The organism is Roseburia sp. 1XD42-34, from assembly GCF_009917385.1.
Lineage (GTDB): Bacteria > Bacillota > Bacilli > Bacillales > Amphibacillaceae > Virgibacillus.
The window spans coordinates 1-57,671 of the sequence record NZ_QWLJ01000025.1; the positions used below are offsets into that span (position 1 = coordinate 1).

Sequence of the window (57,671 nt, forward strand, 5' to 3'; positions counted from 1 at the left end):
GGTGCCCCTCAAAAAAAATCAATGATGAAGGGCTTAGCTTCGTATTGCCTTTAGCCAAGGGTATTTTCATACAAAAGTATAAATGTAGGCGCTTGGAGATAACGAAATAACAGAAGTCACGTCCCGCGCATGAGCCCAGCAACGATGCGACTTTAGGAATGCGCCCTACGATAAGTCATCATTGGTTCGCAAAGAGGAATGCCGACTAAAAACGGGCTTGCCGCTCAGGCGTCGACATCCCCCTGTTTTTAGTGGCATAATTCCTTTATCCCGTAAAAAGGCTTGTAGACTCCCACGGTCTTAGAATGAAAGATGTGAGCGGAACAAGTCGAAGTGGAAGGGAACAGCACCTAAATCCCCTATTTCGTAAGAGGCCTTTAGGTCATACCCTGGCAGTACTAACCATCAACGGGGAAGGAAGAAAATCCCGCTGAGGGAAGGTTCCCTTTATCATTCGTTGATTCGTTCCAGTCGCTACGTTGCTAAACGGGCGCCTGCGATTTTGTTCACTTCTAGTATAAAAGTAACAAATCGTTGTTAATTCTGTATAAAAGTGGCGTAAATTATTTGTAAATATACGCAAATATACGCCAAGAAGAAGCTTTTCAAAAAGGTATTAAACTGAGACAAGCCACATGGATTAATTTAATAATTTGAATGCCATGTGGCCTCTTTTAATAGGGGAGATTAACTTATACATCTAATTGAAACACCATCGGGTATAGCAGTTGATTACGAATCTGTTGTATCATGTATGTCAATAAATTTTCTACTGGAATTATTTTTGGGAACAATGACTTGCAAAACGCCATTGTCTAATTTCGCTTTTGTTTCTTTTTCAGATATAGCAAATGGAAGCGTAATGGTTTTTTCTGCTTTGCGATTGTAAGTGTCGTTATCAGTGTAAGAGTGATCTTCGGCGGTAATTCGTAATTGATTACCGAATATTTCCAGTTGAATTTGATCCCGTTTAAAACCAGGTAATTCGGCTTCTACAATTACGTTAGCTTCTGTTTCACGTGTACGAACGTTCAATGGCCGCTTAATTAACGCATTGAAATTTTTGGCGGATTCGTTAAAGAAAGCGTCCATTTGCTCCATAATACCTTGAAAAGGTCCGCGTTCTCCTCTTTTCCATCGGTTATGATCCATTAGATGCACCTCTTTCTGCATATTTATTATTACTATATGCTGTGCTGTTCCAATCGTTTTGGGCGGGCGCATAAAAATAGTGAATTCACTTAAATTAAATGCTACGTATAGCGGCAAATGCTTGAACTAGATCGTAAAATCTTTACTAATGTACGCTTGGTATTTACATTCTACACTTCATGGTAACAACCATAATTTTCATGTTGTTTCTATTTGTATTACCTCTAAAAAATACTTTGTTGCTAAAATTTTTAAGAAATATTTAATTGTTTTTATGCAATATATTGGAAGCGTTACCTTAGTTAATCTATAAGTAATTATGACTAATCAAAAAATTATATATTAGATTAAAATAGTCTAAAGAAACGTTAATTATCAAAAAAAACAGCATAGACAAAAAATAATCCTAGTGATATATTAGTTATTATTCTTTTTAGGAGGGGATTCCCTTTGTTAACTAATCCACTAATCGCTACTGTACTTATTTTTGCTTTAATTGCACTGGGAGAATGGCTCTCCATTATTTCGAGAGCAAGAATTCCTATGTTGCTTACTGCAATGACAGGATATCTTGTCCTGGTATGGACAGGTATATTTCCGGGAAATATTTTGGAAAAATCACAATTTGCAGCTTTAGGAGCAATTTTAATTGGTCCAGCAATCGTTCATATGGGAACGCTGATTCCTTTATCTTTATTAAGGAGCCAAATAAAAGCCGTCTTTATTGCATTAAGTGGTATAATCATGTCAAGTGCGGTTATCTTGATTGTTGTTTCCCTTATTTTTGACTATGCGACTGCTGTTGCCGGCGTAGGACCGCTTAGTGGAGGAAATTATTGCATTAATTATTACTTCTGAAGAACTTGCAGCGATTGGCAAATCTAGCCTTGTTGTTATTCCTGCATTGGTTGTTGCTTTTCAAGGTGTACTAGGCATGCCGCTAGCACTAAACTTTATGCGCAAGTACGCATTAAAGCTTCAGAAACAAATGGATGCAAATTCATTTGTCCCTATGGATGCAGGTATGATGTATCCACAAGGAGCGAGCAAGACAGATAAAATAAATCCATTAAAGCAAAGTTTAACATTGAAGCTGTTTTACGTGTTTGTGGGTGCAGCAATTGGTGTTGCTCTTGGCGAAGTAACACCGATTCATTATAGCTTATGGTGTTTGGCAATCGGCATTATTGGTTTAAAACTAGGGCTATTGGAAAGCAAATCTTTGGAACAGGCAAATTCATTTTCTATAACGATGGTTGCCATTATATTTGTAGTTATTGGAACAATGGCAGGTGTAACGCCCCAAGAGGTTGTACAAAATCTACCTAGCATTTTAATCATTTTAATTTTAGGAACATTCGCAATCTCCCTTGGTGGATATGTCATGTCAAAGCTAGTGAAATGGGATCCTCTAAAAGGAATGCCTGTTGCTTTAACAGCGTTATTTGGATTCCCGGCAGACTACATTTTATGTGAAGAAGTTAGTCGCAGTATCGCTAGAAATAAACAAGAAGAAAAAATTATTTTTAATGAATTGCTTGCACCAATGCTAATTGGCGGTTTTACTACTGTTACGATAGCATCTGTAATTCTTGCAGGGATTCTAGTAAAAACATTGTAAAAGGGGGAAGGAAAATTGGTGAAAAAGCTAATAAAAAACGGAATTATTGTTGATGGTAATGGTGGAGAACCAATAAATGATGGAATTGTTGTAATCGAAAACGAAAAAATTACCTATGTTGGAAACAAAAAAGAATACCAATTGGATGGGTCGGAAACTGTAATCGACGCACAAGGAGGGACCATCTTACCTGGTTTTATTGATACGCATGTACACATGATGTTTGAGTATTCCCCGATTGCGAAGCGGTTAGAGACGCCATTTTCATTTATGTATTACCAAGCAGCAAACTATTTAAAAGCAACATTATACGCTGGCGTAACTTCTGTTCGTGACGCTTTAGGTGCTGACCTAGGTGTGAAAAAAGCTATTGAAGTTGGGCTTATATCAGGACCGAGGATGCAATTAAGTATTAATGCATTGACAATCACTGGAGGTCACGGTGATGGTTATACAGTATCAGGGAATACAGTAGATTTATTAGCTTCTGATTATCCAGGAATGCCAAATGGTAAATGTGACGGGGTAGAAGAGGTGCGCAAAAAAACAAGAGAAATGTTGCGTGCTGGTGCCGAAGTCATCAAAGTTCATGCGACTGGTGGCGTATTAAGTGCAACAGACCACCCTGAATTTACGCAATTTTCATTAGAAGAGCTGAAGGTAATTGTAGAAGAGGCCCACTTTCGTAAAGGCGTTAAGGTGATGGCACATGCGCAAGGAGCTGAAGGTATCAAGAACGCGATAAAAGCAGGTGTTCACTCTATTGAACATGGGATTTTTATCGATGATGAAGCAATTGAACTCATGCTAGAGAATGGAACGTATCTCGTTCCCACGTTATTAGCTCCAGTAGCTGTATTAGAGACAGCAAAAGAAGTAGGTATGCCAGATTCGGCGGTTGCAAAATCAAAAGAAGTGATTGAGCAACACCATGCAAGTATTGCGAAGGCGCATCAAGCAGGCGTAAAAATAGCCATGGGAACAGACGCTGGAGTTATGAAGCATGGAACCAATTTGCGGGAGTTAGGATTAATGAGGAATGCTGGAATGAGCTCCATGGAGACAATCGTTGCCTCTACGAAAACAGCAGCGGAATGCTTAGGCTGGGACGAACAGGTAGGAACCTTAGAAACTGGTAAACTAGCGGATATTATTGTTGTAAATGGAAATCCATTAGAGGATGTGGATTCGTTAGCAAATAATGATGCAATTCAAGTTGTTATCAAGCATGGGCAAATCGAAAAAAATATATTGAGCTAAATATGAAACAAAGGCGCGGGGAGCCCGTTTAGCAACATAGCGAATGGAACGAATCACGGAGATAAAGGAATCAATCCACTAAAACAGGGGTATGCCGACGTCTGGGCGGGGAGCGGTTTTTAGTCGGCCTTCCTCTTAGCGACGAACCTGATAACTTATCGGAGGGCGCATTTCTAAACGCACATCGTTGCTGGGCTCATGTGCCGGACGTGAGGCTTCGGTTATTTCGCTATCCATAAGCCTCTCATATTATACTTTCTTATCTTTTAAAAAAATAATCTACGTCAAAATTCCTCTCCAAAGGAGTAAACCGTATGAAATCGAAAAGTTGAAAATCATGATTTCATACGGTTTTATCTGTATATAAGGTGCGGTAAGGCTCCTGCTTCAGGAGTTAGATAATTTGTACTGTAAACAAGTCTAAGTAGGAGATAACAGCACCTAAATGGATTCGTTTCTCAATCAATCAGCGGGGGGATGAATGAGAGTCTCCACTGATTGAACATTCACTTTATCATGCTTACATATATGAATATGAATGATCGTAATGCAATAATTGTCGAATATGAGGGAATATTGTTCGATACTTCACCGAATTTCGTTAACTATACTATTATTTAGAATTTTTCGTAGCTATCCTTTAAGGATAGACCTTTCTACAGCTGTGAGGGATGCTGATCCCATTTAATCGGGCTATATCACATTTAAACCCTTTTGACGGTGTCGTCCATTTATTTATAAGCTTATATAGAAATCTATTTTTAAAGGAAGGGAGAAGTGAAAGCATCCAAACAACCATTCGTACGACGTCCATTAATCGGAAAGTAGAAGAGCAAACACTTACATTTCGTATGCCTACAAAAAATGACGGCGCAGCAGTGTGGGAATTAATTCATCAAATTGACAACCTGGATTTGAATTCTTCTTATAGTTATCTCTTATGGTGTGATATGTTTTCTGAAACATCCATCGTTGTAGAGGAGGAAGGGGAGGTCGTTGGGTTTATATCCGGGTTTATCCATCCGAATAAACCGAATACATTATTTATCTGGCAAGTAGCGGTAGATGGGGCGCAGCGCGGAAGAGGTATCGGCACACGTATGCTATTGCAATTGTTAAATCGCAAGCGAATAGCACAGGTTCAATTTATAGAAGCTACAGTAGCGCCATCTAATTTGCCTTCACAGTATTTATTTTTAGGCTTGGCTAAAAAGCTAGACACCGAGTGCGTTGTTGGCAATTATTATACTTCGGTCGATTTTCCAAGAACAGGACATGAAGACGAACAATTGTATAAAATTGGTCCTATTAGAAGGACAAATAATAAATAAAAGGATGATTTGGTGACTACAACAGTAGTGAAAAATAATCGGATGCAAACATTTGAAGAATTAGAATCTGCAGTTAGAAGCTATAGCAGAGGCTGGCCAACTATTTTTGAAAAAGCGAAAGGCTATAAGCTTTGGGATATAGAAGGAAATATGTATATTGATTTTTTTGCAGGCGCAGGTGCGCTAAATTACGGTCACAATCATGACACCATGCAGAAAAAACTGATCGCTTATATTCAAGATGACCATATTATTCATAGTTTGGATATGGGTACAACACCGCGAAAAACCTTTTTAGAAACATTTCATAACACCATTCTTAAACCTCGTAACTTAGATTACAAAGTTATGTTTCCTGGACCAACTGGAACGAATACAGTAGAAAGTGCATTAAAAATTGCCAGAAAAGTAACTGGACGTAATACAGTGATTAGCTTTACAAATGCTTTTCATGGTATGACAATTGGATCCTTATCCGTTACTGGTAACTCGTTTAAACGCCATGGCGCTGGCGTTCCACTCCATCATAGCGTATCGATGCCGTATGATGCATATGTGAATGATCAGGATTCAATTGCTTATTTAGAGCGGTTCCTAGAAGACAGCGGCAGTGGTGTAGCCTTACCTGCTGCCATTATTCTTGAAACAGTACAAGGAGAAGGCGGTATTAATGCGGCCAGTATAGAGTGGCTACAAAAGATTGCCTCCATTTGTGAGCGTTGGGATATTTTGTTGATTATCGACGATGTTCAGGCTGGATGCGGCAGAACAGGTACATTTTTCAGCTTTGAACCAGCTGGTATAGCACCGGATATTGTCTGTTTGTCTAAATCAATTGGGGGCATCGGTCTTCCAATGGCGATTACATTAATCAAGCCAGAATATGATCAGTGGGGTCCTGGTGAGCATAATGGGACATTCCGTGGAAATAACTTAGCTTTTATTGCAGCTACAGAAGCCTTAACAGCGTTTTGGCAGGATAATACATTTTCAAAATCTATTATTCAAAAAAGTAAACTGGTTAGACAGTGTATCGATCGTATCATCGATAAATTCCCATCGTTGCAGGGAGAAGCTCGAGGAAGGGGGCTTATGCAAGGAATTGTGATTCCAGAGCCTAATTATGCTTCAGAAATTTGTAAGGCAGCATTTGAGATCGGTCTAATTGTCGAGACCTCTGGTCCAAACGATGAAGTTGTCAAATTCTTACCGCCTTTAATTATTGATAAAGAGGGAATTAACCAAGGGTTTGATATTTTAGAAGAAAGTATTAAGCATGTAGTAAAAAATAATAATCGATAGACAAAGGAGAGATATACCAATGATTGTAAAATCGCTTGACGACATTATAGGTACAGACAATGAAACATCCAGTGATAATTGGACGAGTCGTCGATTTATCATGAAAAAGGACAATGTAGGCTTTAGTTTAAATGATACGCTTATTAAAGCAGGAACGACCAATTTCTTCTGGTATAAAAATCATATTGAGGCTGTTTATTGTATTGAAGGAGAAGGGGAAATTGAAAAACTCGAAACAGGTGAAATATATAAACTAAAGGCTGGAACGATGTATCTACTAAATGAACATGATAAACACGAACTTCGTGCGAAAACACAGATGCGGATGGTTTGCGTTTTCAATCCTCCTTTGGTGGGGACAGAAACACATACAGAAGAAGGTTATTATCCGTTATTAACTGAATAACAAAATGGTATAGGAGTTGCACGTCAGCAGCTCCCTTTTTCATTATGCTAATGTTCGTGTGCCAATAGAAAACCTGTAATGATATAAAGCTTATTGAAATTTATTAACTAAGGATGTAGCCAAGATTTATTGAGAATCCTTTATATGGAGCGTGTGTAGTAGAAGATGAATCTTGAATCAACAGTAAGTCTGTTCAAAGGTTAAAGGACGTTCATCGAGGAGGAACAAGCTAGTTCGTAAATCCTACATGGAACGTTAATTGTTAGGAGCATTCGATGGGAGTACTGCTTCTTATAAAAAACTTGGTGAGAGTCGATGGAGTTTTAAATAGAAGCAAAAATAAGGGTACAAGAGGTATTCCAAATGTTCATTTAGTTTAACCTCCTTTACCACGTACGAGGATAAAGGATGGCAGATTGTTTCCATTTTCACCTGAATTATTATAAGTCAATGTTTAACAAAATGTAAGAGAATGATTGAAAATGTAAAAATATGAAGCAATCCATTTAACTGGCAGATTGTGAAACATTTTCTTGCTTTGGGGCAATATTTAATAAAATTACACCACCAATTATCGCTACTAGTCCTAGCGCTGTTAAATAACTAAAAGGTTCTTCCCAAAGGACAATACCGATTAAAGCGGTCAGTGCCGTTCCAACTCCTGACCAGATAGCGTAAGCTAAACTTAAGGGAATCGTTTTTAAGCTTAACGACAAGAAATAAAATGCGAAACCAAAGCCAATGATAAAACTTATTGTTGGTAATAGATTACTAAACCCGTTGGATAGCTTCATCATCGTAGTCCCAAAAACTTCCAAAATGATCGCTATTATTAAATGCATATATCCTTTCATCAGTCATTCCTCCTCATTATGTCCCATTCGATATTCTTAAAGCAACCACTCCGCCAATTATAAGGATAAGTCCGATAATTTTTTGAATGTGAGCTCGTTCTTTAAATAGAACCATTCCTACAACTGCAGTTAACGCCGTTCCAACCCCTGACCAGATAGCATAAGCGGTACTTAATGGTATTTTTGTTAACGTTAAAGACAACAAATAAAAAGCCATTCCCATGCCTAACACAACACCTAGGGAAGGAAAAAGTCGTTTAAAACCATGCGACACTTTTAACATAGTACTTCCAAACACTTCACTCACAATTGCAAACATCAAAAGGATAAATGGATTCATTTTCTCCCTCCTATTTCGTCATTCTAAGTAATCTTTCAATTACTTTCTCTCGTAGATCTTGATCTAATGGAGCCATATTTAAAAGCTCCGAGTAATAGAGTCCATCAATTGCCAGCCGAATAATGCTTGCATCCACAGGATCTAACCAATCTTGCTCTACTTGTTTCTGTATATGCTGATATCCCTCCGCCATTCCTTCTGTAATATGAGGATCAAGCATGGAAAGAGCCATAATGCCAACATTAAGTTTAGCGTTTTGATCAAGATCCCACTTGGACACTTTAATGAGGGCCCTTGTCCATTTCCCTTTTTCGTCTCGGTCTTTAGCAACGTAATCATGAAAATGCTGCGTATATTGTTCAAAAATATAGTCAGCTAATCCTTTTAGTAAAGCATCTTTATTAGGGAAATGATAAAGCAACCCACCTTTACTAATTCCTGCGTAGCTTGCTACGGCATCCAATGTTAATGCATGAAAATCATGCTCTAAAACAAACGCTATACCGGATTTTAATATATGCTGCCGTTTCTTTTCAGCCTTCGATAACATATTTATCCCTCCAAGAACAAAGGCGCAGGACGCCCGTTTAGCAACGTAGCGACTGCGACTAGAACGAATCAACGAATGATAAAGGGAACCTTCCATCAGCGGGGTTTTCTTCCTCCCCCGTTGACGGTTAGTACCACCAGGGTATGACCTAAAGGCTTCTTACGAAATAGGGGATTTAGGTGCTGTTCCCTCCCACTTCGACTTTGTTCCGCTCACATCTTTCATTCTAAGACCGTGGGAGTCTACAACGCCTTTTTACGGGATAAAGGAATTATGCCACTAAAAACAGGGAGATGTCGACGCCTGAGCGGCAAGCCCGTTTTTAGTCGGCCCTTCCTCTTTGTGACGAACCGATGAGGTCTTATCGTAGGGCGCATTTCTAAAGTCGCATCGTTGCTGGTGATTTGAGCCGTATTTCGTTATCCGCAAGTACACCATTTTATAACTTCCTATAACAATAAAAAACCAACCAGACGGTTTTATTTAGAATTATATTATATATGACTACAAAATAGCTGTCAAAGATTTGTTCTGCCTTGTTTACTTTAACCTTCACAAAAAAGGTAGCTGATCATTGCCAAATATTGCTTTAGCCAGACGATAGATTTTTCCATTATAATAGTAGAGGAGGTGATATATTGTATATTGGTTTAGTAGTATGTATTCTTGTTAGTTACTTATTAGTGAAAGGCTACCAAAATACACAGAAACTCGTTGTTAATGAAATTACGATAGATACAGGCGATAGAGGTAGCAAAGAAAATGCCCTTCATATATTGCATATTTCAGATATGCATTTAGAAAACATTTCTGTTACTCCAGACCGTTTAATAGAAAGTATTGGTTCTCATAAAATTGATATTATCGCTCTAACTGGAGATTTTTTAGATCGGAAACGGAGTATACCCAAATTAATTCCTTATCTACAAGCTTTAAGTAAATTACAACCAGTGTACGGTTCATTTGCTGTTTTTGGAAATCATGATTATGTGTTAAACGAATCAAACTTTGTAAAGCTTAAGAATGTATTAAATCAATATGGTTTTCAAACATTGCAAAATGAAAATAAGCAGGTAGAGTTAGATGGAAAGCAAATAAATATTGTTGGAATCGACAATTATTCCACGAAACATAGCGATGTGAAAAAAGCTTTCACTGGCATAAATCGGGGCACCAATTTAGTTTTAACCCATGATCCTAATGTAGTATTAACGATGAATGACTATCGATTTGATTATTTACTTTCTGGACACTTTCATGGTGGTCAAATTCATTGGCCAAAACCATATCATCTACGGAAAATGGGACAGTTAGTAAAGATGAATATGGTAAAAGGTCTTCATCAATTAAAGGGACGCCCATTTTATATTAGCGAAGGGCTTGGTCAAACCGGCTTTAATATTCGAATTGGCAGTCGCCCTGAGATAACCATTCATCATTTTTCAGTGAATAAGCAGATAGAAAAAGCAATGTAGTGATCATAATAAAAACTCTGAAATATCGTTCGTATTCCTTATTTGGATAATATGGAACAAAATCTTGCTGCATGAGTTTCACGTTGTGAAATATGGCAGAGGCTAGAACATAAAAAAATACTATATAGCAAAAGCCGAACAATTATAAATGAATTGTCCGGCTTGTTTGTTTAAAAATATTCCTAACATCCTATGTTAGAGTACATCGCTTTCCGCGAGTTTCCTCTGCTTCATAGAGCATAATCTGCTTTCCTACGGGATCTTCCAGCTCTTGCTGTGCTGTAGGAGTCTAAAATATTTGACTACGATAAAAATTTGTGTATACACAATAGATAATGGATTGCGTTTTTAAATCACTGTTTTAGTTATGATCCAGTCTTTTTTGCATCGTTTTATATAGGTTATTATGGAAGCAAGTTAATTACAATCAAAAGCTAATTTATTTTTATCCCGTATATAAGATGCTAGAAGATTCCTTCTTTCAGGAGGTGGATAATCTATTTCAACAAGTCTAAGTGTGAGATAACAGCACCTAAATGCCTGATCGTTCAGAGGCTTTTAGGTCATACCATTTCGGTCTAACAATCCGTGGGGTGAAAAAACCCTCCCACAGATTGAGATTTACTTTTTGGAAAAACTCCACCTGAGGGTTGCGATTCATGGTATGATAACCTTATCGCTGTGAAAAGGTAGGTTAATCTAATCATCATGGAAGTTATAACTGGTAAACTGCTGCTTATTTTTCTGTTTATTTTCATTATCCATAGTATTGAAACATTGGCTTATGCTGTTCGTTTATCAGGTGCGAGGGTGAAAATGATTGCCTCTGCGCTTGCGTTATTTAATGTTATGGTTATAGTATCTCGCTTAGCGAATATGATGCAACAACCGTTTACAGGTAGTTTAATAGATACAGCACCACCTGAGCATGCACTTCAAGTTGTAGAAGAGCAATATCGCATTTTAATTGGAGCTTCCACGGCTGGTACGATAGCTGGAATTATCGTTTTTCCGACATTTATTGCATTGTTCTCTCGCGCCATCATACACTTAGCTAATGAAAGAGGATCGATCCCTGTACTTATTAGAAAAGGGTTATCGATTGAATTTTTTTTGCGAGGTTGGAAGCATATCCGTTTACCAAAACGAACAGATATAAAAGGGTTACGGATAAGTAACATTCCGGCGAAATTATTTCTTATAAATACAATCATTACGGCTATTTATACAATAGGTGTCCTAGCAGCCTTATATGCATCATTGCTTGTGCCAGAACGCGCCGCGACAGCAGTAATGGCTTCTGGCTTAATAAATGGGATAGCAACGATTTTACTAGTAGTGTTTGTTGACCCAAAAGTTTCTGTTTTAGCAGATGATGTTGTCAACAACAGAGGGAGCTACCGAACGTTAAAAGGAGTTTCACTTATGATGGTTAGCTCGCGCTTATTAGGTACATTGCTAGCACAAGCGTTATTTATTCCAGGGGCAAAGTATGTAGCTTGGTTTACGAAATTTATTGTTTAGAACAAAGGCGCAGGCGCCCGTTTAGCAACGTAGTGACTGGAGCGAATAAAATGAACCGTCCAACAGCGGGGTTTTTTGGTCAACCTTAGCGAAGATTCAAAGGCTCCCTGTTCTGGAGTGATCAAACTAAAAAAACTACCCATAATTTAAAAAACGAAATTCATTTACATGGGTGAAGTATGCCTTTTTTTAGATGATATGGTAATAAATGGAGTGTCCAGAAGTAAAATTTTAACCATCATCAAATTTCTTCAACTTTCAGGAGCCAACTTTATGCAAATATAAGTTAGTTTTTAAGATAAATGCTGATACCTATATATAATCCTGAATTATTCATAGCTTGATTTTTTAAGAGAAGTTAACCCGTTAACTGTGCATGGATAGGCAAGTGGAAAAGTGTGAAATGGGAAAAGAAATAGATAAAGAAGACATAGAAAGATTAGAAGAAGTAAGAGAACAAGTCAGTTTTATGGGCGGGAAGGGATATCTAACCTTTTTGTTTATAACTTGGACTTTTTTCTGGCTCCCTATGTTAATCTTGGACCCACCAAAAAGATAGTTTTATTCATGACAAAAGACCGCTACAATAACGGTCTTTTTGTTTTTCATATTCAGTTCTTAGAATTCAATGTATACTCCTCAAATAAATCTTCAAATACACCTAACTTCATTCATCTACTAAATCCAAAGTTAATATCCAACTCATTCTGTTATTTTTCTCGGAAGAGCCTGGTGATCGAGGAAATGAGTTTAATTAATAGTTGTCGTTAACAATCAATTCGTACTCTCTTTTAAGTTCCCCTAACTTCTCTAATATGTTTTTTACTTTTAAATCTTCACTTAAAGGTTTTCCATCTAACATAGGTGTTTTATTGTATATCTTTCTCACTCCGAAGCTAATTCCATCTCCTGTAATTGATGATTGAATATTAATTTTACTAGGGTTGTTCATTAATAAATTCATTAGGTCTTTCACTGTAGAATTACTTGAATTATTCAAAAGAGTTAATAACTCAAAATCAGTTAAGAATGCAATGTCAGAATCAACTATACCTTTAAAGTGTAGGCTTATTGCTTCTGCTAGTATTCGATCAGCAGCTAATAATTGGGGAGAAAGAAACAACTCATGATCCATTAAAATTAATTCCATTACGTAAAGAGCCGTTTCATAATCATTAGCAATAACTCCTGTTTTTGAACAGCTTAGAGAACTCAACAAGTCTTTGGGGAGTCTATCTATTCCCCCATTCATATAAGTATCCCTAAAAAAACTATCTAAGTGATCTAACCCTATTATCTCATCGGTTCCTGTGATTTGATTTTGTGAATTTAAAAAGTCTATTACCTCTAGACAAGTAAGATCAGCTTTGTCTAATATTTCTTCTATTTCGTTATCTTTTAAGTATTTTTCAGTCAGCTCGTGGTGGTTAAATCCAAAAGTTCTTTCGATTGAATGAGAAAATGGTAAATGTCCTATATCATGAAGAATCGCAGCAGCTCTAGCTAATTTATCATTAGGGAAGAAGTGAGCTGTTAATTTCCAAACACCTATTGTATGTTCATACCTAGAATGTACTACAGGTGAGACAATTGACCCTGCACCAAAATGTGACAATCGCTTTAACCTTCTTACATAGCTCGTATTAAAAAGCTCAAATCCCACCCATTTAATTCAACATCAGGATATAGTGGCTCGTTTATAAAACTATAATTTTTAATCATTATTAGACCTCCTTTATGCGACATTTTGTGAAGTATCTTTTTTGTTCGTATTTCTTGAAGGATATACCATAGCAATAATGAAAATTAACATTAATGGTAATAAACCTATAACGAAACCAACTTGATTTACTACTGATAAATCACCTTCTTGTTGAAAACCTGCTCCAAAAGCTATTCCGCCGTATACGTTTATAGACAAGTAGTTCCCCAACACAAAAGTAGCTATAGATGAGAATGTAAGGAAGTACGCTCTCAAACTACTAGGTTTTGAATAGTCTTTTTCATCCATTATATCTGTCCAAATCAATCCCCACTTCTCTACCCGTGGATATAAGATTTTTAATAGTATTGGACCTAAGATAGCAGCAGCCACGAAATTATTTAATGACATAATATTTCCCAAGACAGCAAAAGGGTATAAACCTATAGCATCTAACATATATCCCATTATACTACCACAACCTATAGAAGCTATTAAAGCTACAAAAATATATTCGAAGTAATCTTTAGTTTTATTCATATTTTCGGCCTTTTCTTTTCTAGCTCCGCACAATACTTCGTATTATGCTGACATACTCGCTATCTTTTAGAATAAGGAGACTTGAAAAACAAAACAATTAGGAGTAAAGTAACAAGCAAGATGAACCAGAATATTATTATTTCTCGTCTTTTCAACGAGCTTACCATTGCTTGTGAAATCGATAATGTTGTGATTGTATTTTTTTCTATTTAGAAAAAAAGAGAGCTAGTCATAAGAAACATAGCATACCCTAAAACTTATAAGAAGTATGGTGCAGGAAAGCTTGTTTATAGATAACCATACCATTTACTTGTTTGGAAGGTGTTTTGAAAGAAGAACTACTATATAATTAATGGAAACAAGGTAGAAAATGATAACCATAAAATGGTGCGATTTTTAAGGCATCATAAGCGAATACGATTTTTGCTAAGAAAGGATACTTACTTCATCTACAATGTTGACAGAGTCTAAAGATAAGGAAAAAGCAATGATCCTTTGTTTCCGGTTGGATATTCCAACAAACTCTACTTCAAGAGTTATAGTCGGTACGAAATGGTTAGATAAAGGTACATAAATTCCCAATTCGCTCAAGTTATTATTCAGTTATGGATGGAATAAGCCCATCACTAAATGAAGCTTTACTTTATAATGGCTGAACTTGTCGTATGTATACTTCAATTAAAGGTATGGAGACTAAAAAATGAAGTTAAGTAGAAGTAGATTATTGGAAACGTTAAATCAACAAATTAAAACAAATAAACATATTATTGGTGTTGCAGCAGGTTCTGGGCTTACAGCAAAATATGCGGAGCAGGGAGGGGCGGATTTTATCTTAGCTCTAAGCTCGGGAAGATTTCGGCAAATGGGGGTAAGCTCTTTAGCTGGTTTTACAGCATGTGCAAATAGTAATGAAATTGTGATGAATTTTGCTACCCAGGAGTTATTGCCAATTGTAAATGAAATTCCAACTATTTTCGGCTTATTTGCTACAGATCCGACGATCCATATAGAAGATTATATCAGACAGATAAAATGGTGCGGTTTTGCTGGAATAAATAATTACCCGACTGTTGGTTTAATTGATGGTCAATTTCGAGAATCCTTAGAAGCACAGGGTCTAACTTTTGCAAAAGAGGTCACAGCTATTCAAATAGCGAACCAATTGGATTTATTTACGGTAGCATTTGTATTTAATCAATCACAAGCAATCGATATGCTTAAAGCTGGGGCGGACGTAATTTGTGTCCACCTAGGTTTAACAACGGGTGGAGTATTAGGCGCAAAACAAATTCAATCCTTACAGTCTGCTAAGAGGTTAGCTGTAGATATTTTTAACGCCTGTGATGAAGTAAATCCGAATGTCATTAAAATGGTATATGGTGGTTCTATTAGCCGACCGATTGATGTCCAGTTTATGTACGATGGTACAGACATAGACGGATATATTGGTGGCTCGGCTTTTGAACGTATTCCAGCTGAACAAGTAATTACCACTGTAACGAAATCATTTAAAGAAACGTATAACGTACAATATGAAGCTTCTATTCAAAAGATTATGGAAGGCTTTGCAAATAAAAGAGATTATGTTGATTTTATAAAGGATTACATAAGCCATCATTATATGGAGGAAATTACATTAAATGATTTGGCAGCTATTTTAAACTTATCCAGAACCTACTTAAGTACGTTATTTAAAACAGAAGTGGGGGTTCCATTTGTACAATATTTAGTCGATTTTCGATTAAATCGGGCAATTGAAATGATGAAGGAAGAGAAGCTTCCCTTGGTAACGGTTGCTGAAATGGTTGGTTATCCTAATTACACGCAATTTAGCAAAATATTTAAAAAAAGAAAAGGTGTTCCGCCAACACAGTTCTTCAAAAGATAAAGTGAAAACCTCAATCAGTAGGGTTCATTTTTCGCACTATATGAAATTATAAAATTTTTAGGGTTTATAGTATCAGAAAACCTACGGCTATCGTCAAAAAGACTTTGGCAATAGCCAAGGTCTCTAACAAGATAAGAAAGTAAAAAATGAGGTGCTTATGGATAACGATATAATGGAATAGCCACGTCCGGCTTAAGCGCCCAGCAACTAGGCGACTTCGCGAAATCGCCCTACGATAAGATCTCATCGGTTCGTTACAAAGAGGAGGGCCGACTAAATACGGGCTTGCCGCTCAGGCGTCGGCATACTCCTGTTGCAGGAGCATGATTCCTAAAACTTTAGTTACTTCGTTCCAGTCGCTACGTTGCTAAACGGGCGCTCTGCGCCTTTGTTCTTTGCTGATCGTTTCTACTATACGGATATGACCGATAGGCTTTCTGAAGATAGCAGGTATTTCGTGACTGCTGGATGTTACGCTTTCCTACTGGTATTGACCATGTAAGTTGGAAAACATGTTTTCCTTCCAGTTATATGCAAGATAAAATTACATTTTTTCAACGAAAGGTTTACAAGTTATTGAATGAAAGTGAACAAAAAGACAAAATCAACATACATAACTACATTAATATTTACTGCCGAAAACGGTATCATATATATGAAAGAAAAAACAAAGAGCAACCATTTTTTTCGTTTCGATATGATGCCGTTTTCTTATTAATGTAAAAGGAGAGAGTACATTGACAAATACGATTGCTTTAGCAGGAACGTTTGATACAAAAGGGAAAGAGTTTTTGTATGTCAAAGAACTTATTGAATCTTTAGGGTTTCATGTATTGACGATCCACACAGGTGTATTTACGCCTCAATTTGAACCGGATATTTCTAATAAAGCGATTTTTCAATCTGCTGGAGAAGATATGCAAGCAATTGTAACTGCAAAAGATCGTGCAAAAGCAACACTTGCTCTGTCTAAAGGAATGGAAGTTTTATTACCGCAGCTCTACGAAGCTGGAAAATTTGCCGGAGTGCTTTCTTTTGGAGGATCAGGAGGGACCTCTATTGTTACTCCTGGAATGAGAGCATTGCCAATTGGAGTTCCAAAAGTGATGGTGTCAACGGTTGCTTCTGGAAATATAGCACATTATGTTGGGACAAGCGATATTATGATGTATCCGTCTATTGTTGATGTGGCTGGGTTAAATCAAATATCTACAAAAATATTTACCAATGCTGTTTTCGCAATTGCTGGAATGTTGCAATTTAAAAATGATCAAGAAATAGAAAAAAAGCCACTAATAGCGGCCACCATGTTTGGCTTAACTACACCTTGTATTAATTATGCAAAGGAGTATGTGGAGAAACAAGGCTATGAAATGCTCGTTTTTCATGCAACCGGAGTTGGCGGAAGAACAATGGAGAACCTTATTGAGGATGGATTTATTGAAGGTGTATTGGATATAACTACGACAGAATGGGCTGATGAGTTAGTTGGTGGTGTTTTAGCAGCTGGCCCAAATCGATTGGAAGCAGCAGCGAAAAATCATATTCCACAAGTAGTTTCTGTTGGCGCTATGGATATGGTTAACTTTGGACCTTTTGAGACCGTTCCTGAAAAATTTTCAGGTCGCAAGTTTTACAAGCATAATCCAACTGTGACGTTGATGCGGACAAGTGTGGAGGAGAATAAGCAAATTGGAAAAGTCATTGCCAATAAATTAAATCTGGCCCATGGTAGTACTTCTTTAATCCTACCATTAAAAGGGTTATCTGGACTAGATGTAGAAGGGCAACCATTTTATGGGCCTGAAGAAGACCAAATGTTATTTCATACTTTAAAAGAAAACGTAGATCAAACAAAAGTTCAAGTAATTGAATTGGAACAGGCAATAAATGACCGAGCTTTTGCAGAAGCAGCTGCAGAGAAATTAATTCAATTAATTGAAAGAAAAAAAGGAGCGAACTAATATGTTAACTAGAAAAGAGATCATGCAACGATTTAATCAGCAAATCAATCAAGATAATATTTTGCTTGGAGTTGGAGCTGGTACTGGAATCACTGCCAAAAGTAGTGAAGCTGGTGGAGCAGATATGTTAATTATTTATAACTCTGGTCGCTACCGCATGGCAGGTCGCGGTTCTTTAGCAGGGCTGCTTTCTTATGGAGATGCGAACCAAATAGTAGTAGAAATGGGAAGTGAAGTACTTCCAGTTGTCAAAGATACTCCTGTTCTTGCAGGTGTTAATGGAACAGATCCGTTCCGAGTGATGGAAGTATTTTTAAAGCAGCTAAAAGATCAAGGCTTTAGTGGGGTTCAAAATTTCCCTACTGTTGGCTTAATTGACGGTGTTTTTCGTCAAAATTTAGAGGAGACTGGCATGGGCTATGATTTAGAAGTAGAAATGATACGCAAAGCTCACGAGCTGGATATGCTAACTACTCCTTATGTATTCGATGAAGAACAGGCTAAAAAAATGGCGGCTGCTGGAGCAGATATGCTCGTAGCACATATGGGGTTAACAACCAAAGGTACCATTGGTGCTAAAACAGCCTTAACATTAGATGATGCAGTAGAACGGATTCAAAAAATTATTGATGCGGGTAAATCCGTTAACCCAGATATTACAGCTATATGTCACGGCGGTCCAATCGCTGAACCAGACGATGCAGCCTATGTGATTAAAAGAGTCGACGGTATTGTTGGATTCTTTGGCGCTTCCAGTATTGAACGCTTTGCCGCAGAAAAAGGAATTAAGAAACAAGCAGAAGCATTTAAGCAAATCCGTAATTAGATTTTAAAAACAGATATATATTTTACTTTCAATGGATAGGAGCAAAAGGTGCCTTGAAATATTTGTTTGCAACTATCCTTATTTTTCTAACTTTATTGTAATAAATTGAAGTGGTCCTGCGCATAATGAGTGTAAAGATGAAGAAAGCTAGGTGAAAAGATGGAAGTGAATGATAACTTTCAACCAGGCGAAGTAGTTTATATCATTATTCGCAACCCCCATGCTCAAAATGTTGCCCATATTCAACAAGCTGCGGTCGTTGAAAACCCTGAACGCCAAAATGAGCTGGCACTATTTGTTTATGAAACATATTATCCTTTAACGGAGGAAGTAGCGGTATATAAATCTGCCGATGAGGCAGAAGCAGCTTACGCGACTGCTTTCGGTGTCCCAGATCAGGAAGGCTATTATGGTTAAGCCGTTTGTGCCGCAGCTTATATATGTGGAGCCAAAAGCATTGGAATACCCTTTAGGAAAAGAGCTTATTACGAAATTTGAAGATATGGGAATTGAAATAAGGCAAACTACCTCTCATAATCAAATTCGTAATTTACCAGGAGACAATCATTTTCAAAGGTATCGTGTAGCTAAATCTACTTTAGTAGTCGGTCTGCGAAAAACATTGAAATTTGACACATCAAAGCCTTCCGCAGAGTATGCTATTCCGTTTGCAACTGGCTGTATGGGGCATTGTCATTATTGTTATTTACAAACAACAATGGGAAGCAAGCCATATATACGTACGTATGTTAATGTAGAAGATATATTTGAAGCTGCCGAGGAGTATATGAGCGAGCGTGCTCCTGAAATCACTCGATTTGAAGCATCTTGTACGTCTGATATTGTAGGTATCGATCATTTGACACATACGTTAAAGCGAGCGATCGAGTTTTTTGGGCAATCGGAGTATGGACAGTTGCGATTCGTTACCAAATTCGCCCATGTAGACCATTTGCTTGATGCAAAACATAATGGACGAACGCGCTTTCGCTTCAGTATTAATGATGATTACATTATTAAATATTTTGAACCTGGCACATCTCGACTTCATGAACGAATAGAAGCAGCAGTGAAAGTGGCAGAAGCAGGTTATCCATTAGGATTTATTGTAGCGCCTATTTACTTACATGAAGGCTGGAAGTCCGGTTACCACGAGATGTTTGAAAAACTAGAAGCAATGCTACCAGAAAAAGCGAAAAAAGGCATGACTTTTGAACTGATTCAACATCGTTTTACAAAACCAGCTAAACGGGTTATTGAAAAAAATTACCCGATGACAAAGCTGGAGTTAGATGAAGCGAAAAGAAAATATAAGTGGGGACGTTACGGAATCGGTAAATATGTATATAAAGATGAGGAGCAGGCTGATATAAAAGCAACATTAGGTGGATATATCGAAAAGCTTTTCCCTCATGCAAAAATAGAGTACTTTACGTGAAATAGTGTGCTGGTTTTGAAAGAGACGTTCATCATCGACCAATGTATGAAAGAGAGAATAGAGACAATAAAACTAAGGTAAACAAGAACAAAGGCTTAGGGCGCCCGTTTAGCAACGTAGCGACTGGAACGAATCAACGAGAGATAAAGTGAACCTTCCATCAACGGGGTTTTCTTCCTCCCCGCTGATGGTTAGTTTAGGTGCTGTTCCCTCCCACTTTGACTTGTTCAGCTCACATCTTCCATTCTAAGACCGTGGGAGTCTACAACGCCTTTTTACGGGATAAAGGAATTGGAATTATGCCACTAAAAATAGTAGTATGTCGACCCGAAGCGGCAAGCCCGTTTTTAGTCGGCTTTCCCCTTTGTGACGAACCAATGAGGTCTTATCGGAGGGGTATTTCTAAAGTCGCATCGTTGCTGGGCGCTTGCGCCGGACGTGACTAGTCGGTTATTTCGTTATCCCCAAGCACCTCATTTTATAGTTTCCTATACAGCAACCAAAAAAGGCTGCTTTATCCATACAGCGTGATCAGGTAGATCCCTTTAAAAAGTCATAAAGTTAGAGACAAATATGAATTCCCTTTGCTTTTAAATTATCGATACATTCACGTAAATATACTTCGTCATGTTCCGGATAGATCGGTCGCTTTTGCAGTGCTTCCTCTTCCGGTGCATATAAACTATTCGCTGTATGCAGGCTACAAGCTTTGCCGCGATAAAATGGATTCTCCCACAAAGGGTTAACGTGGTATTCCCTTTTTTTCATTTCATCTATAATCAATTGATGGTATAAGAAGAGGCGATAAGGAGAATAGTAAAATACATAATTGACGGTTGCATGTTTTTTCCCCCAGCCATTGCCACGTAAAGCACAGCATTCTCGATGTTGACCTAATAATTGTTGTCTCGGTAGTTTTGTAATCAGTTTTTCATGCCAAAGTCTCATCATATCTTCCCTCTAAACGGTAATTTTATTTGTTACGAACGTTTATCCTAAGTTGCTGTAAGCCTGCCACTCCAGGAGTAAGATAATCTTTACTAGCAACAAGTCTAAGTGGGAGATAATAGGATCTAAATCCCTATTTCGTCCGGAGGCCTTTAGGTCTACCATTAAGGTACGAACAAGCCGTGGGGATGAATGAAAGCCTCCACTGATTGAAGATTGCTTTATAATTGTATTACATTGTCTTTATCATTGCGAATTATTTTTGGTCTGAAGGATTGATTGGGGTAAGCAACACACGAAGGGGGCAAGCACCCATTTGAGCAGGTATTAGAAAAAATTGAGCAAGTACTTGTTAATTCGAGCATACAATAGTTTAGAATGAGTAAGCTCGTTTTAATTCGAGCAAAGTTCAGATCAAACAAGCATTTAGCGACTCGGACCATAGAACAGATCAGCACGTCCATATGACAATAGATTATCTATAGTTATGTAATCGTCAACAGAATAACAGGTTGGTTATAATCTTCTTAGGCAAACTATTTTTATGGTAGAGAAGCTGATTTATGATAAAATGGCGTTATGGTAAATAAAAGAAGTTATGGAGGGTATGCGCATGCTAATAGACTATTTTCTTACACTACATCCAGTAATGCAAGCACTGATTGCAACCTTATTCACATGGGGAATGACAGCACTTGGCGCGGCTCTCGTTTTTACAACCAAAAATTTTAATCAACGTTTTTTGGATAGTATGCTAGGTTTTGCAGGCGGAGTAATGATAGCTGCTAGCTTTTGGTCGTTATTAGCACCAGCGTTAGAGATGGCTGAAGCAAATGGTGACACACCTTGGATTCCTGCTGCGGTAGGTTTTATGTTTGGTGGAATTTGCCTGTGGGGAATTGATAAAATATTACCTCATTTGCATCCGACTTCACCAATCCAAGAAGCGGAAGGGATACATCCGAATCGTAAGAAACGAAGTACGTTGCTAGTTTTAGCGATAACAATGCATAATATTCCAGAAGGTTTAGCAGTGGGCGTAGCGTTTGGCGCCATTGCAGCAGATCTACCAACAGCAACCGCTGCAGGAGCTATAGCCTTAGCCATTGGAATCGGTATTCAAAATTTCCCAGAAGGCGTTGCGGTTTCTATGCCACTGCGCAGGGAAGGAATGTCGAGAAGAAGAAGCTTTATGTACGGGCAGTTTTCGGGAATGGTTGAGCCTATTGCAGGTATCATGGGAGCTTTGGCAGTTACTTATGTCCAGCCTTTATTGCCATATGCATTAAGTTTTGCTGCAGGAGCCATGATTTTTGTGGTAGCTGAAGAGGTCATTCCTGGCTCCCAAGAACAAGGAAACCGTGATTTAGCCTCTATGAGTTTAATGGTTGGCTTTACAGTTATGATGATATTGGATGTTGCACTTGGTTAGAAAAGGGGACTTGGGGAAATTCTTCATAGAATTAAAAATTGAAAAAGCTCCGGAGCCGCTTAATGGCGATTCTGGAGCTTTTTCGCTATATGAATGTGGAAGTGTAGTACTTTCATTCTTCATTGCTAAAAGTTCAAATTATGGCTTCAAGTGTCTGTATAAAGGATTGCTGTCTTGTTGCTAATCGTGAAATGAATAAAATGAAGCAGCAGATGCTAATAAAGAAACGGGCTGAATATATGGGAGGCTTTTAAATATTCTCACGTTCGTTTTTTTGAAAAGCTCAACTGTCAAGCGTAACAGATACCCATCCCCTCACACTATTAATTAACCAAATACGTGAACAGGATTGTAAATCCTTCATCGTAATGATTTTTTCGCTTATCATTCCTTTGTCAAGTGCATGTTGACGGCAGGTTCCTGGTAATAACCCGCAATGCACTGGCGGCGTGTAGAACGCACCGTTAATTTCTACCACGACATTTCCAATTGTAAATTCTGTAACTTCTAACTCTGTATTCCATAACAGCACATCATCTGCATCCGGATGATCTTGTAAGAACGTGTGATACATTTCTCGTCTAGTCGTCTTATGGTAATAGAAAGGATTGCTTTTATCGATTGCCTGTTGTGCGAGTTTAACTTTGAACGTATGCTGCTGATTTGTTTTTATTGGCTGTACCTCAGTAGTGATCTCACCTGTATTAGCTAATAAAACACGTAGTTTATATGCCCCCGTATTCCACTGCGTAGCAATTTGTTCTAATTGGAGTTCCATTTTTGCCACTTCAAATGGATATGAAAAAATGGCTGCCGACTTTGCTATTCGCTTTAAATGATAATCAAGTAAAGAAAATTTTCCGTTTTCTAAACGAATACTTTCCAAAAGTTCAAAGTCGTTCATCTGTTTTTTTAACACAAGTGTTTTAGACAGCATTTCTTCATACTCTTCTTCACTTGTAGAGTCCCATGTAATCCCACCGCCAACCCCATAAGTGGCCTCTCCACTAACGTTGTCAATCAATACTGTTCGAATTGGCACATTAAAGATAGCTTCTTTTTGAGGTGTCATATATCCAATGGCTCCGCAGTAGATATTACGCGGTGCTGTTTCTAATTCGTTAATAATTTTCATTGTGTTTACTTTCGGTGCCCCAGTAATCGATCCACAAGGAAACATTGCTTTAAAAATAGCAGTAATATCTGGGTCAACTTCTGCTGTAACGGTTGAAGTCATTTGAAATACCGTTGGATAGCGTTCAATCGTAAATAATTGAGGAACATGAACAGTACCTGGTTTCGCAATGGTACCTAGGTCATTTCGTAATAGGTCAACAATCATAACATTTTCGGCTCGATTTTTTTCTGATTGGTACAGCCATTCAGCAATTGCTTGATCCTCTTCAAATGTATTTCCTCTTTTCGCTGTACCTTTCATCGGTTTGGTAGTAATCAAACCATCTTGCAAATGGAAAAATAGCTCCGGTGACGCAGATAAAATCGAGTGACTGCCGATATGTAAGTAGGCACAATAGTTCGCTGCTTGTGATGCGGTTAATCGCTGATAATACCCAAACGTATCACCAGCAAAACGGCTGAACATTGGAACAGTATAATTCACTTGATAAGTATCGCCATTTTCAATATGATGTTTAATCTGATGGATATTCTTATTATACGCTGAAGCAGTTATGGGAAGTTTCCATTCATCCATGGTAAAAGGTCGTGTCTCCCGTTTTTGAGCTGGTTTTGCTTCTGAAAAAATACCAAACCATAATAGCGGAAACTGATCACTATTGTGAACTTCAAATGCACGGTCAAATGCTGGAGCAGCTTCATAAGCAAGGAATCCTGCTGCATAGTAACCAGCTTGAACATATTGTTCAATCGCTTGTAGACAAGGAATTACTTCAGATTGTTCATATGTAGAAATAACAGTAATTGGCTCTGTAAATGAAATAGGGTTTTTATTACTAAAGTCAAAGCGTAAATAAGGGTTATGTTGCTTCATTTTCTAAACCACCCTTCATAGTGAAAAAATTCTTTAACAATTCGATGCCACATTCTGATAGAATTGCTTCTGGATGAGCTTGAATCCCTTCTATAGGATATTTTTTATGGCGAAGGGCCATCACTACTCCATCTTTTGTAGTTGCACTTGTCTCTAAACAAGCTGGGATCGTGGCTTTGTTTACGATTAAAGAATGATACCTTGTTACCGCTAATGGGTTCATTAAGTTTTGAAACATTCCTCGATTATCATGGGTGATAAGGGATACTTGGCCATGCATTGGTTTTTTTGCTTTTTCGATCGTAGCGCCAAATGCTTGGGCAATCGTTTGGTGTCCGAGACATATTCCAAGTATGGGGAAATGTTGATGCAATTTAGCGACAACTTCTAAGCAAATGCCAGCTGAATTTGGCGTACCAGGCCCAGGAGATAGGACGATCGCTGTTGGCTGCATATGTTGTATTTCTTCTACAGTAATAGCATCATTTCTTACGACATGTACTTCAAAATCGAGCTGTGTGATATATTGGACTAAATTAAAGGTGAATGAATCATAATTATCAATCATAAGAATCATAAACAGCAGCTCCTTTCGTTTGCGTATAATAGTATAACATAGCTGGAAAGTGGTTTAGAGTACCCGAAGCAGCAAAATAATTACTTATGGTTTAGCGGGATTTCTTAGTCTAATATACTATTTTCTCAAGTTTATCCCGTATAAAGGAGCTAGAAGACTCCCACTTTAGAGAGGTTATCTGTAAAACAACAAATCTAAGTGGGAGATGAAATGTCCTATTTCGTAAGAGTCCTTTAGGTCATACCATTCCGGTACTAACAATCTGTCGGGGATAGATAAAAACCTCCACTGATTGAAGATTCACTTTATCGCTCAATGAAACGCAGTTCCATTTTGGTAGTAGCATCTGTGCATGTATTTCTGCACTTGCCGAACGGATGAGGGGGGTTACGTTTTTTCTGTATTGTAAACTTTAAGCCATATATTTCATATTTACAAAAACTTCTGAACTGTTAAGCACACCTTTTATGCGTTTTATATTTGTGTCTCTTCCTTGCAGCCAACGATTAAAATTAAACATAAAAGGTTCTCTGTTTTCTCCTAATGCAAACCAGGCATTTTTCGTTTTTGGTATATATAATGCCGTATGCAGTGTCCCAGCCCAAGCTCCGTATTTAGTAGAAAAAACACCGTATTCTGTGCGGTTAAACATTTGAAAAGCTTGATATGGATTAAAAACATTCACTGATTGCCGTTCAATCGCTTGATAACGTTTCAGCGAATCGTCCACTCGGAAGCGGTTTTCAGTGGTTAATTTTTGGAAGTGGTTGGTACAAATAGAAGATTCTTGTACAACAACTGCCCGTGGAGAGGCTTCAACAACCTTCTTTTCTCCATGTATATCTAGTAATACGTAACTAAATGTATGGCGATGGGGAATTTCTTTTAACAAGTGAATGGCTTCTTGAACATTCCGGCAGGATTCCAAAATAATCCGACCAATCATATTGCATAAAAATCCATTACTTGACTGTTTGCGATTAATAAAGTTATAGCCCATCACTAATCCATGTTCATTCATTCCATCCGTACGCCCGGTAATTTGCATCGTAGGTCCAATGGTTGCGTATCCAACATCTGTTGGTTGATACATCAAGTAACGACCTTCATAGGTAGATGGTGCATTATCATAGTTCCGTACCATATAATGAGTATCCGTATAAATCGAACAGCCACTACGTCCATATTCCAAATAATAGCCGCCAAATTCTTGAATGGCTTCCTGGATATTCATTTTTAATGCATCCGCTAACCCAAGCAGTTCTTCCCAAACACCTGGTGCATAATGGTGTAACAACTCTTTTATTTTATGGTGATCAATGATAAAATGGCGATCCTTTATCGGTCCCCATTGCTTTTTACGGTTAGGAAGAATGAATGAATTTTCAAGCAGACTTCCTTGATAATAGCCAAAATCATAATGTTTGCCGCGATACTGAATGATATCACTATATACTTGCTGCACAGAAAAACTCCTTTACATATTAAAATTGCTAATCTAGTATTTCCTGTATAGGCGCTGTAAGCCTCCCGTTTCAGGAGTTAAATAATCTCTGTCCAACAAGTTTAAGTGGGAGATAACAGCACCTAAAATCTGTTTCGTAAGAGGTATTCTCTTAGGACACACCATTATGTACTAGCGATCCAGTGGAGAATGGATGAAACCCCCAATCATTGTAATTTTTGTATTTAAATGAAACTGAATTACATGGGGCTTTACGTCATAGAAATATGTTAGACGGCTTATATCGTTCCTTCACTTGTAATAAAATGAGAAGCTATATTGAGTTTACGCGATGTGATGATAAAAGCCTAAGAAAATGCTTTATCCAAAATAAAGGAGTTGATTGTAAAAAGGAATGTAATATAGGAACTTGTATTATAGCTACTTAAATTAAAAAAATAGCTGTCTTTTACTACTAGACAGCTATTGTCATATAAACTTAACGATGACGTTTCGTTATTTCTTGGGTCATCGGGTTTTCTTTGGAAAATTCAACATCTGGTCGCAGTTTATTATGTTTATTTTGGTTATTTTGCTTATTTTTATCTTTGTTGCGATTTTTATTTTGCTCAGACATGGCAATACCTCCTTTGGTAACTGTTAGATTAACCTTTTTGGTGAAAAATATACGTATGCATAGCTTGAAATAAGGGGAAACTTAAAAACGGAAAAATAGTAAGAAAGTCAGGTTAATATGGACCAACATTTATTTTAAAAATATTGACACAAAATCGGATTCAGCGTATTATAATAAATTAAATCCGACTATTTTTATAAGGAAAGGGTGTTTTATAATGGAGATCCAACAAGTAACGGAAGAGAGAGTCCCTATATCTACAAGTGTTTCGCGTTTAAAAAAGCCACAAACAGCACTGATTATAGGTGGATTGGTGATTGCTTTTATACTGATAATATATTTATTTGCTACGCAAGCGATGGTACAGCCAATCTTGTTAGTACTTGGTTTATTATTAGGCTACACGTTATTTCATGCGCGTTTTGGGTTTACTTCGGCATTTCGAAGATTTATGTCAGTAGGTAATGGAGAGGCTTTACGTTCACATATGATAATGCTTGCTGTAGCAGTTACACTATTTGCACCAATTCTTGCGTATGGATATTCTTTTTTTGGTACTGAAGTAAGCGGCAGTGTGTCACCTGTCGGAGTCAGTCTAGTTGTTGGGGCGTTTGTATTTGGGATAGGGATGCAGCTTGGCGGCGGGTGTGCTTCTGGAACCCTATACGCTGTTGGCGGAGGACGATCCGTCATGTTTGTAACACTCGTTTTCTTTATTATTGGCTCGACCATCGGTGCCATGCATCTTCCGTTTTGGACCAATGATTTACCGAGCTTTGGAACTATTTCTTTAGCTACCTCTACAGGGCTAGGATACGGTGGAGCATGGATACTGTCTATCCTTCTATTTGGAATTATTACATGGATCACTATCGTAATAGAGCGGAAAAAACGACCTCCTAGAATAGCTCCTCTTCCAACGGAACGTGGTTGGAAGCGAATAGTCCGTGGGTCATGGCCTTTATTTGCAGCGGCGATTGTATTAGCTGTTTTAAACGCACTTACGCTTATGACTCGAGGAACTCCTTGGGGAATTACATCTGGCTTCGCGCTTTGGGGTTCGAAAATTGCTCAATTAGTTGGTATAGATGTTGCGAGCTGGGGTTATTGGCAAGGCGAGAATGCTCAAGCATTACAAGCTTCTATTTTTGCTGATTCAACCACTGTGCTGAACTTTGGTGTCCTGCTTGGTGCTTTCATCGCCTCAGCTGCTGGTGGTTTATTTAAATTTACAAAATTAAATATGAAAAACGTCACTGCATCCGTGATAGGTGGACTTTTAATGGGGTATGGAGCTCGATTAGCTTTTGGCTGTAACATCGGAGCGTATTTCGGTGGTATTGCCTCATTTAGCTTACACGGTTATATATGGGGACTACTAGCTTTAGGCGGTACATTTATTGCCTTATATTTACGACCGTTATTTGGTTTATCTGTACCAAGATCAAAAGATTCGTTTTGTTAGAGAACAACTGTCGTTGAAGGAATAGCTTCATACGACAGTTTTTTACTTCAAAACTGGGTGCGAAAACAGTAGGGAAATATATTATCTCTCTATCGAATAACCCGAGATAAAATAATACACCGCAGTTGACCATTCATTTTCATGATGAAGATTTGCAATGAACTTATAACTGTTACAGACACAGCCAAGTATTGCTCTGAGGCACGTGGAAATTTCGATTTGATTGCTTGCCCCATTGATATAAGTTGGAGTATATATCAAAAGCAGCCCATAGTATGACGCTCATCCTCACGGAACAAGTGAGGATGGGTAGACGATTACTTTTAAACAAGAAACGTATATACTTTATTCTGTAATGTGCTTTTGTTCATCACTTCGTTAATTCTAAATATTGTATAATAACACGGAATCATTGTGTGTGTTGTTTATACTGGGGATAGGGAATTCCTTCATACAAGGAAATCATTATGGGAACGGAATTTTTAGGTTGGATACAAATAATTGGTGAGAAGATTAACAAGCCTTTAAGAACATCTAGTTTAGAGTGGTGACAGTCCATCCTATCATGGCATTCAAATCATCCGAAAAAGGTGTTTTACGTTATTCCTAGAAAAAACATGACTTGCTACCTACACTATTTATCTGACCGCAACATGTTATTTTAAAAAAAGTAGAGGAGCTGCCCATGATGGAAAAGAATACTTAGACGATTTACTAGTCATTAAATGAAATATTTTACAATGAAGTGAACGGTTGATGGACAAATAGTTACTAATTTTCAGGAGGGAAACATGGAGCATGAGATCTTTTTAAATCGGTTTGCAGAAAGCTGTCAGGAAATATTGCAAGTGAAATTTGTTGGGGTATATTTACACGGTTCCCTCGCCATGGATTGCTACCAAAGGGGAAAAAGTGATATTGATTTGTTGATTATTGTAAATATGTCTTTACATAAACAAGAAAAAAAGCAACTGATCTATAAGTTTATGCGTTTGGAAGCCGATTACCAAGTTCAAATTGAAACAAGTATAATTAACATAGATGTACTGTTTCCTTTTCAATTTCCTACACCATTCGAGTTACATTATTCTGCTTTTCATAAACCTCGTTATGAAAAGGAAGATGGTTACTTATGTGATCAAGGGACAGACCCTGATTTAGCTGCTCATCTCGTAGTAACACTTCATAGAGGGAAGACGATTACTGGCCTGAATAAAGAAGAAGTCATACCATCAATTGATACTAAGTATTTTATCTATTCTATTTTGAATGATATAGAAGATGCACAGGTTGCTATCATTCAATCACCAGGCTATTATATCTTAAATTTATGTCGCACCCTTTACTATTTCCAAGAAGGTGTCATAGCTTCTAAGTTGGAAGGTGGGGAGTGGGCAAAACAAGCCGTCCCGTTAGGTTGGAAGTTATTGATAAGCCAAGCGTTAGATTATTATCAACAAAAATTAATAAACCCAAGTTGGGATGAGAAATACTTGGTCAACTTTGCTACCTATATGATTAAAAGGCTAGAAATGGAGAAATAGCAAAGGGTGCTATTTCGAGTTGATTTTCTCCCGTAAATTACGGGCTGTAAAATTTATTCTAACGCACAGATTTTTTTCACTCATAACATTTGAGGGTATATTCCGCATGTAAGGTGTGGAAAGACTCCCGCTCTAAAATCTTGAGTAGACGCAAAAGGATTAAGTAGGTGAAAACCGTACCTAAATGCCCGATTCGTTCAAGCCTTTAGGTTCTATACCCTAAGCACACCTAACATTCAGTGGGAGATGGAAGAAAACTCCCCTTGAATGAAGTTTTACTTTAATGGTAATTTATTTGATAATTCTAAGTTTATAGTTTGAAAAGGATACTACTTCCCCTAGGAAGTTCTTTAAAAAACCCCCTCCAAAGAAATTACAACCCACCCATTAAAACTCACTAGTTATGCTCTTTGTATGTGATAATAGTCACAAACAAGTTCACAAACATGTCATCTAAAATGTATTGCTGTATTCGGTTACAAATGATATATTTTGTTTTAAGTTGTTAGAATGTGTTTTAGAATGAGAGGAGGTTTCTATGTTACCACTCGAAAGGAAAGCGCGCATTAAAGAGCTGATTTTGCAAAAGAAAAATTTAAAGATAACGGACTTAAGCAAGATGTTTGGTGTCTCTGAAATGACCATTCATCGTGATGTCAAAATACTAGAGGAAGAAGGAGTTATCCAAAAAACATTCGGGGGTATTTCTTTAGTGGAGACGGAGGAGGGCAGACAAAACCAGTGTGTCTATTGCAAGAGATCAATTAATGAAAAATTAGCTTATCGGTTGATTTTATCTAATCACGATATTGAAGTAGCCTGCTGTGCCCATTGTGGATTGCTTCGTCAACAACAACTTGGAGATAAAGTGACTCAAGCCATTTGCCCAGATTTTCTTAGACAAACTACCATCAGTGCTCCACTCGCTTGGTATGTTACCGATACTTCTTTACATATGGGGTGTTGCCAACCGCAATTACTAACGTTTGAGTTTCGGGAGCACGCAGAGAAATTTGTCAAGGGTTTTGGGGGGGAAGTGTATTCTTTTGAGGAAGCAAAAGAAGTTTTAATGAAACAAATGAATGGAACGATGCAATGCAAGCATCACTAACTTGAAGACAAGAAGGGGATTTGTGGACCATGAAAAAAATATGGATGTTTATCGCAGTCGCTGTTTTATTATTTATAACAGCATGTGGGCAAGGAGAAACAAACGAAAAAGATACTGCTGCTTCAGAAGAAGAACTTAAGGAGTTAAAAGTGGATTTTAAAGTTCCTGAATCAGCTGAAACAGGTGAAAATGTTGAATTAAAGGCAACTGTAACCTATGGTGAAGAAAAAGTAGCCGATGCTGATGAAGTTGTTTTTGAAGTTTGGGAAAAAGGGAATAAAGATGACAGTACCAAATTAGATGCAACTAACCACGAAGACGGTACCTACACCGCAAAAATTACATTTGAGAAAGATGGAGTTTATGAGATGTATGCTCATACCACAGCTAGAGAACTTCATACCATGCCCAAAAAATCTATTACCGTTGGTTCAGGGGATAGCGGACAAACCGAAGATACATCTGAAAATGAGGAACATGCCGATCAGGAAGCTGCTGAAGGCTTTGATCTGCACTTTATGGAACCTGAAAATGTTATTGCAGGGGAAGAAACAGAGCTCATGGTCCATTTGCAAATGGATGGGAATCCTTTAGAGGAAGCTTCTGTGCGTTATGAAATTGGTCGTAAAGATGCAAAGGAAAAAGAATGGGTAGACGCGAAAGAAGGTAAAGCAGGTGAATACACTGGTTCTTATGCATTCACAGATGAAGGGAAGTATCAATTAATTATCCATGTGGAAAACGAGGATGATTTACATGAGCATGAGGAGTATGAAATTGCTGTGACTAAATAAAATGTGACTCTAAACAAATTAATTTTACATGCTGCTTTTTTGGAAAAAGATAGTTTGGTTATGTTATAATTACAGATTTTCCGAACGAGAGCAACGCCTTAGAACTGATATTAACTATTGAGCTTGTATATATTGTACTATGAAGAACCTCTACAGCTAAGCATATAAGTATTTGATAAAAAGGTTTGATAGATAATTGCTGGAAGCTGGTAGCAAATAGAAGAGAGACATTGAAACAAATGTCTCTCTATTCAACATATAGCTTATTGGTTTTCTACCTCAGCTAATTCCTTATCGTTATCGTTTTCTTCCCTTTGATAGCGTGGTCGATTTAAATCATAGTCAGACGTGGACTGGTGCTTTCCGCTTATATTTTCCAATAATTCCTTGACATCTATTCCTGATGAAGCTTTGAGCGTTTCCTGTAAACTTGCCATTAAGTTCGTAGCGTAACCGGAAACTTTGTTGGCTCCACCATCTGCACCATTACCACCTGTATCTACGACGGTAATCTTATCAATATTGGATAGTGGGCTAGCCACTTCTTTTGCATATTCTGGAAGCATTTTAATAATCATATCTAAAATCGCTGCTTGGCCGTATTGCTCAAATGCTTGCGCAATTTCTCGTTTTGCTTCTGCTTCTGCTAAACCAGTAAGCCTGATAACCTCTGCTTCAGATTCCCCTTGTGCCCGCTGTGAATCTGCTTTAGCAAGACCATCGACACGTACGCGTTCTGCTTCCGCTTTAGCTTCTGCTTCGATGCGGTATTGGTTTGCTTCCGCTTCTGTCATTTGCTTCATTTTATTTGCTGAAGCCGCTTGCTCGACAGCATAACGATCAGCATCTGCTTTCTTTTTAACTTCAGAATCGTATTGCCTTTCACGACGTAAAATCTCTTTTTCCTCTAATTCAATTTGTTTTTGCCGCTCAATAATTTTAATTTGCATCTCTTGTTCTGTAACATCTTGTCTTGCTCTTGCTGTTTCCAAATCATAAGCTTGGTCGGCACGAGCTTTTGCAATATCTTGTTCGCGGCGATAATCTGCTGTTTTTAACTGATTCACTTTTTCTGCTTCAGCGATTTCAGTAGCACGTTCAAGCTCTGCTTTTTTCGCCTCTTTTGCAGCCTCCGCTTGCTTAATTCTTGTTTCTTTGTCTGCCTCAGCAGTAGCAATATCCGCATCTCGTTTTACTTGGGCAATTCTTGGCTTACCAAGTGAGTCTAAGTATCCGTTTTTATCTTTTACGTCTTTAATGGTAAATGAAACAATAATAAGTCCCATTTTCGCCAAATCTTGCGAGGCAACACGCTGTACTTCTTGGGAGAATTTATCCCGATTTTTGTAAATTTCTTCTACTGTCATAGAACCTAAAATAGACCGAAGATGTCCTTCAAGTACTTCTTTTGCCTCTACTTCGCGATCTTCCTTTGTTTTCCCAAGAAATTGTTCAGCAGCTGTAGCGATTTCACTTATCGAACCGCCAATTTTTATAATAGCTGTTCCATCAGCCATAACGGGAACACCTTGTTCTGTATACACTTCAGGTGTTGTTACTTCTAATTTACTAGATAATAGACTAAGTGGCTCTGCCTGTTGAAAAACAGGTAAAACAAACGTACCACCACCACGAATAATTTTAATTTTATTACCAGATTCATCGACATGGACATTTTTACCGCCAAGATAGCTTCCGGTGACAATTAATGCTTCATCAGGTCCAGCAGTGCGGTATTTGGAAACAAAAACTCCAATAAGTGCTACTAATAAAAATAGGGCAATTCCAATAATAATCCAAAATCCTTCAAACATAAAATTCCTCCTTGTATAGTTGGTTTATATAAATATAAAATGTAAAACCGAAGTGATCAATCTAAGTCAATATGCGACTGGAGTACGTTAGTATATCTGTACCAATGATTTCTATAACACTAAAAAAATACTATAAAAAATAGCTGTAATTCAAGTTAGCTAAGTTCATCTGCATCTAATTCATTCTTATCATAAGGCTCGACATATAGGACACCTTCCTTTATTTCTAAAATCAGCACTTCGGCTCCCTCAGGTATCGGCTGGTTATGATAGGCAGTTACAGGTTTGGAAATTCTGCCGCTTTTGCTCTCAATGACGACTTCTCCATAACCGTCAGCTGGGATGGGAATGATGATTTTCCCAACACGACCAATTAAAGAATCTTCGGTATAACCAAGCGATTCTTCGGCAGAAGCCAAAGGAATTAAAATAAATACATGTAATATCGTATCAAGAATAAGGGCAATAAAAATCGCAGTTATAATAATGAGAAAACTGGACATTGACGTTAAGGTCTCTAGTAAATAACCCGTAGCAGAGAAGAAGGTGATAAATGCCAGAATAAGAATAGGATTGGCTATTGGCAACACCTCGCCAATCCCCTCTAATACGTCGCCAAAAAGCATATAAATGATGGTAAGGGCTGCTGCTATAATAAGCATGTATAAGTAAAGTGTCTCGATTGGCAACCCAAAAAGAGTCATATGTATTCCCCCCTTTTTATCATTAATCATTTACTTACAATACGAACAAAATGTATGAAAAGTTTCAAATTATGTCATAATTAATTAATTTAGTAAATAATGTGCTGTTCGCATCCTCTTTAGGAGTTAAATAAACTTGTAATATTACAAGTTTAAGTAGGAGATAGCAATCTAAATACTCCTAATGTTACATACCATACAAGGACTTTATGTCATAACGGTTAGAGTGCGAACAACAAAGAAGGTGATGGATACACTACTAGTTTTATGGAAGATTCGCTTTCATTAATCATTACATCAAGTTTTCCATTCCTTTAATAATTATCCATCCATCTCCAAAAAGCCTCCCCTTAGCTAAATAGGCAGGAATTGGAACTGTTACTCTCGTATGTAAGGTACCGTAAGACTCCTACTTCAAGATATTGAGTGGATACAAGGTCTAAGTGGGAGAAAACATTACCTAAATGCTCATTTCGTTCAAGGGCATTTAGATTATACCCGGCGGTGCTAACATTCAGTAGGAGATAAAAGAAAACTCCTACTGAACGAAGTTTCACTTTATCAAATGGGACAACTTTTCGAAACGGTACAGCTTAATTTTCAGAAGTTACTTTTTCCGCGTTATGATAATATTCACCAATTACTTCTCCTAAAGCCTTAGAGGTGTTGGAAAGCTCTTCTTTATTGTTATCCACACCACCGACTTCAATTAAAATGGATTTTTTAGATAGATCTTGATTATAAACACCGTTTCCATCAGATCGATCCTTTAAAAAGATCCCCCTGCTTATTCCTGGATACTTTGCTTCTAGCTTCGCATTTAGATTTTCTACAAAGGCTAGATTTTCTTTATAATTTTCGTGTTCTGCGCCAACAACAAAATAGAGCTTTGCATAAGCATTGTCATTAATAGTAATGGTAGTTATATCCTCCCGCTGGGCATCGCGGTGAATATCAATAAAATATTGCATCCTATCATTGCTTGCCATCGCTTCTTCCACCATACTTCGCGATAACCGATAAGAGTCATAGTAATCCCAGCCTCTTTCGTGCAGAGCGGCAGTGACATTTGTTCTGTCATGGAATGTAGGGATTCCTTGCTTTTCCAGTTGTTCTGTTAGCAACGAACCTACGGCAACAATATTTTTTGTGTTATCTGTGCTGGAAGCTTGTGAAGGTTTCTGTTTATCTTCTCCTAATAATGGCAAAAAAGCTTCCCAGCTATGGCTATGATAGACGTATATTTCTGCTTCTTCTTGATTAGTTCTATTTTTATCCTGTTGCTTTTCTTCTTCAGGCTCTTCTTTTAACAATTCTTCAAAATCTGGTGGTGGCGATTCAATCGGCATTGTTTCTTCTCCAGATTCGTTGGCAACTATTGGTAGTTGAACTTCTGGATTTCTTCCTGGAAGTGCTAAATCTAATAAACTCGTAAAATTTCTAGGTGAAACGCCAGAGGCAGCTTCCAATAGTAGTTTGGGCCAATCGGGTTTCTTTATATCATTAGCTTCAAGTGTTGTTTCTAGTAGTGGAATTTCTGTACTCATTGCGGTAAAGAGTGCATCGGAAAAATGAACGGATTCCGTAATTTCATCAACTAATGGCAGTCGAAAAAAATGGTGCTGGAACTTAGGTAAGGTTAAAAATGTGATTAAGAAAAATAGGATAGTCATAGCGGATAATCCAGTAAATAATATTCGTCGCATTTAAGGTCAGCCTTTCTTTGTTTCTTCCCTATATTCTATGCAATGGAGTCTTTTTAATAGAACGAGCAATATATCAATGAAGTATATGAAATATTAAGGTAATGTAATAATAGTTAAAATATGGTAAAATTTATGTAAAAAACGCGAACAACGATATAAAACTATGTTTAAATGAACATGATGAGGAGGGAAAGAATGAGTAAAGTGGAATTATGGGACATTTCCAAGTCCTATGATAAGCAGGCAAATGTTCTCAACGGTATAAACTTGTCGATTGAAAAAGGTGAGTTTTTTGTGTTAGTTGGTCCATCAGGATCAGGAAAAAGCACTTTGTTACGCATGATTGCTGGTTTGGAAGAAATTACAGGAGGCACGTTAAAAATAGCTGACCAAGTAGTGAACCACCTGCCTCCAAAGGATCGTAATCTATCCATGGTTTTTCAAAATTATGCATTGTATCCCCATCTAACTGTGGAGCAGAATATTTTATTTGGCTTACGCGCAAAAAAAGTAAATAAGCAGGAGCAACAAGAACGATTAAAAAAGGCAACTGCAATGATGGGATTGGCTGATTTATTAAAACGAAAACCGAGAGAACTTTCTGGAGGACAAAGGCAACGAGTAGCTTTGGCAAGATCAGTGGTTAGCGAAGCACCGCTTTGTTTAATGGATGAGCCACTCTCTAATCTGGACGCAAAGCTTCGTGCGCATATGCGCATAGAGGTACGCAGATTACAAAAAAAACTTGGTTTAACAATGATATATGTGACGCATGATCAAGTGGAGGCTATGACCATGGGTGATCGAATCATGGTATTAAATGACGGGAAAATTCAGCAAGTTGGAGATCCGATTACGTTGTACAATGAACCTGCAAATCTATTTGTTGCTTCATTTATCGGCTCACCTAAAATGAATCTCGGGAAAGCGGTGTTCGTAAATCAAATGTTAAAGGTAGAAGATTTCCTGGAAATTGATATGGGTTCTATCACACCGGCTACTAAAATTGTTCAGACTGCTAATCTTACTATTGGTATTCGAGCGGAACACATACTACCAGCGATTGATAAGGAAGCCACACATGAGCTAGAAGTCATTAATGTCGAACAGCTTGGTAATGAAACGTTAGCAACCTTTGAAATCGGAACAGAATTATGGACGGCAAAATGGCTCGGTCAATGGTCGATAAAAGTTGGCGAAGTAGTTCCAGTACATATTTCTAAAGATAAACTCTGTTTTTTTGATACAGATTCAGGTCGTTTGTTAAAAGCAACCTCTCCAACAAAAGAAACAGAGGTTATAGTTGTATGAAAGAAGCTGTTATGATTCCGGAACAATACAAACAGATCGATTTTATGAAAGTGAAGAAAAAACAAAAACGAGTTCGATTTATAAAAGGAATGCTTTTTCTATTACCTTCGATTTTATTGTTTAGCGTATTTCTATTCTACCCAATGGCGAGAACATTATATTTAAGCTTTTTCCTTACCGATAACAGTGGAGCAACAACGGTTTTTGTTGGATTGGATAATTTTAAAAATATCTTTACATCACCGATTTTCCTAAAGAGTTTACAATCTACATTTCTGTTTGTGCTTTACACTGTACCAGGTACGATCATCATTAGTTTGTTTTTAGCAGTTATTGCCAACGAGAAATTAACAGGCATCGGCTTTTTTCGGATGATTTTTTCCTCTACGATGGGGATCTCCGTAGCAGCAGCTTCCGTATTCTGGATGTTTTTATTTCACCCGACGATGGGCTGGCTGAATCAATTTTTGGAGGCATTAGGGTTCGAAGCAATTGGTTGGCTGACGAATCCGGAATGGGCACTCCTATCTGTATCCATTTCAACGATCTGGATGAATCTGGGTTTTACCTTTCTTATTTTACTTGGTGGATTGCAATCGATAGACTCACACTTATATGAAAGTGCGGAGATTGATGGCGCCAGCTATTTTTATAAATTGCGACGAATTACTGTACCAATGTTGTCGCCAACGTTATTTTTTGTTATTACTGTTTCGTTTATTAACGCGTTTCAAACATTTGGTCAAATAGATATGTTAACTCGTGGCGGACCGCAAAATGAAACTAATTTACTTGTATATTCCATTTATCAAGAGGCGTTTAAAAATTATCAATATGGTACTGCTAGCGCCCAAGCGGTCATCTTGTTTTTTATCATTCTTTTGATGACGTTGCTACAGTTTAAGCTGGGAGAGAGGAAGGTGCATTATCAGTGACGATGGCTATAAGTAAAAAATTGCTTTTTTACCTTCTTCTTACGGTGTCTGCTTTATTGGTTTTTTCACCTGCCATTATTGCATTTCTCATGAGCTTTATGTCCAGTGAGGATATTTTAACTGGAAGAATTATTCCGGAAACGTGGACTTTGGATAACTATATTAAAGCGTTTGAGCGATTTCCGTTATTCGGTTATTTAATCAACAGTTTCTTTGTATCGCTCATCATTATGATAGGTCAACTGTTGTTATCGAGTTTAGCAGCTTATGCGTTTGTGTTTTTGGAATTTAAAGGCAGGGACACGTTGTTTTTTATTTTTATTGCGACGATGATGATTCCATTTGAAGCCTCCATCATTCCGAATTTCCAAACAATACGAGGGCTTGATCTATTAAATACGTACACAGGGTTGTCACTCCCTTTTTTTGCAGTAGCGTTTGGTACATTTTTATTAAGGCAACATTTTAAACAAATTCCGAAAGAACTAAAGGAAGCAAGTGAAATTACGGGAATGGGGGATTTAAAATTTTATTTAACGGTTGTCCTGCCCATTGCTAAAACGAGCTTAGTTACTTTAGGGGTTTATGGCTTTTTAACGTCTTGGAACATGTACCTTTGGCCATTACTAGCTACTACGGATGATACCGTCCGTACGGTGCAAATTGGGCTCAAGCAACTCCAGTCACAAGAGCAATTAAATGAATGGGGCGTGATTATGGCTGGAGGACTGATTGTCGTTTTACCAACATTAATTCTATTATTTTTAGGACAAAAGAAATTACAAAAAGGATTGACGGAAGGTGCAATTAAATAAACTTCTTGCATGTTATTCCACGTTTTCCTACCAGTTTAATGAATATATTAATTATTCAGTGATAGTTCCGATAGCTCTTACTTTTTACGAACGTTTGTAAATATCAAAATGGCTACGATCTAGTAGCGAACATTTATAAAAGGAGTGTGGAAAGTTGAAACAACTATTTATATTCATTTTAGTCGCGTTCAGTATGTTGCTTTCTGCTTGTAATTCTTCCGAAGGAAATGAAGGAGAAGGTACTGCCAATGCCAAAGGGGGTGAAGAAACGAAAGGAAAAACGGAAGTGACGTTTTGGCATGCTATGGGGGGCCAAGCTCAAGTAGCATTAGATGAAATTGTAAAAAAGTATAATGAGTCACAGGATGACGTTCAAGTAAATGCTGAATTTCAAGGAACATATGAAGAAACTTTATCGAAGTATCACAGTGTAGGTGGAACAGACGATGCACCGACGATTGTACAAGTGAATGAAATTGGAACCATGTCTGTCATTAATAGTGGGAACATTGAACCGATTCAAAAATTCATTGATGAAGAAGATTATGATATGAGTAATTTAGAAGCAAATATTACAAACTACTATAAGGTAGATGGGAAATTTTACTCCATGCCATTTAATTCTTCAACTCCTGTGATGTACTATAATAAGGACGCGTTTAAAGAAGCTGGTTTAGATCCGGAAGCACCACCAGAAACGTATGAAGAAGTGGAAGCAGCTGGTAAGGCGATTAAGGAATCAAACCCTGAAATGAAGGGTTTTGCGCTTCAAGCATATGGATGGTTATTTGAAGAATTGCTTGCGAACCAGGGTGGTTTATTACTAAATAATGATAATGGAAGAGACGATACAGCAACAGAAGTTGCGTTTGATAACGAACAAGGTAAGTCGATCTTTAAATGGATAGAGCGCATGATGGATGATGGTACGTTTGCAAATTATGGTACTAATTCCGATAATATGGTTACTGGCTTTTTAAGTGGCGATGTTGCTATGTTTATGCAATCCTCTGCAAGTGCTCGAGATGTGATTGATAATGCACCATTTGAAGTAGGTGTTGCTTTTATACCATATCCAGAAAAAGAGGAACGTCAAGGAGTCGTTATTGGCGGGGCAAGTTTATGGATGTCTAAAGGAAAACCAGAAGCAGAACAAAAAGCAGCTTGGGATTTCCTAAAGTATTTACAAAAACCTGAGATACAAGCAGAATGGCATGTGGGAACAGGGTATTTTGCAATAAATCCTGCTGCATATGAAGAGCAAGTGGTAAAAGACGCTTATAATGAGATGCCGCAATTACAAGTAACGGTGGAACAATTGCAGGCAACAAAGCCATCAATTGCAACACAGGGTGCATTAATGGATATGATACCTGAAGAGCGTAAAATTATCGAAACAGCACTGGAAACAGTCTATAATGGCGGTGATGTCGATGAAGCATTTTCGACTGCAGTTGAGCAAGTGAATGCCGCAATTGAACAGGCAAATACGGCTAGAGGAGAATAATTCATATCAAAGGGAATGGAGGCTTTATGATACTTCATTCTCTTCTCTCCTAGAGAAATATTGCCCTAGCCCTATTCATGTTTTTGTACCCGAAAAGTTGATTTTGGTTTTAAACGTTATAGAGGAGGACTTTTATGAATACGAAAGTTTATGGACACAGAGGGTGTATGGGAACGTATCCAGAAAATACATTAGTTGGCTTTATGCAAGCAATCCGCCAAGGCGTTGACGGGATTGAATTAGATGTTCATATGACAAAGGATGGAGAAATTGTGGTTATCCATGATGAATTTTTGGACCGGACGACCGATGGCACAGGTTTCATTAAGGATATGACCTTGGCTGAAATAAGGAGATTCAGTGCGGGAGTAAGGTTTTCTCATTATGATCAATTTGTAGATCAATGGCGTTTGGAGCAAGTTCCTACATTACAGGAGGTTTTAATTTTACTAAAACCATATGCAATCGAATTAAACATTGAACTAAAGACAACGAAATTTACATATAAAGGAATTGAAGAAGCAGTTCACCAAATCGTACAGGCATATGGAAATAACCGAAAAGTGATTTATTCCTCGTTCCATTTACCAACATTGCTTCGTATGAAAAGAATGGATCCAAATGCAGATATCGCCCTTTTAACGAAAGGAAAGTTATCGCATCCACACGAGTACATGGAGTGTTTTCACCTAGAAGCGATTCACATTTCAAAAGATGCTATTTTAAATAACGTAACACATTGGAAGGCTCTTCTTCCGGGTCTTCGCGCATGGACGGTAAACGATACGAATGACATCAAGCAATTGCTTGATCTCCGAGTGTCTGCTATAATAACAGATTTTCCAGAAAAGGCTGTGTTTTACCGAAGTGAACGTAAATCATTTGTTTAAAAAAATGGGAGGGATAATGCTGGTTTTTTTACTACTTGCTGGCCTATCGATATACGCTAGTGCGGAAATAAACATAGAACCAAAGGTAGTAGATAAGGCGGAAATCTATGCTCATCGTGGTGCAAATGATCGTTTTAATGAAAGCACAGTAACTGCTTATGAAATTGCAGCTCGTGATGAAGTGGATGCGTTAGAATTAGATTTACGGATGACAGAAGACGGTGAGCTTGTTGTAATGCATGATGCTTCCATAGATCGAACAACAAATGGAAGTGGGCAAGTGTCGGATTATACGCTTGAAGAATTGATGGAATTCGAGACGATTGAAGTTTTTCAAGAAGATGAAAAACGAGAGGCTATACCAGCTTTGGAAGAAGTATTTCAGACGTTTGGAAAGAATGAACATTATTATATTGAAACTCGGCTCGTCCATGGAAAAACGGAGATGGAAAAGCCATTAATCGAGCTGCTGAAAGCATACGGTTTGCTTAATGAGCGATATGTTTCTTTCCAGTCATTTTCCGAAGAAAGCTTAGAAAAACTGCAGGATTTAGTTCCATCCATCCCGCTAACGTTGTTGTTTAAAAAAGGTGAATTTAATCTCCACAAGGCAAAAACAGTTGCTTATCCAGCTATTGGAATAGAAGCAAATGACGTGAGTTTACAAGTAGTAAATGAGCTTCACCAACAGGGAAAAGAAGTTCACGTTTATTTCACAGATTTAAAAACCCAAAAACAGGAGCAAAAACGGGTACAGCAATATGACGTGGATGGCTATTTCACGGACTTTATTGGCTACACCAAAAAATTACTAGAAGAATAAATTAAATTTTGAATAGTGGGGGTCCTTCATCGAATGGAAGGTCATGACTTAGCGGCAGTACATACGGAAAAGAAAATCAGTTGTTATTGATCCCGCATATAAGGAGCTGTGGGGCTTCCTCTTGATCTGTACAACAAGTGGGAGATCGTAAGGGGGCTTTCGGTCATACCATTACAGTACTAACAAGCCGTAGGGGATGAATGTGCCTCCACTGATTGAAGATTCATTCTATGGTGTGTGGGAACCAGTCATATGTGTTGGACAAACGATCTTTGACGAATTATTTTGTGATGGTCACGTATGTATGACAGGAAATAAAGATGAAAAGCAGGTCGCGCTTAAGTTCGACCTGCTTTTTATTTGGTAAAGAGCTTACAAACAAGCTGCTCCTACAATAATGAGTAGGATGAATAAGACAACAATTAAAGCGAATCCACCTACACCACAGCCGTAACGAGCAGGTGCTGCATAACCGTATCCTCCACAACCCCAATTACAACCATATCCCATAAAACATCCTCCTATCTTTATTATCAGTTATTAACAAAAGCAGGAAGCACCTACAATAATTAACAGAATAAACAATACGACAATTAAGGCAAATCCACTGCCGTAGCCGTAACCTGCAACAGCTTTACCCATATTGAACACCTCCAGTTCTTTTACAGTAATAATATATGCCTACGACTCGGAAATGATATGGGTGACTACCTATTTATGCTTTCAATGATGTTAAAAATCTAAACACAAGTGAAGGACGTGCTGCTCCTTTTCAAACTAGAAAATACAGGCAAAACACTTATCTAATAAAGGAACTGTTCAACGGTACAGCAAATGAATAGGCTGTGTTGGAGGCTTGTAAAAGTTAAGAGACACATCTTATGCTTTTTTCCGCTCTTTACCTGAGTAATCTGTCTTTTACAGGCTAATTACTATTTCATATGATGTTGTATCTGACTTATACATGGGGGGTGAAGTTGTATGTCAGGGGCACATTATTACTCTGTATGTCAGCGTCATATGGGCAAAGCAGTTGAAATACGAACACATTGTGGAAGAGTCCACAGGGGGATCATTGAACGAGTAAGTCCAAATCGTGTATATATTCGACCATTAGAAAGAAGAGGTGGTCTCGGCGGCTTTGGGATCGGGTACTATGGATATGGATTTGGCTATGGTGTTGCATTAGGCGCCATTGCAACACTAGCTGTATTGCCATTTTTCTTTTGGTAAAAGCATATGTATGTTGATTTGTAATAAGATGACATACCTAGGCTTTACTAGTAACCAAATTGTTTTTGTAATAGTAATAAAGATGTGGCGTTCCTATTCATTTCATGGAAATAGAAGAAGAACTTTTAAATGGAGTTGATTCATACAGCAGTTGATTGAATCAACTCTTCTGTTTGTTTACCATGAGTTTAAATCGAAGTATGTAAAAAGGTTTGGGGAAATGAACTAAGAAAATAGACCTACAAATTAACGTAGGTTAAATTTACCATTTTTTTAATGTGAAAATTGTACATTCTGTATAAATTGGGTCTTTATTATCAATTATCCAAAAAATGCATATAGGCGATTGACATAGAAAATCCCCTTGATTAGTCTTAAAGAAAGAGGTGCTAAAATTTTACTGTACATGAGCGCCTCTAAAGTGATTAAAAAGGGAGATGAAGTGTAATGTCAGGACAAATTCGTATGACGCCTGAACAACTACAGGCAAAAGCAAGGCGGTATGGGAACAGTTCAGATCAAATTGAACAAATCCTTAGAGACTTATCTAACTTACAAGAAGAGTTACGTTCAGAGTGGGAAGGTCGTGCATTTGAACGCTTTGATGAACAATTCATTGATCTTAAACCAAAAGTACTGAATTTTGCGCATTTAATGAAGGAAATCGAAATGCAGTTGACTAAAACAGCAGAAGCGGTTGCGGATCAAGATCAAGCTTTGGCTCAAAATTTTGGTCTAAGATAAAATCGATTCATATTATGATCGGAAAATGGTCATAAACAACGTTTCGTGACTCACTATTCGAGCTGCACGGCTTCAGTTGTGCAGCTCCTATTTTCGCTAGCCGAATTAATGGTTTACTTATTTATGAATAAGTGTTGCCGGTGAGTTTAACGTGACACATACTATTAATGTAACTAGTAGGAGCTGTTTGTTATGAAGAAATTGGATAAACGCTGGTTCCTGTTTTTATTATTAATTGTTATTCTAGCTTCGGGCTTATCCTATCTTGCGTTAAATCAACAAGAACAAACAGACACTGAAGAATCGGAAGCTGAACGGGCAATGTCCATCGCACTCGTGAATGAAGACGAGGGATCGATGTTAAATGGCGAAAAGATGGCTTTTGGTGATGCCTTTGTGCAAGGAGTGAACAATGAAAACAATCATGAATGGTTTGTAGTCAGTCGCGGAGTTGCAGAAAGCGGTTTGAAACGTGGTACATATGACATGATGATTGTTATTCCGAATGATTTTTCCGAAAAGGCCCTCTCGATTGATTCTGAGTCTCCAGAACAGGTGGTATTAAATTATAAAATAAATGCAACAGATAACGAGCAGATACGAGCGGAAGCGGAAAAAACGGCTAGTAATATATTAAATCGATTTAATCGCAGGATTATCGATGTATATTTTGCAAGTATTGTCGGAAACCTGCAAAATGCCCAAGATAATATAGGGGAGATTATTAAAAAACAGGCAGTGTATACGAATACACTAAGCAATGAAGTATATAACCCACTCGATAATTACACAAATCAGTTTGGGTCGATTAAAGATAGTACAGAGCTGTCCAAATCTAGCTTTCAAGGCTTTCAGGATATCATGAATACTTTTGAAAATGAATTAGCAGCCGACGCCGAATTAGATCAAGACTATTTATCAACTGTAAATGATGTTACCAAACTGAAGGAAAAAAATAACGTTCAGATTCTCGAATTCTATCAAACTTTGAATGAATTTGATGGAATGTTGAACCAGCAGGAAGCTGAACAGCAGTTAGAGCATTTGCAGTTGGCAAATAAAATGATTAACGATCAATTGCAGCACAACGGAGGAGGTATGGAAGAAATCGAACCTCCGATAAATAGTGTGATGTACCATCGCAATACGGGAGGTAATATTGCTGATGGAGCGAGCGCGCTAAAGAAATATTTGGACGACTCCTTAGCTCAAGTACAGAAAACGTATAGCGATATTGAAAGAAGAATCAACCCCGATTACTCGGGTGGTTTTACCGGTGTAATTTCAGATCGATTAGATGGGCTGCTTGAAAGTGTGTTAGGTAAAGAGGACAAATTGGTAAATATGCTTTTGCAAAAGCCCGCAGCAAATGCCAAAAATTATTTGCATAAGCAAATAAGACGATTGCCTTCACTAAATATCGATGACTTTGAGGAAGTGGGTTTGCCAAAGCATACAGTCAAAGAGATTAGGAATGTTATTACGGTAACAAAAAAGTACATGGGGGAAGAGGGACTTGGTGCAGGTGAAAACCTCAACCCGGGTGGAGACCCAACGAAGTTATTATCATACCAAATCAATCAACTAAAGGAAAAATTGCATACGTCCGGGATGACCATGTCTGACTCCGTAAAGTTGCCGAAAAATAAAAAATCAGCGCAAACATTTCAATTAAAAATCCCAAAGCACATTTTTGAAAAATATAAGGTAGAAAACTTAAAACTGACGGTTCCTGGTATTGGTGATGTGGATTATACAAAACAATACGAGGACGGCGAAATTATACTTCCAGCGAATGAAGAAGGTATATTTACCGTTCAGGTTACACTTCGTTTGCTTGATAAGCAGTCAAAAGTGGATGTTTTCAAGCCAATTCCTTGGGGCTGGAAGTTGCATCAAAAAGATATAGATAATGTAGATGTTCCGGAGACAGCACAAATCGAAACAGCGGAAACACCTCTTGTTGCCAATGCAGAGGTGGAGGCAGCTAAAGAACAAAAGCAAGATAAAACGAAAACTCAAGCTAGAGATAAGCAAACAACAGAGCAAAAGTCAACCCCAGAAACAGAACCAAAACAACCAGGTAATGGGGGAGAAAGTGGATCTGAAACAGGTGAAAGCGAAGACGGAGAAAATCCTAGTCATGATGGCGACCCTGATCAATCAGAAACAGATGATCCAGGATCTGGTGAGGATCCAGATAAGGAAACACCATCTGACGATGAAGATAGTGTTCCGCTTGAAAAACTTGAGCCAGCAATCAAACGAGTTAAAATCATTAATAATCGCATTAACCATGAAATTATGACGCCAATGGAAGGAATGGATAAAGCAACAAATAAATTAATTAGAGCTGTAACGAACACGGTAACGCCTTATCAAAAATTATTTTCCTCTTATGAAAGTTATTTCGGTTTAAATATGGGAAGCCCCAATTTACCGGAACAAATAAAAGGTAAACGATTAAAAGATTTAGCTAGTGAAGATTCGTTGTATTATCTCTTTAATAAAAAAGATGTTCCCGGCTTAATAAAAGACTATATCGTTTTACAAATTAGTGACGAAGTAGCCAAACAAATTCGCACGCCGTGGGAAAATCTACAAAACCAAATTGCCATGCACGAGCAACAAGTCACACGAATGAACGATAATGCAGATGCATTAGTAAGAAGGATCAATCAAACTGCCAAAAGAGCAACGATCCTTAACGATAGTCTTGAAAAAACATTACAAAATGTCGCAGACTGGCGAGAGAGAAGCTTGAACCTAGTTGATTCACAAGCGAAGATTCAAGCAAATGAGGAAGAAGAACAATCTGCTATCGTTTCCTTGGATGAAAACTTTCAGCCTCTGCTATCAGCTAGTCAATCACTTACTGAGCAAGCGCAAGGCAATGTGAATGAAGCGGATACGGTGTATGACACTTTCGATAGTATTAATGAACAGGCGACAACGATTCAAGAAAGCGGCGATGATATCGTTCAACAAGTCGAATCCTTATCCGTAAGTATGACCAATAAATTACTCGAGGATGAAGAGTTTGCCGATAACTTTACCGGGGTGTTAGCGAATAGCCGCATTGGTGACAGGCAAAATGAAGATTTATATAAGTTCTTATCCAATCCAGTACAGACGAGTAATCAGGGAACGATTACGTCAAGCGATTCGTTTACACCGTATTACATCGTATTAATTTGCTTTATCGTGGTCTTGTTTACGGCCTATGTTATTTCCACGATAAACCAAAAGCGCATAGAACAGGATTTATTTTCTGAAGAAAAGTCACTGGCAGGCAGCAATATCCCAATTACACTTATCATTGCTGGGATAGGTGTTTTAGAAGGTATTGTAATTGGCATTGTATCCAGTTATACAATGCACATGACAGACGGTGATATGTTGATGCTTACAGGGTTGATTGTCTTGTTAATTACTGGGATGTTGCTCATCTCCACATATTTATTAAGACAAATAAAAATGATTGGTATGTTCGTGCTCTTAATCGTGTTAAGCCTGTACTTGTTTTTAACGAATGCATTTGGAACAGGCATAAAAGGGATGGGACTGTTGAAAGATTTCTCTCCATTGCAATATGTTGAGACATTATTGTTAAATGTTGTACACGGTGAAGCCAATTATCAAGCTTCGATTTTAATCATGATTGGAATCATTATTGTAGGTGCTTTAGCCAACTTATTTGTGGTGCATCGCTCAACACAAAAAGGGGAAATGGACGATGAAAATGAAGCAGAAGTTAGTTAAAGTCATCTTTACAATTGTTATCAGTCTGCTGGTGGTTTGGGGATACCAAACACCAGCAGTCATTGCAGATAGTAAGGGTAAGTTGGAAATGAAAATAGACCGGATTACGGAAGAAAAATCGGAAAATACATCGAAAAAGGAAACGGAAATCGAAAAAATTTTCCCCATGCTATTTGCAGAAGAAACAGCTGCTACTGTTGAGGAGAAAAAAGCACAGCAAGAACAATCGTTAGACAAACTTGAAGCCGTTTTGTTTACCATCGATGCAGAACCGAACAAAACATTGCAACAGACAAAAGATGCATTGTTTACGAAAGATTATGAAACAATTGCTGCAACGACTACCAAGCAAACGGATGATCAAAATGAAAATAAAGAAGCTTCTGAATCTGATAACACCTTGTTATATGCGTTAGCTGGTTTTGCCTTACTTTTATGTGGCGGCCTCTATGTGATGATGCAAAAAATGTTAAATTAGGAGAAATAGCTCATGGTACAAGATACACATATCAATGTGACGATGGATTTTAGCCATGTTGCAGAGGGAGGCGGGGGATATGATCTTCGTATCCCGACGCAATTAACTGTTAAACAACTACTTTTTTATGTAACGGATGCGCTGCATATCGATTTGCCAGAGCAATCTCGTTATGCAATCAAAGTTACTACCAAAAATTTATTTATAGCGGATGATGACTATGTCATAGATTATCCTGTTACAGATGGAGATATTTTACTCGTTTTATAACAGAAAGGATAAAAATAAGATGTAAAATTTTAAAGTTGCTCTGGATGAGGTACATCCTATTCATGCAAGAATAAACGGAACACACTCAGACTATCGTACATAAATTCAACCATGAGAATATAGTTTTTATTGCAGGACAAAGGAGTTAATAGGAAATGAAGGAGAAAACCATACAATTTGAAGGTCTGACACTGCAATTTGAAATAGAACAAGATCATTGGCAGGTGCGATTACCTAAATCACAAACCGCTGTACATGATGTCCGACAAATGGATGTGATGCTACATCCTTCTGATTTTTTTGCCCCGCTCACCATTACAGAAGAAGAAGACGCCTATCGATTTAGATTTAACCGCAAACAGAAAGTGAAAACCTGGAATGGATTACTGCAATTACATAGAAATGAAAAATTAAGGTTAGTTTACAACATGATTAAATTAGAGCGGTATTTGAACACAAGAATAACTTTTTTTCTTCATCCTGAAAATCTTGTTGTTGATGATAACCTTATGCCGATAATTATATATCGAGGGATTCGCAAACTTGTGCCTCCCTACGAGATGAGTGAAGCAGATTTTTTAAAACAATTAAAATGCTTTACCATCGCCCTATTTTCCAAGAAATATAATTATGAACAGCTTTATCACGGTTCCTTGCAAAATGCGACGGAGACGGATTTTCAACGTCAAGTGAGTGAAATAACCGATCTGGAAGAGCTTAAGGATTTTCTATCCAAAAGCTATGAAGAAGAGCAGCGAATAACCGAACAAACCATGGTCGTTGTACCAACTAAACGATTTCGTCTGTTTAAACAACTTTCTATTATTATGATTATTGTTTCGGTTTTATTAGCTGTTCCTGTTATATATTATGGATTCATTAAAACTCCTTATCAGAATAATTTATTAGAAGCCCACGGTCATTACTTAGCTTCCTCTTATGGTGACGTTATTTCCACATTAGAGGATGAAAATCCGGAAAAGTTGCCTGCACAAACGATGTATATTTTAGCTCACTCCTATATTAACGTTGAAAACTTGTCAGATGCTGAGAAAGAAGTCATTTTAAAAAACATTAGCCTGAAGAGTGACCCTGACTATTTAGCATACTGGATTTACAACGGCAGAGGAGAATTTGACACATCTATTGAAAAGGCAAAATATATTGATGATCCAATCTTAATTATGCATGGACTTATTCAAAAGATAGAGCAGGCAAAAAACAATCCAGATTTAACAGGATCGGAACGAGAAGAGACCGTTAAAAAGTTACAGGATGAATTACAAAAGTATCGGGAGGAGTATGATTTACAAGCTGAGGAAGAAAAAACTGTGCCGGTAAATGATACAGAAACTGAAGATAGTAGCCAAACAGAGCAAGATCCCCAATCAGATAAGCAAAGTAATGCGGATGAAAATAAAAAAGATGAGACCAAAAATGGAAAAGAAAACGAAAAGAATGAAACGGATCAACAAGAAGCAAGTAAGAAAAAGGAAGAATAATAAAGGAAATTCATTCATTATTGCAACGGTTTAGAGAGGGAGAAATACAGTGGCAAACAAAATACTCATGGTTACCTATAAAAATCAATTGCATAAGTGCCATTTACCGGAAAAGGAACATAAGGAAGTGATAATAGGTAATGATTGGTCGGATAGCATGACTTTTCTGGGATTGGATCAATCATTTCGTATTCATTGGGACGGCAATGAAGCCTTTGTCGATGAAAATAAACTAGAAACACAGATGTCCATTCCAGTTGCAGATCATTTAATGGAATTGAGTTTGTTAGACGTTAAGAAAAGCTATGCATATGATATTGCCGGCAGAAATATAGTTACGATTGGAAGCAATAGCTATGATGATATACTGCTGCCAGAAGCTTCAGCTGATCTTGTATTGTATAGACAGGATGACGGTGTGTCATTTAAGTTAGCGAATCAAGGAACGACGGTCTATCATAATTTTATGGCAGTCGATCGGCAAACGGTTATTTTTCCAGGTGATCAGTTATTTATGGATGGCACTATTATTTATGTAGGTGAAGATGACCTGCAAGTGATGACTGCAAAACAGCAATTGACAAGTAAGCTAGTGGAATTGGTGGAAGTGGTTACCCCATATAGTGGAGAATATCCAGATTACCATCGGTCACCACGAATTATTTATCGTGAACCAGAGGAAGATCGCACGATAGCAAAACCAGCTCACAAACCGTCAAAGCCTAGTGAACAATTGGCAAGGACCATTGTGCCGCCAATTGTGATGGTCGTAGCACTCGTGGTTATCTCACTTATTCAGCCTAGAGGAATTTACATAGTAGTGATGCTATCGATAACGGTCGTGACGATTATATTTTCGATTACTTCTTATATGAAAAGCGTTAAAAAATACAAAGAGGATATGAAGCACCGGGAAGAAACCTATAAGGCATACTTACAGCGTAAAACGAAAGAATTGCACTTAGTGAGTGAAGAGCAGCGTCACGCTTTATTTTATCATTATCCAGCTGTTGATACGATTAGGGAGATGGCGAAAAATGTGGAAGCGAGAATCTATGAAAAGACCATGTACCAGCATGATTTTCTTCATTTCCGTGCTGGCTTAGGAACGGTTCCATCTAGTTTTAAAATAGATTTTAATGATGAAGAATTTACGCAAGAAAAAGATGAACTTGTTGATCAAGCAAGAAAGCTGTTATCGCAATATCAAGAAATAGAAAACGTACCTGTGGTAACATCACTAACGAAGGGACCGGTGGGGTATATTGGTCATCGGCCGCTGGTTTTAGAACAGCTGCAGTTATTAGTGACCCAAATTGCGTTGTTCCATAGCTATCATGACGTTCAGTTTATTACGATCTTTCCAGAAGAAGAAAAGCAGGAGTGGGATTGGATGCGCTGGCTGCCGCATGCGAGTTTACGAGATGTAAATGTGCGTGGTTTTGTCTATCACGAGCGTTCTCGTGACCAAGTCCTCCATTCCTTGTATCAATTGTTAAAAGAACGTAAGCAGACAATCGATGAAAAGACGAACAAAAACGAAAAAATTTATTTTTCTCCACATTATATCGTGCTTATTACAGACGAAAAGATGATATTGGATCATATTGTCATGGAATTTTTCAATGAAGATCCAAGTGAAATTGGCGTCTCCCTTATATTTGTTCAAGATGTGATGCAGGCACTACCAGAACATGTAAAAACAGTTATTGATATACGTGATGCAAAGCATGGAAACATTTTACTGGAAGAGGGCGAATTAGTAAATAAGAAATTTTACCTAGACCACTATCCAGATGGTTTCGATAAACAAGAAATTACTCGTGCGTTAGCGCCAATCAACCATTTACAGAATCTAAAAAATTCCATTCCTGAAAAAGTAACCTTTTTAGAAATGTACGGCGTAGAGAATGTAAATGACCTCAACATTGAACAGCGTTGGGGTGTGAATGAAACTTATAAGAGCTTAGCAGTTCCATTAGGACTTCGGGGTAAAGAAGATATTGTGCAATTAAACTTACACGAAAAAGCTCACGGTCCCCACGGACTTGTTGCGGGTACGACAGGTTCTGGTAAGTCAGAAATTATCCAATCCTATATTCTGTCGTTAGGAATTAATTTTCACCCTTACGAAGTTGCCTTTTTACTTATAGATTATAAGGGTGGTGGAATGGCGAATTTATTTAATGATATGCCACATTTGTTAGGGACGATTACGAACCTGGATAAAGCCCAATCGATGCGAGCGCTTGCTTCGATTAAAGCAGAACTGCAAAAACGACAGCGACTTTTTGGCGAACATAATGTAAATCATATTAACCAATATCAAAAGCTTTATAAGCAAGGAAAAGCAAGTGAAGCAATGCCACACCTCTTTTTGATCTCCGATGAGTTCGCAGAGCTGAAATCAGAACAACCGGACTTTATGAAGGAGCTCGTATCCACGGCAAGAATTGGGCGTTCCCTTGGCATCCATCTTATACTTGCAACGCAAAAGCCAAGCGGTGTTGTTGATGACCAGATTTGGTCAAACTCCAAGTTTAAATTGGCGTTAAAAGTACAAAATGCGAGTGATTCGAATGAAATCTTAAAAACACCCGACGCAGCTGAAATTACATTACCAGGGCGTGCCTACTTACAAGTCGGTAACAATGAAATTTATGAGCTCTTCCAAAGCGCATGGAGCGGTGCTGATTATGTGCCTGATAAGGATGATCATGAATTCGTAGATACAACGATTTATGCGATTAATGATTTAGGGCAGTATGATATCCTGACCGAGGATTTAAGTGGCTTGGCGAATAAAAAGGACGTAGAGAAAAAACCAACCGAATTGGAAGCTGTTATTGACTATATTGCTGAATACACAGAAAAGTGCCAAATTGACCCACTTCCACGACCATGGTTGCCGCCGTTACCTGAAAGGATATTGCCAAAGGAAATGTGCGATATGCATTTTAAGCAAGCTTGGCAAGCAGAAGGCAAGCAGCGACTTGTCGTTACATTAGGTCTATTAGATCAGCCAGAGCTACAATCACAATCGCCACTCACACTTGATTTAACGAGACATGGGCATATTGCAGTTTTCTCAAGTCCGGGTTACGGAAAATCGACCTTTCTGCAAACCGTTGTGATGAACCTTGTACATCAGCATCGTCCAGAGCATTTGCATATGTATTTATTAGATTTCGGAACGAACGGCTTATTGCCATTAAAGGGGTTGCCACATGTTGCCGATACAATGCTTCTAGATGAGGAAGAGAAAATAGCCAAATTTATCCGCCTTATGAATGGAAAAATGAAGGAACGCAAGCAGAAGCTAAGTAGCTTTGGAGTGGCGAGTATAGAAATGTATGAAAAAGCGAGCGGAGATATCGTAGAAAACCAATTGATTGTGATTGATAATTATGATTCTGTCCGTGAGGCGCCATTTTCTGATGAGTTTGAAAAGCTAATTACACAAATTGCTAGAGAAGGAGCAAGTGTAGGGATACATTTAGCGATTAGTGCCGGACGACAAAGCGCTATGCGTATGCCGTTGTTATCCAATATTAAAACGCAAATTCCACTTTATTTAATTGAAGAAACAGAAGCACGTGGAATTGTCGGCAGAACAGATATTGAAATTGAAGAAATCCCAGGAAGGGGGCTCATTAAGCTGGAAGAACCCACATTGTTTCAGACGATGCTTCCTGCAGAAGGAGAAGATACACTAGCTGTTATTGATGCCATTCAAGCCACCGCAAAGGCAATGGAAGAATTCTGGGATGGCGATTTGCCAGATGAAATTCCGATGATGCCTGAAGGGGTTGTTGACTTTGAGAAGTTCAAGAATAATAGAAAGACAAAACAGCTTGTTAAAAAACAAGCAGTACCTTTGGGTTTGGAGTTTGAAGAAGTTCAACCAGTTGCTTTCAATCCAATTCAACATGGTCATTTAACTGTTGTAAGCGATCGGCAAGAGGGTTTAGCAAGATTGCAAAAATCACTTACCAAAAACATTTCACTTCTTTCTGATCCTTTTCAGACGATGGTAATAGATACGGCAGAACAACGATTAGCAGAAATGGGAAAAGATATAAGTGCATATATTTCTGAACAAGAGAGCATTACTGCTGTCAAAAACGACCTTATGGCAGAAATCAATATTCGTGCTAAACAACCAGCTGACGATAATATGCGATGGCTCGTTCTTATTGCGGACGTGAAAGATTTTTGTGATCGCAGTCAATTAGAAGTAGATGAAATAACCCTTTTGTTAGAGCAAGGGAAAAAATGGGGAATTCATTTTATATTAATAGGGGACTACAATTATATTGGGCTTAGCTTTGAACAAGTACCGAAATATATAAGAACTCAAGCTACAGTAGGGTTATTGAATATGAGACTTAGTGATCAGGATATATTCAAACAGCCATTTATTAGACAGGAAAAATACCCAAATCCATTTGAATGTTATTTAGCAATGGATCACCATCATGTAAAGCTGAAAATACCAGAATAAAGGGGGAGCAGGGGATGAGTACATCATTAAGTCTTTTGCGCCAGCAGAGGTTAACGGTTTTAAAGGGGATAAGCAATTCTGAGGAACAAATTACTATATTGGCAGATAAAATCAGTAGATTGCGGGCAGCTTCTAATATACTGGAAACTAGTATTACGTATTTAAGAACAACTAAAAGCTCTATAGATAATTTAGAGGTTGATGAAAGAAGTTGGAAGGGGAAAACTAAAGATAATTATGAAAATAAATATAGTATATATAGAGACAGTGTACAGCAATACCTATCTAAAGCGGAGAATGCAAAAGAGGCTATAGATAGTGATATTAGAAGGTATGAATCTACCCAATCTTCATATGCACTGGGATTAAATAAATTACAAAGTACTTTTCATTTATTAGAGACTCAAATAAGGGCAAAGGAAAGGGAGTAGATTTAATTGGTGGAGCAAGTAGGCATAAATATAGAGGTTTTTCGGGAAAATGTTTCTAGGTTAAGAGCTTCTGTTTCCGGTTTAATTAGTTGTACTAATAAGAATTGGACTTTTGATAAAACGAATATCACGCCGTTTACTAATGATTTGGAAAATGCGGTTAAAGCAATGACTATATTGGAAAGATATGTAACGCTTTTAAGTAATGATATAGATACATTGAAAAGTATAGGAGAAAGCATGAAGGAAAAAGATGAAGAGTTAAGTAAGGGTACGTTTAAAATAACTAGTGACTGATGAAAACTTTAATAACGAAAGGAGGATCTAGATGGGAAATAAAGTGGATATATCAGAGGTTATCGAGTTTTCTAATGACATTCAGAAGGTATCTACTCATATTAAATCCAGTTTGAAAGAAATATCGACCAATATCGAACAAATTATAGGAATGGACACTTTCACTGGAATGGCAGCCAACAATGCCAAAGGTTATTTCAAAAACTTTCATAAGCATGGAATAATTGAAGCACTTACTGATTTGTTTACCGACTTGAATCATAATCTAAAAGATCATTTAGAAGCATTTCATTCAAATGTAGATTCTTCCGATAATGCGATTATTCAGAGTGACTACTTAAACGATCAAGAAGTAAAAATAAATATAGACTATCAAAAGTTGAGTGGTATCCATGAAAATATTCAAAAAACAATTCTTAATGTTTCTGATGTGACAAGTGCTAGCACCCCACCATTTTATAGTATTGCTCAAGATGAAAAGGAAATAGTTGAGATAGTCAAGGAATTGGAAGAAAATTTTAATTCGTTTACTAGTGAAGGAAAATCCCATGATTCTCAAACAAAGGCATTAATAGAGCATATCGAAAAGACAATGAATTCCGTTAAAGGATCTGCAGGTTCGGAGAGATTTAGTGATTATAAAAATGATAAAAACTTTAAAAATCTAAGCAGCTTCATTGGTACGTATGCTGCTTCAGCAATATCTGGTTATACATCTTCAAAAGCAATAGCAAGAGCAGCTGAAAAAGATGGATTGAGCGTATCAAAATATGAAAAAAACGGAAGGACAATTTATCGTATTAATGCAAGCGAAGCCGCTTTAAAAGAATTAGGAGTGCAACCAGATAGGTATACAAAATTATCACTATATCAAAGTGGTAAATCAGGAAGAGCAAAAGCGCCTTTAAATTATTATGATAAGAAAACAGGAAAGCAAATATGGTCTCCAGAAGGGAAGAGCGTAATTAAGGAATATCCCGAAATGAGAGCTTACAATGACAAGGCAACGAATTTGGAAAAGTTTAAAGCTGTTGGAAAATCAACAGTTCATGGAGCAAAAGATAGTATAAGTGGAATAAAACCCAACAATATACTTGGGGGTGGGTATTTAAGAGCTGCTGGAAAAGCGCTTGGACCAGTTGGAGCAGGATTAAGCTATTATAATAATTATAATGATTCCAGAGCAGATGGTTTAACAAAAGAAGCAGCATATTCTAGAGCGGCTGTAGACACCACTGTTGAAACTGCAATAAGTGGAGCTGTGCAAGCTGGGTTTACAGCTGCAGGAACTGCTTTTATTCCAATACCAGGAGTCGGAACTGCAGTTGGAGCCTTAATCGGAATAGGTGCGAATATGGTATTAAATATTAAACTTGGTAAAAGTCAAAAATCTTTAATGGATAGAGCAAAAGGTGCTTTTCATAAATTAACAGGTTGGTTTAGTTAGAGAAAGAGGAGTAGGTGATTTTGATTTTGTTATTAGATAAGCTACAAGAAGATGATTTTGCTGTTTTACGAGGACCTTTCGAATCGGGAAGACAGAGGCCCAATAGTTTAGGAGGAATGTTAGCTTTTAGTATACTTTTACAGTTGTTGATGTTTGTATTAACTTATGTAGTTGCTGCAGACTCAACTTATTTTCCATACGCTGACATTGTTTTTGTTATTCATAGTATGGTAACTGCTACGCTAATTTTATTATCTATAATTTTTTCCTTTCCTAAGGTTTATATGAGTCTACAGAAAACACAATATTTTATAGTTATTTTGGTATCACAAAATTTATTTAGTCTATACCTTTATATTAGT

50 protein-coding genes and 1 pseudogene (1 of these 51 running past the window's edge) are annotated in these 57,671 nt (G+C 37.7%); 35 read left to right on the forward strand and 16 right to left on the reverse strand.

Going from position 1 to position 57,671, the window contains the following annotated elements; all coding sequences use genetic code 11:
• Positions 1 to 732: 732 nt before the first annotated feature.
• The gene (locus D1839_RS12995) at positions 733 to 1,152 is read right to left on the reverse strand and encodes an Hsp20/alpha crystallin family protein (RefSeq protein WP_158589660.1); all 420 of its coding nucleotides are present in this window, start codon (positions 1,150 to 1,152) and stop codon (positions 733 to 735) included.
• Positions 1,153 to 1,602: 450 nt separating this feature from the next.
• On the opposite strand from D1839_RS12995, the gene D1839_RS20380 reads away from it, so the two are divergent.
• From D1839_RS20380 to D1839_RS13020, 6 genes are all read left to right on the forward strand, one after another.
• The gene (locus D1839_RS20380; RefSeq protein ID WP_199690140.1) at positions 1,603 to 2,010 is read left to right on the forward strand and encodes a hypothetical protein; all 408 of its coding nucleotides are present in this window, start codon (positions 1,603 to 1,605) and stop codon (positions 2,008 to 2,010) included.
• Positions 1,976 to 2,773, forward strand: coding sequence for a hypothetical protein (locus D1839_RS13000; protein WP_199690143.1), 798 nt, complete (start codon positions 1,976 to 1,978; stop codon positions 2,771 to 2,773). Before D1839_RS20380 ends, D1839_RS13000 begins: the two co-directional genes overlap by 35 nt.
• An 18-nt stretch (positions 2,774 to 2,791) precedes the next feature.
• The gene (locus D1839_RS13005; RefSeq protein ID WP_286164812.1) at positions 2,792 to 4,033 is read left to right on the forward strand and encodes a metal-dependent hydrolase family protein; all 1,242 of its coding nucleotides are present in this window, start codon (positions 2,792 to 2,794) and stop codon (positions 4,031 to 4,033) included.
• A gap of 671 nt (positions 4,034 to 4,704) precedes the next feature.
• Positions 4,705 to 5,364, forward strand: a complete 660-nt coding sequence (ectA, locus tag D1839_RS13010) for a diaminobutyrate acetyltransferase (protein WP_199690145.1) — start codon at positions 4,705 to 4,707, stop codon at positions 5,362 to 5,364.
• A gap of 12 nt (positions 5,365 to 5,376) precedes the next feature.
• On the forward strand, positions 5,377 to 6,666 hold the full coding sequence (ectB, locus tag D1839_RS13015; protein WP_199690147.1) for a diaminobutyrate--2-oxoglutarate transaminase: 1,290 nt from the start codon (positions 5,377 to 5,379) through the stop codon (positions 6,664 to 6,666).
• A 19-nt stretch (positions 6,667 to 6,685) separates the two neighbouring features.
• Positions 6,686 to 7,072: an ectoine synthase gene (locus tag D1839_RS13020; RefSeq protein WP_120380398.1), complete on the forward strand. Its 387-nt coding sequence runs from the start codon at positions 6,686 to 6,688 to the stop codon at positions 7,070 to 7,072.
• A gap of 506 nt (positions 7,073 to 7,578) precedes the next feature.
• Here the strand turns inward: D1839_RS13020 and D1839_RS13025 are convergent.
• Genes D1839_RS13025 through D1839_RS13035 form a run of 3 tightly spaced genes read right to left on the reverse strand, consistent with a single transcriptional unit; the run spans position 7,579 to position 8,816 of the window.
• The gene (locus D1839_RS13025) at positions 7,579 to 7,926 is read right to left on the reverse strand and encodes a DMT family transporter (protein WP_120380399.1); all 348 of its coding nucleotides are present in this window, start codon (positions 7,924 to 7,926) and stop codon (positions 7,579 to 7,581) included.
• A 16-nt stretch (positions 7,927 to 7,942) separates the two neighbouring features.
• Entirely contained in the window at positions 7,943 to 8,266 is a 324-nt protein-coding gene (locus D1839_RS13030; RefSeq protein ID WP_120380400.1) for a DMT family transporter, read from the reverse strand.
• 10 nt (positions 8,267 to 8,276) lie between these two features.
• On the reverse strand, positions 8,277 to 8,816 hold the full coding sequence (locus D1839_RS13035) for a TetR/AcrR family transcriptional regulator (protein WP_120380401.1): 540 nt from the start codon (positions 8,814 to 8,816) through the stop codon (positions 8,277 to 8,279).
• Between the two features lie 638 nt (positions 8,817 to 9,454).
• On the opposite strand from D1839_RS13035, the gene D1839_RS13040 reads away from it, so the two are divergent.
• Together D1839_RS13040 and D1839_RS13045 are read left to right on the forward strand one after the other, a co-directional pair.
• Positions 9,455 to 10,291: a metallophosphoesterase gene (locus D1839_RS13040; protein WP_199690149.1), complete on the forward strand. Its 837-nt coding sequence runs from the start codon at positions 9,455 to 9,457 to the stop codon at positions 10,289 to 10,291.
• Positions 10,292 to 10,999: 708 nt separating this feature from the next.
• The gene (locus tag D1839_RS13045; protein ID WP_120380403.1) at positions 11,000 to 11,815 is read left to right on the forward strand and encodes a lipid II flippase Amj family protein; all 816 of its coding nucleotides are present in this window, start codon (positions 11,000 to 11,002) and stop codon (positions 11,813 to 11,815) included.
• Between the two features lie 754 nt (positions 11,816 to 12,569).
• Here D1839_RS13045 and D1839_RS13050 read toward each other — a convergent pair.
• Both D1839_RS13050 and D1839_RS13055 read right to left on the reverse strand, forming a co-directional pair.
• Positions 12,570 to 13,430, reverse strand: coding sequence for an HD domain-containing protein (locus tag D1839_RS13050; RefSeq protein ID WP_158589661.1), 861 nt, complete (start codon positions 13,428 to 13,430; stop codon positions 12,570 to 12,572).
• A 120-nt stretch (positions 13,431 to 13,550) separates the two neighbouring features.
• Positions 13,551 to 14,057 carry a hypothetical protein gene (locus tag D1839_RS13055; RefSeq protein ID WP_120380406.1) on the reverse strand — a complete coding sequence of 169 codons (507 nt, stop codon included), beginning with the start codon at positions 14,055 to 14,057 and terminating at the stop codon, positions 13,551 to 13,553.
• Positions 14,058 to 14,757: 700 nt separating this feature from the next.
• On the opposite strand from D1839_RS13055, the gene D1839_RS13060 reads away from it, so the two are divergent.
• From D1839_RS13060 to splB, 5 genes are all read left to right on the forward strand, one after another.
• Positions 14,758 to 15,945, forward strand: coding sequence for a phosphoenolpyruvate hydrolase family protein (locus D1839_RS13060; protein ID WP_120380407.1), 1,188 nt, complete (start codon positions 14,758 to 14,760; stop codon positions 15,943 to 15,945).
• Between the two features lie 737 nt (positions 15,946 to 16,682).
• Positions 16,683 to 17,909 carry a Tm-1-like ATP-binding domain-containing protein gene (locus D1839_RS13065; RefSeq protein WP_120380409.1) on the forward strand — a complete coding sequence of 409 codons (1,227 nt, stop codon included), beginning with the start codon at positions 16,683 to 16,685 and terminating at the stop codon, positions 17,907 to 17,909.
• Position 17,910: 1 nt separating this feature from the next.
• The gene (locus D1839_RS13070; RefSeq protein WP_120380410.1) at positions 17,911 to 18,735 is read left to right on the forward strand and encodes a phosphoenolpyruvate hydrolase family protein; all 825 of its coding nucleotides are present in this window, start codon (positions 17,911 to 17,913) and stop codon (positions 18,733 to 18,735) included.
• A gap of 165 nt (positions 18,736 to 18,900) precedes the next feature.
• On the forward strand, positions 18,901 to 19,152 hold the full coding sequence (locus D1839_RS13075) for a transcriptional regulator SplA domain-containing protein (protein WP_156875385.1): 252 nt from the start codon (positions 18,901 to 18,903) through the stop codon (positions 19,150 to 19,152).
• Positions 19,145 to 20,173 (forward strand): spore photoproduct lyase, encoded by a 1,029-nt coding sequence (gene splB / locus D1839_RS13080; protein ID WP_120380411.1) that lies wholly within the window; start codon positions 19,145 to 19,147, stop codon positions 20,171 to 20,173. Before D1839_RS13075 ends, splB begins: the two co-directional genes overlap by 8 nt.
• 561 nt (positions 20,174 to 20,734) lie before the next feature.
• Here the strand turns inward: splB and D1839_RS13085 are convergent.
• A complete protein-coding gene (locus D1839_RS13085; protein WP_120380412.1) occupies positions 20,735 to 21,121 on the reverse strand; it encodes a TIGR02328 family protein in 387 nt (128 codons plus the stop codon).
• A 613-nt stretch (positions 21,122 to 21,734) separates the two neighbouring features.
• Between D1839_RS13085 and D1839_RS13090 the strand changes: the two genes are divergently transcribed.
• Positions 21,735 to 22,553: a ZIP family metal transporter gene (locus D1839_RS13090; RefSeq protein WP_120380413.1), complete on the forward strand. Its 819-nt coding sequence runs from the start codon at positions 21,735 to 21,737 to the stop codon at positions 22,551 to 22,553.
• Positions 22,554 to 22,836: 283 nt separating this feature from the next.
• Here D1839_RS13090 and pabB read toward each other — a convergent pair whose 3' ends face one another.
• From pabB to D1839_RS13110, 4 genes are all read right to left on the reverse strand, one after another.
• Complete coding sequence (gene pabB, locus D1839_RS13095) at positions 22,837 to 24,564, reverse strand: aminodeoxychorismate synthase component I (protein ID WP_120380414.1); 1,728 nt, start codon at positions 24,562 to 24,564, stop codon at positions 22,837 to 22,839.
• A complete protein-coding gene (locus D1839_RS13100) occupies positions 24,551 to 25,141 on the reverse strand; it encodes an anthranilate synthase component II (protein ID WP_120380415.1) in 591 nt (196 codons plus the stop codon). Before D1839_RS13100 ends, pabB begins: the two co-directional genes overlap by 14 nt.
• Positions 25,142 to 25,553: 412 nt before the next feature.
• On the reverse strand, positions 25,554 to 26,606 hold the full coding sequence (locus D1839_RS13105; protein ID WP_120380416.1) for a C45 family autoproteolytic acyltransferase/hydolase: 1,053 nt from the start codon (positions 26,604 to 26,606) through the stop codon (positions 25,554 to 25,556).
• 478 nt (positions 26,607 to 27,084) lie between these two features.
• Positions 27,085 to 27,222, reverse strand: coding sequence for a hypothetical protein (locus D1839_RS13110; RefSeq protein ID WP_166554458.1), 138 nt, complete (start codon positions 27,220 to 27,222; stop codon positions 27,085 to 27,087).
• Positions 27,223 to 27,439: 217 nt separating this feature from the next.
• Between D1839_RS13110 and D1839_RS13115 the strand changes: the two genes are divergently transcribed.
• From D1839_RS13115 to D1839_RS13130, 4 genes are all read left to right on the forward strand, one after another.
• Entirely contained in the window at positions 27,440 to 28,687 is a 1,248-nt protein-coding gene (locus tag D1839_RS13115; protein ID WP_120380417.1) for a YeeE/YedE family protein, read from the forward strand.
• Positions 28,688 to 29,478: 791 nt separating this feature from the next.
• Complete coding sequence (locus D1839_RS13120) at positions 29,479 to 30,231, forward strand: aminoglycoside adenylyltransferase domain-containing protein (RefSeq protein ID WP_120380418.1); 753 nt, start codon at positions 29,479 to 29,481, stop codon at positions 30,229 to 30,231.
• A gap of 538 nt (positions 30,232 to 30,769) precedes the next feature.
• Positions 30,770 to 31,342 carry a DeoR family transcriptional regulator gene (locus D1839_RS13125; RefSeq protein WP_120380419.1) on the forward strand — a complete coding sequence of 191 codons (573 nt, stop codon included), beginning with the start codon at positions 30,770 to 30,772 and terminating at the stop codon, positions 31,340 to 31,342.
• Between the two features lie 29 nt (positions 31,343 to 31,371).
• Entirely contained in the window at positions 31,372 to 32,136 is a 765-nt protein-coding gene (locus D1839_RS13130; RefSeq protein ID WP_120380420.1) for a FixH family protein, read from the forward strand.
• Positions 32,137 to 32,399: 263 nt separating this feature from the next.
• Here D1839_RS13130 and D1839_RS13135 read toward each other — a convergent pair whose 3' ends face one another.
• The 3 genes from D1839_RS13135 to spoIIP all read right to left on the reverse strand — a co-directional run bounded on the left by D1839_RS13135 (position 32,400) and on the right by spoIIP (position 36,360).
• Complete coding sequence (locus D1839_RS13135) at positions 32,400 to 33,950, reverse strand: flotillin family protein (protein WP_120380421.1); 1,551 nt, start codon at positions 33,948 to 33,950, stop codon at positions 32,400 to 32,402.
• A 155-nt stretch (positions 33,951 to 34,105) separates the two neighbouring features.
• Positions 34,106 to 34,654 carry an NfeD family protein gene (locus D1839_RS13140; protein ID WP_120380422.1) on the reverse strand — a complete coding sequence of 183 codons (549 nt, stop codon included), beginning with the start codon at positions 34,652 to 34,654 and terminating at the stop codon, positions 34,106 to 34,108.
• Between the two features lie 593 nt (positions 34,655 to 35,247).
• The gene (gene spoIIP, locus D1839_RS13145) at positions 35,248 to 36,360 is read right to left on the reverse strand and encodes a stage II sporulation protein P (RefSeq protein ID WP_120380423.1); all 1,113 of its coding nucleotides are present in this window, start codon (positions 36,358 to 36,360) and stop codon (positions 35,248 to 35,250) included.
• 195 nt (positions 36,361 to 36,555) lie between these two features.
• On the opposite strand from spoIIP, the gene D1839_RS13150 reads away from it, so the two are divergent.
• The 6 genes from D1839_RS13150 (at position 36,556) to D1839_RS13175 (ending at position 42,641) form a co-directional block, all read left to right on the forward strand.
• The gene (locus D1839_RS13150) at positions 36,556 to 37,671 is read left to right on the forward strand and encodes an ABC transporter ATP-binding protein (RefSeq protein ID WP_120380424.1); all 1,116 of its coding nucleotides are present in this window, start codon (positions 36,556 to 36,558) and stop codon (positions 37,669 to 37,671) included.
• Positions 37,668 to 38,606: a carbohydrate ABC transporter permease gene (locus tag D1839_RS13155; protein ID WP_120380425.1), complete on the forward strand. Its 939-nt coding sequence runs from the start codon at positions 37,668 to 37,670 to the stop codon at positions 38,604 to 38,606. The genes D1839_RS13150 and D1839_RS13155 overlap by 4 nt, the downstream gene beginning before the upstream one ends.
• 2 nt (positions 38,607 to 38,608) lie before the next feature.
• Positions 38,609 to 39,421 carry a carbohydrate ABC transporter permease gene (locus D1839_RS13160; RefSeq protein ID WP_120380446.1) on the forward strand — a complete coding sequence of 271 codons (813 nt, stop codon included), beginning with the start codon at positions 38,609 to 38,611 and terminating at the stop codon, positions 39,419 to 39,421.
• Between the two features lie 154 nt (positions 39,422 to 39,575).
• Positions 39,576 to 40,928 (forward strand): ABC transporter substrate-binding protein, encoded by a 1,353-nt coding sequence (locus tag D1839_RS13165; RefSeq protein ID WP_199690158.1) that lies wholly within the window; start codon positions 39,576 to 39,578, stop codon positions 40,926 to 40,928.
• A gap of 134 nt (positions 40,929 to 41,062) precedes the next feature.
• Positions 41,063 to 41,818: a glycerophosphodiester phosphodiesterase gene (locus tag D1839_RS13170; RefSeq protein WP_120380426.1), complete on the forward strand. Its 756-nt coding sequence runs from the start codon at positions 41,063 to 41,065 to the stop codon at positions 41,816 to 41,818.
• A gap of 16 nt (positions 41,819 to 41,834) precedes the next feature.
• Positions 41,835 to 42,641, forward strand: coding sequence for a glycerophosphodiester phosphodiesterase (locus D1839_RS13175; protein ID WP_158589662.1), 807 nt, complete (start codon positions 41,835 to 41,837; stop codon positions 42,639 to 42,641).
• Between the two features lie 372 nt (positions 42,642 to 43,013).
• Here D1839_RS13175 and D1839_RS21340 read toward each other — a convergent pair.
• Both D1839_RS21340 and D1839_RS13185 read right to left on the reverse strand, forming a co-directional pair.
• A pseudogene (locus D1839_RS21340) lies at positions 43,014 to 43,094 on the reverse strand (YjcZ family sporulation protein); the annotation flags it as partial.
• A gap of 87 nt (positions 43,095 to 43,181) precedes the next feature.
• Positions 43,182 to 43,283, reverse strand: a complete 102-nt coding sequence (locus D1839_RS13185) for a YjcZ family sporulation protein (RefSeq protein WP_120380429.1) — start codon at positions 43,281 to 43,283, stop codon at positions 43,182 to 43,184.
• Positions 43,284 to 43,622: 339 nt separating this feature from the next.
• On the opposite strand from D1839_RS13185, the gene D1839_RS13190 reads away from it, so the two are divergent.
• From D1839_RS13190 to D1839_RS13240, 11 genes are all read left to right on the forward strand, one after another.
• Positions 43,623 to 43,874, forward strand: coding sequence for a hypothetical protein (locus D1839_RS13190; protein WP_120380430.1), 252 nt, complete (start codon positions 43,623 to 43,625; stop codon positions 43,872 to 43,874).
• A 447-nt stretch (positions 43,875 to 44,321) separates the two neighbouring features.
• A complete protein-coding gene (locus D1839_RS13195) occupies positions 44,322 to 44,618 on the forward strand; it encodes a WXG100 family type VII secretion target (protein ID WP_120380431.1) in 297 nt (98 codons plus the stop codon).
• 192 nt (positions 44,619 to 44,810) lie between these two features.
• Entirely contained in the window at positions 44,811 to 48,380 is a 3,570-nt protein-coding gene (esaA, locus tag D1839_RS13200) for a type VII secretion protein EsaA (protein WP_120380432.1), read from the forward strand.
• Positions 48,355 to 48,858: a type VII secretion protein EssA gene (gene essA / locus D1839_RS13205; protein WP_120380433.1), complete on the forward strand. Its 504-nt coding sequence runs from the start codon at positions 48,355 to 48,357 to the stop codon at positions 48,856 to 48,858. Before esaA ends, essA begins: the two co-directional genes overlap by 26 nt.
• 12 nt (positions 48,859 to 48,870) lie before the next feature.
• Positions 48,871 to 49,128 carry an EsaB/YukD family protein gene (locus D1839_RS13210; protein WP_120380434.1) on the forward strand — a complete coding sequence of 86 codons (258 nt, stop codon included), beginning with the start codon at positions 48,871 to 48,873 and terminating at the stop codon, positions 49,126 to 49,128.
• 155 nt (positions 49,129 to 49,283) lie between these two features.
• Positions 49,284 to 50,630, forward strand: a complete 1,347-nt coding sequence (gene essB, locus D1839_RS13215; RefSeq protein ID WP_120380435.1) for a type VII secretion protein EssB — start codon at positions 49,284 to 49,286, stop codon at positions 50,628 to 50,630.
• A gap of 49 nt (positions 50,631 to 50,679) precedes the next feature.
• The gene (gene essC / locus D1839_RS13220; protein ID WP_120380436.1) at positions 50,680 to 55,134 is read left to right on the forward strand and encodes a type VII secretion protein EssC; all 4,455 of its coding nucleotides are present in this window, start codon (positions 50,680 to 50,682) and stop codon (positions 55,132 to 55,134) included.
• Between the two features lie 14 nt (positions 55,135 to 55,148).
• Positions 55,149 to 55,565, forward strand: a complete 417-nt coding sequence (locus D1839_RS13225) for a YwqH-like family protein (RefSeq protein ID WP_158589663.1) — start codon at positions 55,149 to 55,151, stop codon at positions 55,563 to 55,565.
• Positions 55,566 to 55,574: 9 nt separating this feature from the next.
• Entirely contained in the window at positions 55,575 to 55,862 is a 288-nt protein-coding gene (locus tag D1839_RS13230) for a TIGR04197 family type VII secretion effector (RefSeq protein WP_286164813.1), read from the forward strand.
• Between the two features lie 31 nt (positions 55,863 to 55,893).
• A complete protein-coding gene (locus D1839_RS13235; protein WP_120380439.1) occupies positions 55,894 to 57,309 on the forward strand; it encodes a T7SS effector LXG polymorphic toxin in 1,416 nt (471 codons plus the stop codon).
• A 26-nt stretch (positions 57,310 to 57,335) separates the two neighbouring features.
• A protein-coding gene (locus D1839_RS13240; protein WP_120380448.1) for a hypothetical protein crosses the window boundary here: on the forward strand, positions 57,336 to 57,671 show its start. It continues 450 nt past the right edge of the window; the window shows 336 of its 786 coding nt (coding positions 1-336); its start codon is at positions 57,336 to 57,338; the stop codon falls past the right edge of the window.

Excerpts from the sequence above, each read along its gene's own strand:
- D1839_RS12995 (WP_158589660.1), bottom strand. The coding sequence starts at position 1,152 with ATGGATCATAACCGATGGAAAAGAGGAGAACGCGGACCTTTTCAAGGT.
- ectA (WP_199690145.1), top strand. The coding sequence starts at position 4,705 with ATGCTGATCCCATTTAATCGGGCTATATCACATTTAAACCCTTTTGAC.
- D1839_RS13020 (WP_120380398.1), top strand. The coding sequence starts at position 6,686 with ATGATTGTAAAATCGCTTGACGACATTATAGGTACAGACAATGAAACA.
- D1839_RS13025 (WP_120380399.1), bottom strand. The coding sequence starts at position 7,926 with ATGAAAGGATATATGCATTTAATAATAGCGATCATTTTGGAAGTTTTT.
- D1839_RS13030 (WP_120380400.1), bottom strand. The coding sequence starts at position 8,266 with ATGAATCCATTTATCCTTTTGATGTTTGCAATTGTGAGTGAAGTGTTT.
- D1839_RS13035 (WP_120380401.1), bottom strand. The coding sequence starts at position 8,816 with ATGTTATCGAAGGCTGAAAAGAAACGGCAGCATATATTAAAATCCGGT.
- D1839_RS13045 (WP_120380403.1), top strand. The coding sequence starts at position 11,000 with ATGGAAGTTATAACTGGTAAACTGCTGCTTATTTTTCTGTTTATTTTC.
- D1839_RS13055 (WP_120380406.1), bottom strand. The coding sequence starts at position 14,057 with ATGAATAAAACTAAAGATTACTTCGAATATATTTTTGTAGCTTTAATA.
- D1839_RS13060 (WP_120380407.1), top strand. The coding sequence starts at position 14,758 with ATGAAGTTAAGTAGAAGTAGATTATTGGAAACGTTAAATCAACAAATT.
- D1839_RS13070 (WP_120380410.1), top strand. The coding sequence starts at position 17,911 with ATGTTAACTAGAAAAGAGATCATGCAACGATTTAATCAGCAAATCAAT.
- splB (WP_120380411.1), top strand. The coding sequence starts at position 19,145 with ATGGTTAAGCCGTTTGTGCCGCAGCTTATATATGTGGAGCCAAAAGCA.
- D1839_RS13085 (WP_120380412.1), bottom strand. The coding sequence starts at position 21,121 with ATGAGACTTTGGCATGAAAAACTGATTACAAAACTACCGAGACAACAA.
- D1839_RS13090 (WP_120380413.1), top strand. The coding sequence starts at position 21,735 with ATGCTAATAGACTATTTTCTTACACTACATCCAGTAATGCAAGCACTG.
- pabB (WP_120380414.1), bottom strand. The coding sequence starts at position 24,564 with ATGAAGCAACATAACCCTTATTTACGCTTTGACTTTAGTAATAAAAAC.
- D1839_RS13100 (WP_120380415.1), bottom strand. The coding sequence starts at position 25,141 with ATGATTCTTATGATTGATAATTATGATTCATTCACCTTTAATTTAGTC.
- D1839_RS13110 (WP_166554458.1), bottom strand. The coding sequence starts at position 27,222 with ATGTCTGAGCAAAATAAAAATCGCAACAAAGATAAAAATAAGCAAAAT.
- D1839_RS13115 (WP_120380417.1), top strand. The coding sequence starts at position 27,440 with ATGGAGATCCAACAAGTAACGGAAGAGAGAGTCCCTATATCTACAAGT.
- D1839_RS13120 (WP_120380418.1), top strand. The coding sequence starts at position 29,479 with ATGGAGCATGAGATCTTTTTAAATCGGTTTGCAGAAAGCTGTCAGGAA.
- D1839_RS13125 (WP_120380419.1), top strand. The coding sequence starts at position 30,770 with ATGTTACCACTCGAAAGGAAAGCGCGCATTAAAGAGCTGATTTTGCAA.
- D1839_RS13130 (WP_120380420.1), top strand. The coding sequence starts at position 31,372 with ATGAAAAAAATATGGATGTTTATCGCAGTCGCTGTTTTATTATTTATA.
- D1839_RS13135 (WP_120380421.1), bottom strand. The coding sequence starts at position 33,950 with ATGTTTGAAGGATTTTGGATTATTATTGGAATTGCCCTATTTTTATTA.
- D1839_RS13140 (WP_120380422.1), bottom strand. The coding sequence starts at position 34,654 with ATGACTCTTTTTGGGTTGCCAATCGAGACACTTTACTTATACATGCTT.
- spoIIP (WP_120380423.1), bottom strand. The coding sequence starts at position 36,360 with ATGCGACGAATATTATTTACTGGATTATCCGCTATGACTATCCTATTT.
- D1839_RS13150 (WP_120380424.1), top strand. The coding sequence starts at position 36,556 with ATGAGTAAAGTGGAATTATGGGACATTTCCAAGTCCTATGATAAGCAG.
- D1839_RS13155 (WP_120380425.1), top strand. The coding sequence starts at position 37,668 with ATGAAAGAAGCTGTTATGATTCCGGAACAATACAAACAGATCGATTTT.
- D1839_RS13160 (WP_120380446.1), top strand. The coding sequence starts at position 38,609 with ATGGCTATAAGTAAAAAATTGCTTTTTTACCTTCTTCTTACGGTGTCT.
- D1839_RS13170 (WP_120380426.1), top strand. The coding sequence starts at position 41,063 with ATGAATACGAAAGTTTATGGACACAGAGGGTGTATGGGAACGTATCCA.
- D1839_RS13175 (WP_158589662.1), top strand. The coding sequence starts at position 41,835 with ATGCTGGTTTTTTTACTACTTGCTGGCCTATCGATATACGCTAGTGCG.
- D1839_RS13185 (WP_120380429.1), bottom strand. The coding sequence starts at position 43,283 with ATGGGTAAAGCTGTTGCAGGTTACGGCTACGGCAGTGGATTTGCCTTA.
- D1839_RS13190 (WP_120380430.1), top strand. The coding sequence starts at position 43,623 with ATGTCAGGGGCACATTATTACTCTGTATGTCAGCGTCATATGGGCAAA.
- D1839_RS13195 (WP_120380431.1), top strand. The coding sequence starts at position 44,322 with ATGTCAGGACAAATTCGTATGACGCCTGAACAACTACAGGCAAAAGCA.
- esaA (WP_120380432.1), top strand. The coding sequence starts at position 44,811 with ATGAAGAAATTGGATAAACGCTGGTTCCTGTTTTTATTATTAATTGTT.
- essA (WP_120380433.1), top strand. The coding sequence starts at position 48,355 with ATGAAAATGAAGCAGAAGTTAGTTAAAGTCATCTTTACAATTGTTATC.
- D1839_RS13210 (WP_120380434.1), top strand. The coding sequence starts at position 48,871 with ATGGTACAAGATACACATATCAATGTGACGATGGATTTTAGCCATGTT.
- essB (WP_120380435.1), top strand. The coding sequence starts at position 49,284 with ATGAAGGAGAAAACCATACAATTTGAAGGTCTGACACTGCAATTTGAA.
- D1839_RS13225 (WP_158589663.1), top strand. The coding sequence starts at position 55,149 with ATGAGTACATCATTAAGTCTTTTGCGCCAGCAGAGGTTAACGGTTTTA.
- D1839_RS13235 (WP_120380439.1), top strand. The coding sequence starts at position 55,894 with ATGGGAAATAAAGTGGATATATCAGAGGTTATCGAGTTTTCTAATGAC.